This window comes from Spectribacter hydrogenoxidans (genome assembly GCF_031846275.1).
Classification (GTDB): domain Bacteria; phylum Pseudomonadota; class Gammaproteobacteria; order Nevskiales; family Salinisphaeraceae; genus Spectribacter; species Spectribacter hydrogenoxidans.
The window spans coordinates 114792-172462 of the sequence record NZ_JAVRIB010000005.1; the positions used below are offsets into that span (position 1 = coordinate 114792).

At 67.3% G+C, this 57671-nt stretch carries 47 protein-coding genes (2 of these 47 cut by a window edge); 27 read left to right on the forward strand and 20 right to left on the reverse strand.

Annotation, left to right across the window (positions count from 1 at the left end):
- On the reverse strand, positions 1-647 hold the 5' portion of the coding sequence (rpe, locus tag RM532_RS06225) for a ribulose-phosphate 3-epimerase (protein WP_311652332.1). The gene continues 43 nt to the left of window position 1, outside the view; the window shows 647 of its 690 coding nt (coding positions 1-647); it begins with the start codon at positions 645-647; the stop codon falls past the left edge of the window.
- Between the two features lie 113 nt (positions 648-760).
- On the opposite strand from rpe, the gene RM532_RS06230 reads away from it, so the two are divergent.
- From RM532_RS06230 to RM532_RS06255, 6 genes are all read left to right on the forward strand, one after another.
- Positions 761-1234, forward strand: coding sequence for a CopD family protein (locus RM532_RS06230; protein ID WP_311652333.1), 474 nt, complete (start codon positions 761-763; stop codon positions 1232-1234).
- Between the two features lie 14 nt (positions 1235-1248).
- A complete protein-coding gene (gene rlmH, locus RM532_RS06235; RefSeq protein ID WP_311652334.1) occupies positions 1249-1716 on the forward strand; it encodes a 23S rRNA (pseudouridine(1915)-N(3))-methyltransferase RlmH in 468 nt (155 codons plus the stop codon).
- A gap of 128 nt (positions 1717-1844) precedes the next feature.
- On the forward strand, positions 1845-3305 hold the full coding sequence (rng, locus tag RM532_RS06240) for a ribonuclease G (RefSeq protein ID WP_311652336.1): 1461 nt from the start codon (positions 1845-1847) through the stop codon (positions 3303-3305).
- Between the two features lie 136 nt (positions 3306-3441).
- Entirely contained in the window at positions 3442-7209 is a 3768-nt protein-coding gene (locus RM532_RS06245) for a YhdP family protein (protein ID WP_311652337.1), read from the forward strand.
- A gap of 9 nt (positions 7210-7218) precedes the next feature.
- Positions 7219-8031 (forward strand): carbon-nitrogen hydrolase family protein, encoded by an 813-nt coding sequence (locus RM532_RS06250; protein ID WP_311652338.1) that lies wholly within the window; start codon positions 7219-7221, stop codon positions 8029-8031.
- A 74-nt stretch (positions 8032-8105) separates the two neighbouring features.
- On the forward strand, positions 8106-8987 hold the full coding sequence (locus RM532_RS06255) for a phosphoribosylaminoimidazolesuccinocarboxamide synthase (RefSeq protein ID WP_311652339.1): 882 nt from the start codon (positions 8106-8108) through the stop codon (positions 8985-8987).
- A 723-nt stretch (positions 8988-9710) separates the two neighbouring features.
- On the opposite strand, the gene RM532_RS06260 is transcribed toward RM532_RS06255, so the two are convergent.
- The 5 genes from RM532_RS06260 to RM532_RS06280 all read right to left on the reverse strand — a co-directional run bounded on the left by RM532_RS06260 (position 9711) and on the right by RM532_RS06280 (position 16078).
- Positions 9711-11612: an alpha/beta fold hydrolase gene (locus RM532_RS06260; protein ID WP_311652340.1), complete on the reverse strand. Its 1902-nt coding sequence runs from the start codon at positions 11610-11612 to the stop codon at positions 9711-9713.
- An 83-nt stretch (positions 11613-11695) separates the two neighbouring features.
- On the reverse strand, positions 11696-12874 hold the full coding sequence (locus RM532_RS06265) for a saccharopine dehydrogenase NADP-binding domain-containing protein (protein WP_311652341.1): 1179 nt from the start codon (positions 12872-12874) through the stop codon (positions 11696-11698).
- 18 nt (positions 12875-12892) lie between these two features.
- A complete protein-coding gene (gene prpB / locus RM532_RS06270; protein WP_311652342.1) occupies positions 12893-13759 on the reverse strand; it encodes a methylisocitrate lyase in 867 nt (288 codons plus the stop codon).
- A gap of 124 nt (positions 13760-13883) precedes the next feature.
- Positions 13884-15341, reverse strand: coding sequence for an aldehyde dehydrogenase family protein (locus tag RM532_RS06275; protein WP_311652344.1), 1458 nt, complete (start codon positions 15339-15341; stop codon positions 13884-13886).
- Positions 15342-15424: 83 nt separating this feature from the next.
- The gene (locus RM532_RS06280; protein WP_311652345.1) at positions 15425-16078 is read right to left on the reverse strand and encodes a TetR/AcrR family transcriptional regulator; all 654 of its coding nucleotides are present in this window, start codon (positions 16076-16078) and stop codon (positions 15425-15427) included.
- Positions 16079-16226: 148 nt separating this feature from the next.
- Here RM532_RS06280 and RM532_RS06285 point away from each other — a divergent pair, with 148 nt between their 5' ends.
- From RM532_RS06285 to RM532_RS06300, 4 genes are all read left to right on the forward strand, one after another.
- Positions 16227-17384: an alkane 1-monooxygenase gene (locus RM532_RS06285; RefSeq protein ID WP_311652346.1), complete on the forward strand. Its 1158-nt coding sequence runs from the start codon at positions 16227-16229 to the stop codon at positions 17382-17384.
- A 102-nt stretch (positions 17385-17486) separates the two neighbouring features.
- Positions 17487-17909, forward strand: coding sequence for a MerR family transcriptional regulator (locus tag RM532_RS06290; protein ID WP_311652347.1), 423 nt, complete (start codon positions 17487-17489; stop codon positions 17907-17909).
- Positions 17906-18376 (forward strand): DUF4396 domain-containing protein, encoded by a 471-nt coding sequence (locus tag RM532_RS06295; protein WP_311652348.1) that lies wholly within the window; start codon positions 17906-17908, stop codon positions 18374-18376. The genes RM532_RS06290 and RM532_RS06295 overlap by 4 nt, the downstream gene beginning before the upstream one ends.
- A 78-nt stretch (positions 18377-18454) precedes the next feature.
- Positions 18455-19201: a DsbA family protein gene (locus RM532_RS06300; protein WP_311652349.1), complete on the forward strand. Its 747-nt coding sequence runs from the start codon at positions 18455-18457 to the stop codon at positions 19199-19201.
- Here the strand turns inward: RM532_RS06300 and RM532_RS15920 are convergent.
- Genes RM532_RS15920 through RM532_RS06310 form a run of 3 tightly spaced genes read right to left on the reverse strand, consistent with a single transcriptional unit; the run spans position 19195 to position 21721 of the window.
- Positions 19195-19311: a DUF2474 domain-containing protein gene (locus RM532_RS15920; RefSeq protein ID WP_349255276.1), complete on the reverse strand. Its 117-nt coding sequence runs from the start codon at positions 19309-19311 to the stop codon at positions 19195-19197. The two genes, RM532_RS06300 and RM532_RS15920, sit on opposite strands and share 7 nt — an antisense overlap.
- A 29-nt stretch (positions 19312-19340) precedes the next feature.
- Entirely contained in the window at positions 19341-20348 is a 1008-nt protein-coding gene (gene cydB / locus RM532_RS06305; RefSeq protein ID WP_349255277.1) for a cytochrome d ubiquinol oxidase subunit II, read from the reverse strand.
- Positions 20345-21721: a cytochrome ubiquinol oxidase subunit I gene (locus RM532_RS06310; protein ID WP_311652351.1), complete on the reverse strand. Its 1377-nt coding sequence runs from the start codon at positions 21719-21721 to the stop codon at positions 20345-20347. The genes cydB and RM532_RS06310 overlap by 4 nt, the downstream gene beginning before the upstream one ends.
- Before the next feature lie 344 nt (positions 21722-22065).
- On the opposite strand from RM532_RS06310, the gene RM532_RS06315 reads away from it, so the two are divergent.
- On the forward strand, positions 22066-24756 hold the full coding sequence (locus tag RM532_RS06315) for a winged helix-turn-helix domain-containing protein (RefSeq protein ID WP_311652352.1): 2691 nt from the start codon (positions 22066-22068) through the stop codon (positions 24754-24756).
- Between the two features lie 9 nt (positions 24757-24765).
- Here RM532_RS06315 and RM532_RS06320 read toward each other — a convergent pair whose 3' ends face one another.
- The 6 genes from RM532_RS06320 to RM532_RS06345 all read right to left on the reverse strand — a co-directional run bounded on the left by RM532_RS06320 (position 24766) and on the right by RM532_RS06345 (position 35531).
- The gene (locus RM532_RS06320) at positions 24766-26931 is read right to left on the reverse strand and encodes a tetratricopeptide repeat protein (protein ID WP_311652353.1); all 2166 of its coding nucleotides are present in this window, start codon (positions 26929-26931) and stop codon (positions 24766-24768) included.
- Between the two features lie 79 nt (positions 26932-27010).
- Positions 27011-28255, reverse strand: coding sequence for a thiolase family protein (locus tag RM532_RS06325; RefSeq protein WP_311652354.1), 1245 nt, complete (start codon positions 28253-28255; stop codon positions 27011-27013).
- Between the two features lie 45 nt (positions 28256-28300).
- Positions 28301-29674, reverse strand: coding sequence for a DUF1329 domain-containing protein (locus tag RM532_RS06330; protein WP_311652355.1), 1374 nt, complete (start codon positions 29672-29674; stop codon positions 28301-28303).
- Positions 29675-29874: 200 nt separating this feature from the next.
- Positions 29875-31953, reverse strand: coding sequence for a DUF1302 family protein (locus tag RM532_RS06335; protein WP_311652356.1), 2079 nt, complete (start codon positions 31951-31953; stop codon positions 29875-29877).
- Positions 31954-32056: 103 nt separating this feature from the next.
- Entirely contained in the window at positions 32057-33028 is a 972-nt protein-coding gene (locus RM532_RS06340; protein ID WP_311652358.1) for a WD40/YVTN/BNR-like repeat-containing protein, read from the reverse strand.
- Between the two features lie 82 nt (positions 33029-33110).
- The gene (locus RM532_RS06345) at positions 33111-35531 is read right to left on the reverse strand and encodes an efflux RND transporter permease subunit (protein WP_311652359.1); all 2421 of its coding nucleotides are present in this window, start codon (positions 35529-35531) and stop codon (positions 33111-33113) included.
- Between the two features lie 505 nt (positions 35532-36036).
- Here RM532_RS06345 and RM532_RS06350 point away from each other — a divergent pair.
- A complete protein-coding gene (locus RM532_RS06350; protein WP_311652361.1) occupies positions 36037-36858 on the forward strand; it encodes a hypothetical protein in 822 nt (273 codons plus the stop codon).
- A gap of 236 nt (positions 36859-37094) precedes the next feature.
- Here RM532_RS06350 and RM532_RS06355 read toward each other — a convergent pair whose 3' ends face one another.
- On the reverse strand, positions 37095-37739 hold the full coding sequence (locus tag RM532_RS06355; RefSeq protein ID WP_311652363.1) for an HNH endonuclease: 645 nt from the start codon (positions 37737-37739) through the stop codon (positions 37095-37097).
- Between the two features lie 142 nt (positions 37740-37881).
- Here RM532_RS06355 and RM532_RS06360 point away from each other — a divergent pair, with 142 nt between their 5' ends.
- The 12 genes from RM532_RS06360 to RM532_RS06415 all read left to right on the forward strand — a co-directional run bounded on the left by RM532_RS06360 (position 37882) and on the right by RM532_RS06415 (position 50826).
- Positions 37882-39045, forward strand: coding sequence for an efflux RND transporter periplasmic adaptor subunit (locus RM532_RS06360; RefSeq protein WP_311652364.1), 1164 nt, complete (start codon positions 37882-37884; stop codon positions 39043-39045).
- Positions 39042-42119 (forward strand): efflux RND transporter permease subunit, encoded by a 3078-nt coding sequence (locus tag RM532_RS06365; protein ID WP_311652365.1) that lies wholly within the window; start codon positions 39042-39044, stop codon positions 42117-42119. Before RM532_RS06360 ends, RM532_RS06365 begins: the two co-directional genes overlap by 4 nt.
- Entirely contained in the window at positions 42120-43682 is a 1563-nt protein-coding gene (locus tag RM532_RS06370) for a TolC family protein (RefSeq protein ID WP_311652366.1), read from the forward strand. It begins immediately after the preceding gene.
- Between the two features lie 72 nt (positions 43683-43754).
- A complete protein-coding gene (locus RM532_RS06375; protein ID WP_311652368.1) occupies positions 43755-45383 on the forward strand; it encodes a GMC family oxidoreductase in 1629 nt (542 codons plus the stop codon).
- A 383-nt stretch (positions 45384-45766) separates the two neighbouring features.
- The gene (locus tag RM532_RS06380) at positions 45767-46471 is read left to right on the forward strand and encodes a MotA/TolQ/ExbB proton channel family protein (protein WP_311652369.1); all 705 of its coding nucleotides are present in this window, start codon (positions 45767-45769) and stop codon (positions 46469-46471) included.
- On the forward strand, positions 46461-46856 hold the full coding sequence (locus RM532_RS06385; protein ID WP_311652371.1) for an ExbD/TolR family protein: 396 nt from the start codon (positions 46461-46463) through the stop codon (positions 46854-46856). The genes RM532_RS06380 and RM532_RS06385 overlap by 11 nt, the downstream gene beginning before the upstream one ends.
- Positions 46856-47254 (forward strand): ExbD/TolR family protein, encoded by a 399-nt coding sequence (locus tag RM532_RS06390; protein WP_311652372.1) that lies wholly within the window; start codon positions 46856-46858, stop codon positions 47252-47254. Before RM532_RS06385 ends, RM532_RS06390 begins: the two co-directional genes overlap by 1 nt.
- On the forward strand, positions 47251-47985 hold the full coding sequence (locus tag RM532_RS06395) for an energy transducer TonB (protein WP_311652373.1): 735 nt from the start codon (positions 47251-47253) through the stop codon (positions 47983-47985). Before RM532_RS06390 ends, RM532_RS06395 begins: the two co-directional genes overlap by 4 nt.
- Positions 47986-48123: 138 nt before the next feature.
- Positions 48124-48903 carry a ferredoxin--NADP reductase gene (locus RM532_RS06400; protein ID WP_311652374.1) on the forward strand — a complete coding sequence of 260 codons (780 nt, stop codon included), beginning with the start codon at positions 48124-48126 and terminating at the stop codon, positions 48901-48903.
- A 7-nt stretch (positions 48904-48910) separates the two neighbouring features.
- Positions 48911-49345 (forward strand): thiol-disulfide oxidoreductase DCC family protein, encoded by a 435-nt coding sequence (locus RM532_RS06405; RefSeq protein ID WP_311652375.1) that lies wholly within the window; start codon positions 48911-48913, stop codon positions 49343-49345.
- 71 nt (positions 49346-49416) lie between these two features.
- Entirely contained in the window at positions 49417-50208 is a 792-nt protein-coding gene (gene ttcA, locus RM532_RS06410) for a tRNA 2-thiocytidine(32) synthetase TtcA (protein WP_349255279.1), read from the forward strand.
- Positions 50209-50385: 177 nt separating this feature from the next.
- Positions 50386-50826, forward strand: a complete 441-nt coding sequence (locus tag RM532_RS06415) for a hypothetical protein (RefSeq protein WP_311652379.1) — start codon at positions 50386-50388, stop codon at positions 50824-50826.
- A 182-nt stretch (positions 50827-51008) separates the two neighbouring features.
- Here the strand turns inward: RM532_RS06415 and RM532_RS06420 are convergent, their stop codons facing one another.
- Entirely contained in the window at positions 51009-51437 is a 429-nt protein-coding gene (locus RM532_RS06420; RefSeq protein WP_311652380.1) for a hypothetical protein, read from the reverse strand.
- Complete coding sequence (locus RM532_RS06425) at positions 51434-52219, reverse strand: thioesterase family protein (RefSeq protein ID WP_311652381.1); 786 nt, start codon at positions 52217-52219, stop codon at positions 51434-51436. Before RM532_RS06425 ends, RM532_RS06420 begins: the two co-directional genes overlap by 4 nt.
- A 151-nt stretch (positions 52220-52370) precedes the next feature.
- On the opposite strand from RM532_RS06425, the gene RM532_RS06430 reads away from it, so the two are divergent.
- Together RM532_RS06430 and RM532_RS06435 are read left to right on the forward strand one after the other, a co-directional pair.
- Complete coding sequence (locus RM532_RS06430; protein WP_311652382.1) at positions 52371-53570, forward strand: acyl-CoA desaturase; 1200 nt, start codon at positions 52371-52373, stop codon at positions 53568-53570.
- Between the two features lie 113 nt (positions 53571-53683).
- Positions 53684-54592, forward strand: a complete 909-nt coding sequence (locus RM532_RS06435) for an alpha/beta hydrolase (protein ID WP_311652383.1) — start codon at positions 53684-53686, stop codon at positions 54590-54592.
- Here RM532_RS06435 and RM532_RS06440 read toward each other — a convergent pair.
- Complete coding sequence (locus RM532_RS06440) at positions 54589-55923, reverse strand: MATE family efflux transporter (protein ID WP_311652384.1); 1335 nt, start codon at positions 55921-55923, stop codon at positions 54589-54591. The genes RM532_RS06435 and RM532_RS06440 overlap by 4 nt on opposite strands.
- 91 nt (positions 55924-56014) lie before the next feature.
- On the opposite strand from RM532_RS06440, the gene RM532_RS06445 reads away from it, so the two are divergent.
- Positions 56015-57532: a Ppx/GppA phosphatase family protein gene (locus RM532_RS06445; RefSeq protein ID WP_311652385.1), complete on the forward strand. Its 1518-nt coding sequence runs from the start codon at positions 56015-56017 to the stop codon at positions 57530-57532.
- Positions 57533-57577: 45 nt separating this feature from the next.
- Here the strand turns inward: RM532_RS06445 and RM532_RS06450 are convergent, their stop codons facing one another.
- Positions 57578-57671 carry the final stretch of a host attachment protein gene (locus tag RM532_RS06450; protein WP_311652386.1) on the reverse strand. The gene runs 344 nt beyond the window's last position, so 94 of the gene's 438 nt are visible here — the last part of the coding sequence; its start codon lies off the right edge, out of view; the stop codon is at positions 57578-57580.

The following is a 57671-nucleotide window of genomic DNA, read 5'->3' on the forward strand; positions in this document are numbered from 1 at the left end:
ATGGTGGCGGCGTAGTCATCCTTGCTGAAGATCGCCGAACCGGCCACGAACGTATCGGCCCCGGCCTTCGCCACCTCGGCAATGTTCTCGGTTTTCACCCCGCCGTCCACTTCCAGCCGGATGTCCTGACCGGAGGCGTCAATCAGCTCGCGCGCTTCCCGCAGCTTGTTGAGCGCCTCGGGAATGAAACTCTGGCCGCCGAAACCCGGGTTCACCGACATGATCAGCACGATGTCGATCTTGTCCAGTACGTGCTTGAGGTAGTACAGCGGCGTGGCCGGGTTGAACACCAGCCCGCACTTGGCGCCGCCGTCACGGATCAGCTGCAGGCTGCGGTCGATATGCTCGCTGGCCTCCGGATGGAAGGTGATGCTGGCCGCACCGGCCTCGAGAAAATCCCCGATCAGGCGGTCCACCGGCTTGACCATGAGATGCACGTCCAGCGGCGCGGTAATGCCGTAATCCTTCAACGCCTTGCACACCGGCGGCCCGAAGGTGAGATTGGGCACGTAATGGTTGTCCATCACGTCGAAATGCACCCAGTCGGCGCCGGCCTCGAGCACGTCGTGCACCTCGTCGCCGAGGCGGGCGAGGTCGGCAGCCAGAATGGATGGGGCAATCAGGAAGTCACGATCCGCCAGCGCCATGATTGTCTCCAGTCGTTGGTGTCATCTGAGCCGGCCGAATCGGCCCGGCACGACATGTTTCACGGCCGGCGTACTGTAACCTACCGGGCATTGCCTTACAGCAGGGGATTGTCATGAGCGTCAACGGCCTTGCCATCGCACTCCACGTACTCGCCGCCGTCGTCTGGGTGGGTGGCATGTTCTTCGCCTACATGGCGCTGCGTCCGGCCGCCGGGCAGCTGGCACTGGCCGACCGGCTGGCCCTTTGGGCCGGGGTGTTCGCCCGCTTCTTCCCGTTCGTCTGGCTATCAGTAATCGCACTGCTGGCCACCGGTTACTGGCTGATCTTCGCGGTGCTCGGCGGCATGGGCGGCGCGGGTACCCATGTGCACATCATGCACGGCCTCGGCTGGCTGATGTTCGCGCTGTTCGGACATGTGTACTTCGCCCCCTGGCGCCGGCTGCGTCTGGCCCTGGAGGCCGGCACCCTCAACGAGGGGGCCCGCTACCTCAATCAGATTCGCGTGCTGATCGGGGTCAATCTGCTGCTGGGCCTGATCGTGGTGGCGGTGGCCGCCGGCGGGCGTTACGGCCTGTTGCCGGGCTGAGCCGGAGGCGCGGTTTGCGGCTGAATCTGGTGGCCTGCGGCACCCGCCTGCCCGACTGGGTCGAGCGGGGATATCGCGAGTATGCCAAGCGGTTGGGCAATGACTGTCCGCTGCAACTCACGGAAATCCCGCTGGGCCGCCGCCGCAAGCAGGAACCCCCGGATGCGGCAGTGGCCGACGAGGGGCGTCGGATGCTGGCTGCCGTGCCTGACAATCACGCCGTAGTCGCGCTGGATGTGGACGGCCGCGCCTGGCGCACCCGTGATCTCGCGGACCAGATCGAAGCCTGGCGCATGGACGGTCGCGACCGCAGCCTGCTGATCGGCGGGCCCGATGGCCTGTCGCCGGATTGCCGGGCCCGGGCCGATCAGAGCTGGTCGCTGTCCCCGCTGACCCTGCCGCACGGTTTGGTGCGGGTGGTGGTGGCGGAGGCACTCTACCGGGCGACCTCGCTGCTGGCCGGACATCCCTACCACCGCTGAAATCGCCGTCAGCGGCACCGAAACTTGCAGCAATCCGGGCGCCGTTCGACAATCGGTGCCATGAACCATTGTCATCACAAATCCAGCCGCCGAACTGACGATCCGGATTCCGACTGAGGCCACCTGCCGTGAGCCTCGAAATCCTGGTCAATGTGGCACCGGGGGAGACCCGCGTTGCCCAGGTGGAAAACGCTTCTCTCCAGGAAGTCTATCTGCAGCGCGATTCGCGCCGCGGCGTGGCGGGCAACATTTATATGGGCCGGGTGCAGCGGGTGCTGCCCGGCATGCAGGCGGCCTTCATTGAAATCGGGCTGGCGCGCACCGCCTTTCTCCACGCCAGCGATATCGTTCGCCAGCACGGCGAGGACACCATCGAGGCGCCCGGCATCCAGCAGTTGCTCGCCGACGGCGACAACGTGCTGGTGCAGGTGGTCAAGGAGCCCATCGGCAGCAAGGGCGCACGGCTGACCACCGAACTGTCGATCCCGTCGCGATTTCTCGTGCTGATGCCGCACAACGAGCAGGTGGCGGTGTCCGCCCGCATCGAGGACACGGACGAGCGCGAGCGGCTGATCGAAGTGGTCACCCGCCTGAAGACCCAGATGGAGATGCCGGGCGGATTCATCGTGCGCACCGTCGGCGAGGGGGCCGAGCCGCATGCCCTGGCCGCGGACATGCGATTTCTCGCGCGTCTGTGGGAATCGATCAACGAGCAGGCACGGACCGCCCAGCCCGCGACCCTGGTGCATGGCGACCTGCCGCTGGTCACCCGGATGATCCGGGATCTGCTCTCGCCGGCGGTCGAACGCATCCGCATCGACGACGCCGAGGCCTGGCAGGAAACCGTGGACTTCGCCCGTCGCTTCGTGCCGGAGATGGTCGAGCGTATCGAGCGCTATACCGGTGCCGCGCCCATCTTCGACCTGTTCGGGGTGGAGGACGAGATCGAACGGGCCCTGCAGTCGACCGTGCCGCTGAAATCCGGCGGCAGTCTGGTGATCGAGCAGACCGAGGCCATGACCACGGTGGACGTGAACACCGCCGGCTTCGTGGGCAGCCGCAATCTCGACGAGACCATCCTGCGCACCAACCTGGAAGCCGCCCAGACGCTGGCCCGGCAGCTGCGCCTGCGCAACCTGGGCGGCCTGATCATCGTCGATTTCATCGACATGACCCTGGAGGCGGACCGCCAGCAGGTCCTCCGGATGCTCGAGAAGGCCCTGGCGCAGGACTCGGCCCGCAGCACCATCTACCCGATCTCGCCTCTGGGCCTGGTGGAGATGACCCGCAAGCGCACCCGCGACAGCCTGGAACATCAGCTGTGCGAGACCTGTCCCAGTTGCGGGGGCCGCGGTTCGGTGAAAACGCCGGAAACCGTCTGCCACGAGATTTTCCGCGACATCCTGCGCAGTGCCCGCCAGTTCGAGGCCCGGGAAATCCTGCTGCTGGCCAGCCCGGACGTGGTGGCGGTACTGCTCGATGAACAGGCCGAGGCACTGGCCGAACTGTCCGCTACCATTGATCGGCCGATACGCTTACAGGCGGAGTCGCTGTATCAACAGGCCAATTTCGATGTCGTACTGATGTAGCGGGGCTGCCGCGAGAACAGCTTCCGGCCGCAGGCGCCCACCGGCACAGACGTACAAACCAGTGACACCCACCGACACCATGCCGCCAGACACCAACCGAATGCGCCCGCGGGCCGACCGCGGCTGAGCCGCCGCCATGCGGCGCCGCAACCTGCGACTCAAGACCTTGCTGCTGGTCACCCTGGCCAGTCTGGTCATCGTGGCCGGACTGGCGGTGGGCGCCGTACGCCTGATCGACCGCACCCTGCCCGGCTACCGCGCCGAACTCACCGAACGCATCGGCGAGGAGCTAGAGCAGCCGCTGACAATCGGCCGTCTGGGACTGGCCTGGGACTGGACCGGGCCGGTCCTGGAACTCAGCGATGTGGCGTTGCTGGAATCCGCCGGCGGCCCCACCGTGGTGCGCCTGGAGCAGCTGGCGGTGCGCTTCAGCTTCGTGGACCTGTTGCGCGGCGGGCGCATTCCGCGCGACCTCACGCTGGTGGGGCCGCAGCTGGCGATCTACCGCGGTGATGACGGCGGGCTGCGTCTGCGCGGGCTGGCCAGCGGCGGCGGCTCGGCTTTCAGCCTGGACGATGCCGCCACCTGGCTGGATCGGGTGGACCGCATCCGCGTTCGCGACGGCCAGCTGGGCCTGGCCGCCGGCGCGGACAGCCGGATCCTGGGCACTCTTGATGATGTCGAACTGACCCTGCGCTCACATGACAGCCGCCACCGGGTGATCGGCGATGCCAAACTGCCGCCGGCCTGGGGCGACCACGTGCATGCCGATGTCTTCGCCTACGGCGACCTCACCCGCTGGCGGGATCTGGCCGCCAATGCCTACATCCGCCTCGGAAGCCTGACCGCGCCGGAACTGCTGTCGCAAGCGGGGCTGGAGACCGCCGACCTCGAGGGCGGACACAGCGATGTTGAACTGTGGGTGGACTGGGCCGACCGGGCGCTGGACGGCGCGCGGGCCACGGCCGTCAGCGAGGCGATTCGGGGTCGGGATGCCAGCCCCGTCGCCCCGCCGCTGCGGATGGACTTTAACGTTGAGCCCGACGCCGAGGGCTATGCCATCAACCTCGAATCGCTACGCGCGGATGATCGCCCCGTTGAGGCCACCGGCCGGGCCCGGGTAAATCCGGCGCTGACCAGCCTCAACGGCGAGATCACCGATCTGCCGGCCAGCCTGGCAGCGGCCGCGGCGCGAGTGGGCCTGCCCGGCGCCCGGCAGCTGACGGGCCAGGGTTCGGTATCGCGCCTGTCGTTCCGGATGCCGCTGCGAACGCCGGGTCAGACACGAGGCCTGGTGGCCTTCGAGGACCTGGCCCTGGATCATGCGGGGCTGGGTCTGGAGCTGGGGCGAATCGACGGCCAGGCCACCCTCGGCCCCGAAGGCGCCACGCTGGCGGTCGAAAAACTGGCCGGGAGCCTGACCTGGCAGCGCTACGTGCGCGGCGAACTGCCGCTGACCAACGGTCGCGGCAAGCTGAGCTGGTCACCGGATAGCGGAGGTGGCGGCACGCTGCATCTGGCGGATGCCCGGCTGACCTCGGGGCAAACCACTTTTGCCGGTGGCGGTGAACTGACCTGGGACGGGAACGGCGGTGCCCCGCGCGCCGATCTGACGTTCACCGGCGATTCGGCCGATCTCCCGCCGCTGTTCGCGCATCTGCCCCAGGCCAACGACATGCCCAACAAGCGGCTGCGGGACTGGCTGCCGCGCGCGATCACCGCCGCTCGTGTCACCAGCGCCGAGGTGCGCCTGGCGGGTCCGCTGTCGCAGTTTCCGTTCGCCGCGGGTAATGGCGAGTTCCGCGTCTCGGTGGTCGGGGAAGACGTGGACATGGCCTACAAGCCCGGCTGGCCCGCGATGCAGGACATCGAAGGCCAACTCACGCTGGTGGGCGACACGCTCGACATCCAGGCCTCGCGCGGGCGCATCCTCGGCGTTGAGGTGGGGCCGGCCAGCGCCCATGTCCCCAACGTGCGCGAACCCGTCCTGGCGGTCGACGGGCGGCTCGACGAAGCCGGCGCCGATGCCATGATGCGCTTCATTCCCGCGTCGCCACTGGCCGACAAGTTCGGGCGGATTGCAGAAGTTCTCGAGGTCAGCGGGCCGGCGGGGCTGACGCTGGCCCTGTCGCTGCCGCTGAAGCCGGATCTCGATGCCGATGTGGCCGTGGACGGCACCATCGACCTGCGCGGCGTCACCCTCACGCACCCGGCACTGCCACGGCCCCTGCAGGGCCTGGACGGCGATCTGCGTTTCGACCTCAAGGGCCTGTATGCGCAGGGCATCGAGGGCCGATTCATGGGCATGCCGGTGCAGGCGGACCTGACCCCGGCCGGGGCCGACGGCCTGGCCATCGATGCCCGAGCCGACCTGAGCCTGCCGGCCCAGGCGCCATGGTGGGAACCGCTGTTGCCGGCCGACCTGGTGGCCCGCGCCGACGGCAGCGCCGTCTGGCAGGCGGGCTTGCGGGTGTCGGCCGGCGGCCGGATATCGGACCTCCGCCTGCACAGCGACCTGACCGATCTGGCCCTGGATCTGCCGGCCCCGCTGGGCAAGCCGGCGGGTACCAGCGCTCCGCTGTCGGTCACGGTCAGCGCCGACAGCAATCGCATCACCCTGGACTATGCCGACCGCTTGCGCGCCGAACTCCGCCGTACCGACGACCGTCTGCAGGCGGCGGACCTGGTATTCGGCACTGACCCGGTGAATCCGCCGGCCGGCGACGGTTTATGGGTGGGCGGTCATCTGGCCGAGCTGGATCTGCCGGCCTGGCAGGCCCTGTTGCCGATCGGCGGCGACCGCGCGGGTCCGGGCCTGGCGCTGCGGGGCGGTGACCTGACCGTGGACCGGGTCCGACTGCAGGGCCAGGCAGTCCCGACGACGCGCTTGCGCGTGACGCCGCTGCCCGCCGACCGCGGCTGGCAGGCCGATCTCAGCGGCGACGGCGCCGCCGGCAACGTCCGCTGGGAAACCGGCAACAGCCGACCGACCGTGCATGCCCGGCTGGATCATCTGGCGCTGTTGCCGGCTGCGCGTACCGAACCCACCGATGATCAGGCGGCCACCGATGCCCCCATGGACCCCGGTCAGCTACCCGGCGTTGATCTTGCCATCAGTGAACTCTGGGTCGATGGCACCTCGCTCGGACGGTTGACCGCCAATGCCCGGGCCATCGACAACGGCGTGGCCCTGGAAGAGCTTTCGCTGAACGGCAACGATACGCACCTGACCGGCCAGGGTCAGTGGACGCGGACCGGCGGGCAATCGCAGGCGACGCTCGACAGCACCCTGGAAGGCAGCGGCCTGGCGCGGCTGATCCAGGCCCTGGGCTTCAGCCCCAGCGTGCGTGCCGACAAGGCGCGGGTGGTTACCGCGCTGCGCTTCGAACCGTCCGCCGCGGGTCTGGTGCCGGAAAGACTCAATGGGCACCTCAGCTTCAAGCTCGAGGACGGCACGCTGGTGCCGATCGAACCCGGCGCCGGCCGGGTGCTGGGGCTGGTGAATTTCTACGCCCTGCCTCGCCGGCTGCTGCTGGATTTCCGCGACGTGCTCAACGAGGGCATGGCCTTCGACCGGCTGCAGGGTGATTTCAACGTGACCGCGGGCGATGCCCGCACCGACAATCTGCGCATCAACACGCCGTCGGCCATCATCCGCATTCGCGGCCGGGTGGGCCTGGCGGCCCGGGACTACGATCAGCGGGTCACCATCGTGCCCAAGATGTCATCCGCCGCGGCCATTGCCGGCACCGTACTCGGCGGGCCCGCGGTGGGGGCCGCACTGTTCGTGGCCCAGCGGCTGTTACGCAAACCGATCGCGGAAATTTCCAGCGTGACCTATGATCTGACCGGCCAGTGGAGCGATCCGCAGATCGACCCCGTGGAAGAGGCCACCCAGGAGTAGACCCGAACCATGCCCAATGCTGCCGCCATCCAGATGGTTTCCGGTGCCGACCGCGACCGCAATCTGGCCGCCGCCGGCGAGCTGATCCGGCGCGCCGCCGATGCCGGTGCCCGGCTGGTTGTTCTGCCGGAGAACTTCGCCTTCATGGGCAAGCGCGAGTCGGACAAGCTGCGGATCGCGGAGCCCGACGGCAGCGGGCCGATCCAGGATTTCCTCGCCGACGCCGCCGCGGCCAGCAAGGTCTGGCTGGTCGGGGGTACGCTGCCGATCCGGGGCAACGATCGCAGCGATCGCGCATTCGCGACCTGCCCGGTCTACGCCGAGGACGGCGCGCGGGTGGCGCGCTTCGACAAGATCCACCTGTTCGACGTATCGGTGCCGGATACCGGGGAACAGTACAAGGAATCCGGCAGCACCATCCCCGGCACCGAGCCGGTGGTCATCGACACACCGCTGGGCCGCCTCGGCCTGACGGTGTGCTACGACCTGCGCTTTCCCGAGCTCTACCGGCACCTGTCGGCAGCCGGCGCAGAACTGCTCGCGGTGCCCGCCGCCTTCACCGCCGCCACCGGCCGCGCCCACTGGGAAGTACTGGTGCGAGCTCGCGCGATCGAGAACCTGTGCTACGTGATCGCGCCGGATCAGGGCGGGCGCCACGCCAGCGGCCGGGAAACCCACGGCGACAGCATGATCGTCGACCCCTGGGGCCGGGTGCTCGACCGCGTTGCCGCCGGCCCGGGCCTGGCCATGGCCGATGTCGACGTGGCCGGACTGCTGCGCACGCGGGAACGCTTTCCGGCACTGACGCACCGCCGGCTGTAATCAACCGCCGCGTATTGGCCTGCCGCGTTCGCGCGGTTACGCTTGCCGGCTTTTCACGGTGCGGGACCCACCCGATGCAAGACACGCTGTACGAATCCGACCTCACCAGCCTGACGCTGCTCAATCGCGGCAAGGTGCGCGACATCTATGCCGCCGATGCGGATCATCTGGTGATCGTGGCCACCGACCGCATCTCCGCATTCGACGTGGTCCTGCCCGACCCCATCCCCGGCAAGGGCGCGGTACTGACCTCGGTATCGCGTTTCTGGTTCGACCACTTCGGCGACCGCGTGGCCAGCCACGTGGCCGACCGGGCGCTGACCGACTTCCTGTCGCCGGCCGAACTCGCACAGGTATCGGGCCGCGCGATGCTGGTGAAGAAACTCACCCCGTTGCCCATCGAGGCCATCGTGCGCGGCTACCTCATCGGTTCCGGGTGGAAGGATTATCAGCAGACCGGCCGGGTCTGCGGCATCGAACTGCCGGCCGGCCTGGCACAGGCCCAGCAGTTACCCGAGCCGATCTACACCCCCTCGAGCAAGGCTGAGGCCGGCGAACACGACGAGAACATCGATTTCGAAGCCACCATCAACCTGGTCGGCCGTGACCTGGCCGAACAGGTGCGCGACATCTCGCTGTCGATCTACCGGCAGGCGGCCGCCTACGCCGCGGAACGCGGCATCATCATCGCCGACACCAAGCTGGAATTCGGCACCGACGCCGACGGCCGGGTCGTGCTCATCGACGAAGTCCTGACCCCCGACTCGTCACGCTTCTGGCCGGCCAGCGAGTACCGCACCGGCATCAGCCCCCCCTCCTTCGACAAGCAGTACGTCCGCGATTACCTCGAGACACTGGACTGGAACAAGACCGCGCCGGGACCGCGGCTGCCGGACGAGGTGCTGCACAATACCGCGGCCAAGTATCGGGAGGCGCAGAGGCGGTTGACCGAGTAGGTGCCGGTGGTCGGTTGGTCATGGGCCGGCAATTCAGGAATCCCGAGACTCGAATAAAGAAAAAGATTCCGCCCCGCTAACGCGGGCCGGGTAACTTTCTTGTGCGACAAGAAAGTTACCAAAGAAACGCTTCCGGCGAGCGAGTCCTGCCTCGAACGGAGTTCGAGGCAGGATACCCTGTGCGCTTCGGTCGGCGAAGGGGTGTTTCGACGGGTCATCCATGACCCGACGAAAACCGCGCGCCCGTCCTGGGCGCGCCCCTACGGGCCGGGAACCTCGCCGCCCTGCAGTGCTCGGCTCGGCCCGACGGGAATGAAGAAAAGGTGCCACAGCCGGGTGAGATCGCTTCTTCCCTCCCGTTAGCGCTTGCCGCCTGGCCGGCGGGCCATAGGGTAAGCCGGACAGGACGTCCGGCTTAGCGCCGCCGGCACACGGAGGTGACGTCGGCGCGACCCGGCCATGGCCCGGCGGCCAGGCGGGCACCCCTCGGTCAGCCTTTGCTGACCGAGGGGCAAGCGGTCCGGGTCGCCTTTCTTTTCGTCTCTTTTCTTTGGCGACGCAAAGAAAAGAGACTCGCCCTTCAGGGCGAAATTCTTCCACTCCGGGAACCGAAACAGCCCGCCGAGGCAAGCCATTCACGAAAGCTGTTGATGGCCCCGCCAGATCGATCGGGCAGGCGCCATTAATGGCGCCCTACGCCCCTTCAGCAAAAACGCCCCCGCATCAGATACCATCCCGAACGATATCCCCCGGACCCAGCAATGGCAGCTGCACACGACCCTCGGTGGTCACCGCCGGCACCAACAGATCGCGGGACAGCGTCACCGGGTACTGCGGATGGAATCCGAACACCTGCAGTCCCAGTTCCGTGCCGGCCGGCAACCGCTCGGCGATGGCGACCATGTCCAGCTCATGAGTGTCGAAGCCGCGCACGGGGGTGAGCTGATCGTCCACCATGTCCCAGCGCTGCTGGCCGGGCGGCCGTTGGACCACTGCGAACAGCAGGATCGGATCGCAACCGGTTGGCAGCAGACCCGGCAGAACCTCCAGGGCGCAATCCAGGCCCAGATCGCCGAGCAGGGAAATCACCGGGTCCACGGTCACGGAAAGACGGGGCACGCCAGCCAGAATGCGCGGCTGATCCACCGTGGTGAGCAGCGTGGTGCCCAGTTCCAGAGGTTCGAGTACTTGCCCGCCCGCCAGCGAAGCAAGTACGCCAGTCAGGCTGTTGGTTTCCGTGGTCATGGTCAGATCGAATGAGGTGCCACCGGCGGCAACCTCGTCGACGGTTATCGCATCACCCTCGGCGAGACTGAGACAGATCTCGTCGCCGATCGGCAGCGCCGAATCCAGCGCCGCCGAATCACGCTTGAGCTTGGCTTCGAACCAGCCGAAGCGCACATCGTCCAGATCGAGACCGCCACAGCTGAAACTGCCGCCGCTGTCCTGAAACGCAGGCGGGTTGATCGCCGCGTAGAAGGGGTCGAGCGGGTCCTCCAGACCCAGGGTTTCCAGGCTTGCCGGCAGCACATGCCCGGTCTGGTGCGTGAGCAGGCGCACGTCGCCACCGGCCTGGCGCAGACAGGAATAGTTTTCCAGCGCCTCGTTGACGTTGAACAGGGTGTCCTTGAACCCCTGCGTGATCAGGGCGTCGACGGCCGGTGGCGGGGTGCCGGGGCTGAACGCCCGCGGGTCGGGCGTGCCCACCACGAAACCATCCTGCGGCCCGGCAACCTGCGCGTCACAGAAATGCCGGAAGCTGTGATAGGCCAGCAGATTCCGGCCCGATTCGGACAGCCGGTTGGTCAAAGCGCCGTCCGCGAGAATCTCGACGATCAGCGGATCCTGGCGCAGATTCTGGCGCTCCAGCGCCAGCGTGACGAGTTCGTCCACCAGCGCTTCCGGCCCGGCGCCGCCGGTCGCCAGCCCCAGCAGCGGCAGTTCGCCGCCGGCGATCAGGGCCAGGGCCCAACCGGACTTGATGGCGCCGCCGGGGTTGAGCGAGAAGGTCAGATCATGCGGCGTTATATCCGGCGCAATCACGCGCAGCCGCTGTTCCGGGTCGGCCGCCGCGAGCAGGACCTGGTACATGCCGCCGTAGGAGCCGCCGTAGCTGCCCACCACCATGCGCCCGTCGCGGTAGGCCAGCTGCTCGAGGTTGGCTTCGGTCCAGTCCAGCAGGGCAATCAGGTCAAGGCCCTCGAAATCCGGGGACTGGATACGCACGGTGCCGGAGGATTCCCCGAATCCCCGCTGATCGAACGAGATCACGTAATAGCCGGCGTCGCGCAGGCGCTGCTGGAAATCGCTGGGGGTGACGTTGCGGCTGCCGCCGTAGCCGTGACTGTGCAGCACCAGCGGGTAGGTCTCGCCCTCGGTGACGGTGGTCGGCTCGAATACCTGGGCGATCAGGGTATCGCCGGTGCTCGGCACCTGGATGGCCTGGCGGTAGCTTTCGCCGGCGCGGCTGGCCGGATCGGGATTGCCGGGATCACCGGGGTCACCGCCGTTGTCGCCGCCGGGGCCGAGACTCAGACCACCCCCGCCGGAACCGCCACCACAGGCGGCGAGCAGAAACAGGGCGGCCAGGGCCGTTATCAGCGGCCGCACCGACAAATCGCGCATGGGGATCTCCTCCGACCGGCGTCGAGGCCGGCTCGATTATTGGTCGTTCCGTCCCATTATTACGCAGAAATGACGGCGATGGATCAGGTAACGGTGATTTTCAACAGATCGCTTTCCGGATTATCGGGCGTGATCAGGGCGGCCAGCGCCGGAAAGAACGCTGCCGGCACGAACACGGATTCGGGGGTGAAAATGCCCGGTTCCGGCAGACGGCGATCGACAATCGCCTGGACGCCAAGCGCGAGAACGCTGCCCGCCAGTTCGGCGTAGCTGCTGGCCGGCACTGCCGTCAGTTCGGCCAGGGCCGAGGCGTTGCGACCGGCCCGCTGTCCCTCGGCCAGGGCAAACAGCTCGGGTACCGCCGTTGGCGGTGCCACTCCCCCGCTGAATCGCCGCAGACGCCGGCCCAGACCGGGCCCGGGAAAGGCGCCGGCGGCCAGCAGCCCGGCCAGACGGTCGACTTCATCCTCGGCACCGGTATTACTGCGCATCAGCGCCTTCCAGCCGTGGTGCTGGCTGGCGGTCAGGGCAATCAGGCTCGGCGCATCGGCCAGGTCCGGAAACCGGCGGCCCAGCGTCACCGCTTCCGGATGACCGAACTGATAGAACACACGACTGCCGTAGCCGGGCAGCGAGAGCTTCACCGGGGCCAGCGCCTCGGCGAGTTCCCGGGCCCCGTGGCGGTACACCGACACCTGCCCGCTGGCCTGCTGCACCCGGTGGAGGTCCAGCGCGGTGGCCGTGTCCCGCGGCCCGCGATTGTCCGCATCGCTCAGCCGGCCGTCGGCGCGCCAGGCAGTGGCCAGCCGCCGGGTGTCGTCGAGGGCTTCGAGAGCCGCCACCGCCAGCAGGTTGGTCACGCCGGGGCTGGCGCCCAGGCCGATCAGCGCGGGCACGCCGGCGGTTCGGGCCTGCCGGTCCAGCACCAGCATGCCGAGGGTAGTTTCCGGATCGTCGCAGGCATCCAGGTAAGGGCGGCCGGCGGCCAGGGCCGCCTTCAGCACGATCAGCCCGTAACGAAAATAGGGCCCGCTGGTGTTGAGCACCACATCGGCCGAGGCCACCGCGGCGTCAAGCGCCGCCGCATCGCAGATGTCCAGCGTCAGCGGCGCGGCCGATGCCCCCAGCTCGGCGGCAGCCGCAGCGGCCGCGGCACCGTCATAGTCGGCCACGGTGATACGAGCCACCGCGGGCAGCTGACGAATGCGGTCCAGAGCGGCACGGCCCAGCGCGCCGCCACCGCCCACGGCGAGCAGATGCATGGTGCGTCGGGCGGCTGGTCAGTCCGACTGACCGAACAACGCGTTCAGCTTCTGCTCGTACTCGTGGTAGCCGAGGTGCTCATAGAGGTCGTTGCGGGTCTGCATGCCGTCGAGCACGTTCTTCTGGGTGCCATCGGCGCGGATCGCACCGTAGACATTTAGAGCGGCTTGGCTCATGGCACGGAAGGCCGACAACGGATACAGCACCATGCGCACGCCCTGGGCGGCGAGTTCCTCGGTAGTGTAGAGGTCGGTGGCGCCGAATTCGGTGATATTGGCCAGCACCGGCGCGCCGATGTCGACAAAACGCTGGTACATGGCGATGTCGGTCATCGCCTCCGCGAACACGAAATCGGCGCCGGCTTCCACGCAAGCCGCGGCACGTTCCACGGCGGCGTCCAGGCCTTCCACGGCCAGCGCATCGGTGCGGGCCATCACCAGCATTTCGTCACGCGCGTCCACCGCGGCCTTCACCCGATCGACCATTTCCTGCTGGGAGACGATGGCCTTGCCCGGCCGGTGCCCGCAGCGCTTGGCCGCGACCTGGTCCTCGATGTGCACGCAGGCGGCGCCGCCGCGCTCCATCTCGCGAATGGTGCGGGCGATGTTGAAGGCACTACCCCAGCCGGTGTCGATGTCGACCAGCAGCGGCACGTCGGTGGCGGCGGTAATGCGGCGCACGTCCTCGAGCACGTCGTTCATGCTGGTCATGCCCAGATCCGGCAGGCCGTAGGACGCGTTGGCCACGCCGCCGCCGGACAGATAGATGGCGCGGAAGCCGCTGTGTTCGGCCAGCATCGCGCTGTAGGCGTTGACGGCCCCGACGATCTGCAGGGGGTTCTCTTCGCTGAGCGCGTGATTGAAGCGTTGCGCGGCACTCGCCATCAGGTTGTCTCCGTTGTGCTGTTTCGAGCCCGTTATTTTACGCCAGGCCACATGAAACGGCCCCACCTGATGGTGGGGCCGTGCCGGTCAACACCCGCCGTGGCAGGTCGCGATACCCGAATATCTAGACGAAATACTTGATCGTCCAGTTAATCAGCTTGCGCGTGAACGGCGTGTAGGGCGGATGCATCAGGTGGGTCGACGAGAAACGGTCGCGCACGATGCCCCGCTCGTGCGAGAAGCTCTTGAAGCCCCAGTGACCGTGGGCCATGCCGATGCCGCTGTTGTTGACCCCGCCGAACGGCAGATTGCCGTGCAGGTACTGCATCATCACCGTGTTGATGGCGGTACCGCCGGCCGAGGTGCCGCCGATGACGCGATCGACAAACGCGTTGTCCTTGCCAAAAACGTACAGCGCCAGCGGCTTGGGCCGGCTGTTGATGTCGTCGATCACTTCACGGGTGTCCTTGAAGGTCATGATCGGCATCAGCGGCCCGAAGATCTCTTCCTGCATGATCTCGGCATCGGGCTCGATGTCGGTCAGCAGGGTCGGGGCCAGAAAATCCTGGGCGTCGTCGTGCTGGCCACCCGCCAGCACCTTGGCGCCACGAGACTGCGCGTCGTCCAGCAGATGCTTGATCCGCTTGTAGTGCTTGTTGTTGACGATGCGGGCGTAGTCCGCATTCGACTCGATACTCTCGAGCGAGCCGTACATCGTCTCCAGCCGCTGCTTGATCGCCTCGACGAACTCGTCCTTCACGTCGGCGTGGACGTAGGTCAGGTCGGGCGCGATGCAGGTCTGGCCGTTGTTGAAAAACTTGCCCCAGGCCACCGCGCGGGCCGCCTTATCCAGGTCGGCGCTCTTGTCGACGATCACCGGCGACTTGCCGCCCAGTTCCAGCGTGACCGAGGTCAGATGCTTGGCCGCGGCGCCCATGATGATCTTGCCCACCGCCGGGGAGCCGGTGAAGAAGATGTGGTCGAACGGCTTGTCCAGCAGGTTCTGCGAGGTTTCCACCGCGCCCTGGAACACGGCGATCTCGGATTCGTCGAACACCTCGCGCACCATGTCCTCCATCAGCTGGGAACAGTGCGGGGTCATCTCCGAGGGCTTGAGGATCGCGGTATTGCCGGCCGCCAGCGCCGACACCAGCGGCGAGAAGGTGAGATTGACCGGGTAGTTCCACGGCGACACGATCAGGCTCACGCCCTTGGGCTCGTAGCGGACGTGCGCCTTGGTGCCCAGCATCGCCAGGGTGGTCGGCACCTTCATCGGCTTCATCCACCGCTTGGTATGGCGGATGGCGTCGTTGGCCTCCATCACCACCGGCATGATCTCGGTCATGTCGACCTCGGCCGGCGGCTTGCGGAAATCCTTGTAGCAGGCCTCGTGGATTTCCTCGGTACGGTCCAGCAGCGCCTGCTTGAGTCGCTTGATCTTGGCGATCCGCTCGGCGGCGGTGCTGGTGCGCAGGGTCAGGGCCCGCTTCTGCTGCAGCGCGAACACGCGCTCGATCTCGGTGGCCTGATTGTCCGGTGCCTGGGCAAACCGGTCGCGAATGTCCTGTACGGCAGTACTCATGATCACTCCTCCTGTCGTGCGCCCCCGATGCGCTACGGAAGCCACACTCTACTATGTCAGGGCCATCGGCAGTTATGCCGAACCTAAGTCGTGGCCAGGCCGCTTTCGCCCATCGCCATCCGCGCCAGCTCCGGCCGGACCGCGTGGGCACGAAAGAATGTGTGCGCCAGGGCGGCAATCAGACGGCGACTGCGCTCGGGGTTGCTGCGCCGCAGCGGCAGCACGATCGCCTCCATGGTCGCCATCACCGCCTGGGCCATGTCCGCGACGGGGATGTCCAGCGTCAGATCGCCGTCGTCCACCGCCGCCTGGATAGCCTGGCCAATGACCCGGGCCGACGCCTCCTCGAACTGGCCCTGCACCGCGCGCGCCTCCGCGACGTCTGCGGTGGACGGCATCAGCCAGTAGCCGGCCACGCCCTCGTCCACTGCCGGATCCGCCAGCAGCGTTCCCATGCCGCGAAAGATCGCCATCAGACGCTCGATCGGCGTGTCCTCGGCCGCCATGCGAGTGAACACATGGCGGCGGAACAACGCGTTCAGCTGGCGCACGCAGTCGGTATACAGGGCTTCCTTGCCGTCGTAGTGCCAGTAGAGCGCGGCCTTGGTCAGACCGGCGGCCCGGGCCACGGCCAGCATCGACACGCCGTCATAGCCGTAACGGCCGAACAACGAGAATGCGGCCTCGCGAACCTGCTTGAGGGTATCGCCCTGTTCACTGGCGGGGCGGCGGGGCATGGATGTGCCATCGCGGGAATTTGGCCAAAGGATAGCATGCTATTGACTTACCGGTCGGTTAATTTTATCGTCCGGCTTGTTGCTGCGCTGAACGGCACAGCCGGAATTGACCACTCGGTCAATTCGATCAACGAGGAGACTGGTCAACATGAGTGTCACCACCGCCGAACTCGCCCGCGCCCACGACAGCAAACGCTATCTATGGCTGTGGGGCGCCGTCGTCGCCTTCCTGCCGATGATCGGCGGGGCGCTTGCCTGGCTCACCGGCAGCAGCTGGGCCTGGTTCTTCGCCCCGGCCTTTCTCTACGGGCTGGTGCCGCTCGCCGACTGGCTGGTGGGCGACGACGACAGTAACGCCGACGAAAGCGTGCTGCGCCAGCTCGAGGACGACCCCTACTACCGCTGGTGCACCTACCTGTTCATCCCCGTCCAGTATGTGGTGGTGGTCTGGGCCGCCTGGCTGGTGGGCAGTGGCTCACTCGACTGGGTGGCACTGACCGGCCTGACCTGGTCGCTTGCCATCCTCTCCGGCGTGGGCATCAACACCGCGCACGAACTCGGGCACAAAAAACCCGCCGGCGAGAAGTGGCTGGCCAAGATCGCGCTGGCGCCGGTGGCCTACGGGCATTTCTTCGTGGAACACAACAAGGGGCACCACCGGCGCGTGGCCACGCCCGAGGATCCGGCCAGCTCGCGCATGGGCGAATCCTTCTACCGGTTCCTGCCGCGTACGGTGATCGGCAGCCTGACCTCGGCCTGGGAGATCGAGAAGCAGCGCCTGGCCCGCTGCGGCAAGAGCGTGTGGTCGATCGAGAACGAGAACCTGCAGGCCTGGGCGATGACCGTGGTGCTGTTCGGCGGGCTGACGCTGCTGTTCGGCTGGGCGGTGCTGCCGTTTCTGCTGATCCAGGCCGCCATCGGGGCCTCGCTGCTGGAGGCGGTCAACTACCTCGAGCACTACGGCCTCAAGCGTCAGCAGGCCGAGGATGGCCGCTACGAGCGCTGCAAGCCGGAACACTCCTGGAACAACAACCACATCGTGACCAACGTGCTGCTCTACCACCTGCAGCGCCACTCCGACCATCACGCCAACCCCACCCGCCGGTTCCAGGCCCTGCGCCACTTTGACGATGCCCCGCAGCTGCCCACCGGCTACGCCGGCATGATCGTGCTGGCCTATATTCCCTGGCTCTGGTACCGGGTGATGGACCCGAAGGTGGTCGCCCATTACGACGGCGACCTGGACCGGGCCAATCTGCAGCCCGGCCGGGAAGCCGCGCTCAAGGCGCGGTACGCCGCCGCCTGACGCCGGTCGACGGACCCGCCTGCAGCGCCCCGTTGCCGATTCGGCAACGGGGCTTTCTTTCGACTTGACCCCGTAGTCAACTCCGGGGTGACAATGGAAGCCATGAACGCGTCTTCCAAGTCCGACATGACCATCGGCCAGCTGGCCCGCCGCGCCGGCTCGGACGTGGAAACCATCCGCTACTACGAACGTCGCGGCCTGCTGCCGCCGCCCCCGCGATCCGGCAATGGCTACCGCCGGTATCCGCCGGACGCGGCCCGCCGGCTGCGATTCATCCGGCGGGCCAAGACCCTGGGCTTCACCCTGGCCGAGATCGGCGAACTGCTAAGCCTGCGGGAAGCCGGCAACAACCGGGCCGCCGTGAAGGAGCTGGCCCGGGCCAGGCTGGCGGACCTGGACGCGCGACTGGCCGACCTTCAGCGCATGCGCGACGCCCTGGCGGATCTGGACCAGCGCTGCACCGGGCACGGCACCGTCAGCGGCTGCCCCATCATCGAAGCGCTCGATCAGGAGACAACAGCATGAACAACACCGCAACCGATCAGACCTGCGAACACGGCGGCCACACCAGCGGGCTGTTCAAGTCTTCGGCTCACGTCACCCTGCACTGCCTGACCGGCTGCGGTATCGGCGAGCTGCTGGGGTTGGTCATCGGCACGCTGGCCGGCTGGGGCGCGTTCGCGACCATGAGTCTCGCGGTGGTCCTGGCCTTCGTGGTCGGCATCAGCCTGGCGGCGGTCACGGTCATGCGTAATCACGGTCTGGCCCTGGGCGCGGCGCTGGCGACCGTCTGGCTGGGCGAGGTGGCCTCGATTTCCGTGATGGAGATTGCCATGAACGGCATCGATTACGCTGTGGGCGGCGTGCAGGCCGGGTCGCTGGCGGCGCCGATATTCTGGATCGGCTTCGGCCTGGCCCTGCCCTGCGGGTATCTCGCGGCCTGGCCGGTGAACTACTGGCTGCTCACCCGCAATCTCAAGCATTGTCACTGAGCACATCCGCCAGATTTATTTCCCGCGGCCGTTTGGGCTATGCTCGCGGCCGTTCCAGCTGATTTTCCGGAGACCCGCGTGAGCCGCAAGACCCCCGACAATCCGCCGCCGCAGAACAGCCTGTTCCGGGCCCTCGTGGTACCCGTCGGCCTGTTCGTCGGGGCCATCGTCCTGGCCTTGCTGGTAATCACCTTTGGCGACCGCATCACCGGCGGTGGCGGCACCGACAGCACCGCGAGCCGCGACGGCCGCACGCTGGACCCGCAGACCATGGAACAGCTCGCCACCGAATTCGACCGCCGCGGCGTGGCCTACGGGCCGGACGATGCGCCGGTGGTGGTGCGGGAATTCGCCGACTATCAGTGCCCGGCCTGCGCCGCCTTCGCGGATACTGCGGCGCGCATCCGCGAGAACTATGCCGACGAGGGCAAGGTGCGCTTCGTGTTCTACGACTTCCCGCTGCCCATGCATCAGCATGCGCGCCAGGCGGCGGCGGCGGCCCGCTGCGCCGGGCGGCAGGGCGAGTTCTGGGCGTACCACGAAGTTCTGTTCGAGCGGCAGTCCCGCTGGTCCTCGGCCGGTAACGTGACCAACGAGTTCCTCGACATGGCGGTGGAAAGCGGCGTCGACGCTGATGCCCTGGAACAGTGTCTGGACGAGGGTGCCGCCGATCAGCGAGTGGCCCAGAGCGCGGCGGTCGCCCAGCAACTGCGCGTGACGTCCACCCCGACAACCATGGTGGGCAACAAGGTGTTCCCCGGGGTGGTCGATTACGACACCATTGCCGCCGAAATCGACGCCCAGCTGCGGACCGCGGGTCAGTAAAGCAGGCTGATCAACGCCCGCAGGCCGTAGGCGCCTCCGCCGACGACAACGAGGCCGGCCAGCCACAGGCCGGCGAACCAGGCCAGCCGCTGCGGCCACGAACGCCGCACCGGCGGCCGCGTTTCCTCATCCTGCCGGTTCAATGGTACCCCGTCGAGGCGGTAACCTTGCCGCGGAATACCCAGTACGAGTAAGCGGTGTAGAACAGGATGAAGGGCAGCAGCGCAACCAGCCCGACCAGCAGGAACCCCTGGGTGGCGGGCGGCGAGGCTGCGTTCCAGATGGTCAGGTGCGGCGGCAGGATATGCGGCCAGATGGAAATGGCCAGCCCCGCATAACCCACCGCGAACAGCCCCAGCGAGTACAGGAACGGCTTGAACGTGGCCCGTCGGCCCAGGCTGCGGTACAGCCCCGCGCACAGCGCCAGGGTGATAGCCGGCACCGGCAGCAACCAGACGATGTTGGGCCAGCCGAACCAGCGCTGGGCATAGGCGTCATCGAGAAACGGCACCCACAGGCTGACCAGCGCCATGAATACCACGACTGCGGCCAGCAGCGTGCGGCTCCAGCCGTAGGCGCGGGTCTGTAGCGGCCCTTCGGCCTTGATCACCAGCCACGTGGCGCCGAGCAGCGCGTATCCCGCCACCAGCGCCAGCCCGGTCATCAGCGCGAAGGGGGAAAACCAGTCGAACGCCCCGCCCAGGTACTGGTTGTCGACCACGTTGATCCCGGCCACCAGCGCCCCGAGCGATACCCCCTGGCAGAAGGTCACCACCACCGAGCCGGCCTGGAAGGCGAAATTCCAGCCCCGCTTGTCGCGGGCCTTGAAGCGGAATTCGAACGCCACGCCGCGGAAGATCAGGGCCATGAGCATCAGCGACAGCGGCAGGTACAGCGCCGTCAGCATGGCCGAATAGACCGGTGGGAACGCCGCCAGCAGGCCGGCGCCGCCCAGCACCAGCCAGGTCTCGTTGCCGTCCCAGATGGGCGCGACGGAATTCATCATGATGTCGCGCTCTTCTTCGTTGGCGGCCAGGCGAGAGAGCATGCCGATGCCCAGCACGAAGCCGTCCAGTAGCACGTACATGAATACGCCGAAACCGATGATTCCGAACCAGATCAGGGGAAGCCATTCCACCATGGTCAATCCTCCGGAAGCTCGTCCGGCAGCGACATCGGCCGCGCCGGTGTCTTGAAGCCGGACGTGCGTGGCGGCGGTGCTTCCGGTCCCTGCCGGATCAGCCGCAGGATGTAGTACAGCCCGGCGCCGAACACCACCGAGTAGACGCACACGAAGGTGATCAGGCTGGCCGCCACCGCGCCGGCGGGAATCGGCGACACCGCGTCGGCGGTGCGCATCACCCCGTAGACCACCCAGGGCTGGCGTCCGATCTCGGCGGTAAACCAGCCGGCCAGCACCGCCACGAAGCCCGACGGCGCCATCCAGACCATGAAGCGGTGATACCAGCCCGGCTCGAACAGCCGGCCGCGCCACCACAGCCACAGGCCCCAGACTGCCGCCAGCAGCATCAGCATGCCCAGTGCCACCATCACCCGGAAAGCGTAGAACACCGGAATCACCGGCGGACGGTCTGCCACCGGAAAGGCGTCCAGCCCCACCACCTCGCCGTCAAGGTCGTGAGCCAGGATCAGACTGCCCAGTTTGGGGATGGCGATTTCGTAATGATTGGTCTCGGTCGCCGGATCTGGCACCGCGAACAGATACAGCGGGGCCCCGCGCCGGGTTTCCCAGTGGCCCTCCATCGCCGCTATTTTGGCCGGCTGGTGCTCCTGCACGTTCAGCCCGTGGAAATCGCCGGCCACGATCTGCAGCGGCGCGGTGATGGCGATGAAACCCACGCCCATGGCCAGCATCACCTTCGCCCCCTCGGGCGCAAGCCCACGGCGCAGGTACCAGGCCGCCACTCCCAGAATGACGAATGCCGTGGTCAGGTAGGCCGCCAGCACCATGTGGGCCAGGCGATAGGGAAACGACGGGTTGAACACGATCGCCCACCAGTCGGTGGGATGGAAGATGCCGTCGCGCAGTTCGAAGCCCGCGGGCGTGTGCATCCAGGAATTGGCGGACAGAATCCAGAAGGTGGACAACAACGTGCCCACCGCCACCATCACCGTGGCCAGGAAGTGCAGGCCACGGCCCACGCGATCCCAGCCGAACAGCATGATGCCGAGGAACGTCGCCTCCAGGAAGAAGGCCGTGAGCACCTCGTACGACAGCAGCGGGCCCAGCACATTGCCGGTGGCCTCGGCGAACACGCTCCAGTTGGTGCCGAACTGGAAGCTCATCACGATGCCCGACACCACGCCCATGCCGAACGACACCGCGAATATCTTCACCCAGAAGCGATAGAGCCGGCGGAAGACATCCTTGCCGGTGCCCAGCCACAGACCTTCGAGCATGGCCAGCCAGCTTGCCAGCCCGATGGTGAAGGCCGGAAACAGGATGTGGAAGCTGACCACGAAGGCGAATTGCAGGCGGGAAAGAAGTAACGCATCCATGGCAGGCCCCTGCTACCCCGTGGGGTATTAAGCCGAATGGCAGACAACTCGATATGCTACCGCATTGTGCGCCGCAGTAGAAAAGATTACGGCCTGCTCAGTTGACGCTGACCGGTCCGGCACGGTTTAGTAGCGGCCACCATAACAATCGTCGCCGGCGCTGACAGTCGGCCCGATGCGCGCCACGCCCGCGGGCTGGCCCGCCGGATACCGTGCTTCCACCCGGCTGCATGGTCGATGCGGGAGTTGCTCATGAATCCACCACCAACCCGGTGGCCGATCGTCGCCGAGGGGTGCCGCGGTTGAGTCACCGCCAGCGGCAATCGCGGCGGACGGGCGATCAGGTGATTGCTCACAAGCTGTTCGCACCGGCCGGCACGCCGGGCGCGGTGCGCCGGGATGCCATTCTGCAACGGATTCTCGGCCGCAACAGCCCGCGCGTGGTGCTGCTCCAGGCCCCCGCCGGTCACGGCAAGACCACCCTGCTGCAACAGGCCTGGAGCGCCTGCGACGCCCAGGGCATGCGCTGCGGCTGGCTGACCTTCGACGAGGCCGATAACGACATCACGCGCTTCGCTGCCCACATGCAGGCACTGGTGGATACCGTGGCGAGCCGGGAAGACGCGGAGGTTATGCCGACTCAGGCGCGGGGGCGTACCCAGCACGCGGACTGGCTGACCACGCAGCTGGTGGCCATCGGCCGCCCGGTGGCGCTGTTCCTGGACGAGTTCCAGACCCTGTCCAACCGCCCGGTCCTGAGCTTCTTCCGCAACCTGTTCGAATCGGTACCGGCGGAGGTGCGCATTTTCGTGGGCACCCGCACCCTGCCGCGGGTCGGGCTGTCACGCCTCGAGGTGAATAACCGGGCGATGGTGATCCGGCCGGCGGATCTGTGCTTTTCCCGGGACGAAGTGGCCCGCTTCTTCCAGGACGTCAGTGACCTGGGCATGCGGCCGGAGGAAACCGCCGCCATTCACGACCGCACCGAAGGCTGGCCCGCCGCGGTGCAGCTCTACCGGCTGTCGCTCGCCCAGCCGTCGGTACGCGAATCGCTGCGCGACATCGCCGATTTCCGGCCCCGCCCGCTGGCGGACTACCTGGCCGACAATGTGCTGCAGCTGCAGACCCCGGCGGTCCAGCAGTTCCTGCTGCAGAGCTCACTGCTCACGCGGCTGTCGGCGCCACTGTGCAATGCCGTGCTCGAACGCGACGACGCCCAGCGCATGCTGCAGACGCTGGAAAGCGCCGGCCTGTTCCTGCGCAGCCTCGACGCCGAAGGCTACTGGTTCAAATACCACACCCTGTTCTCCTCGTTCCTGGCCGACCAGTTGCAGGAACAGGACCCGGAGGCCGCCCGCCGCATCCACGAGCGGGCCGCCCGCTGGTTCCACGACCACGGCCTGCACGAGGAGGCCATCCACCATGCACTCGCCAGCGGCGACGCCGACTTCGGCGCCCGGATTCTGGACAGCTGGACCACCTTGCTGATTGCCGAGGGCAATCTGATGACCGTGGAGCGCTGGAGCGAGCGCATCCCTGCGGCGCAGTTACGGGCCAACCCGGACCTGGTGGTCAAGATCGTCTGGGCGCTGACATTCCTGCGCCGGCACCGCAAGCTCGCCCCCCTGCTGGCCATGATCGAGGACATCCCCGCCACCGAGCGGGCCCGCATGCAGACCCATCCGGCCGTAGTGCTGTCGATGGCCGCGGTGGTCCGGGATGACATTCAGGAGGCCGCCGACATCGTGGCCACCATGGACGTGCGCGACAGCGAGGTCGAGGGCTTTCACGCCTTCGAACTGGGGGCGGCGGCCAATCTGGAAGGCTATCTGGCGATGACCCGGGGCGAGTTCGAATCCGCCCGCGAAATCCTGTCGCTGGCCCGCGCCCACTCGGACCGCGGCGACGCCACCTTCAGCTGGGGCTATTCGGTGGGTACGGCCGCCATGAACATGCTGCTGCAGGGGCAGACGCAGGACGCCATCGGCATGTTCCGGCAGTGTCTGGACGAGCCGCGGGTGCAGGTGGACGACTCCTTCGCCTCGGCCGCGATCGTGGCCTGCTACGTGCACGCCCTGTACGAGGTCGATGACATCGACACCGCGCTGGACCAGTTCCGGCGTTATCACGATGTAATCGCCGACGCCGCGCTGCTGGACTATCTGGCGCTGGCGTATTTCTCCGCCGCCCGCATCCATGACAGCCGCGGCGACGGCAAGCGCGCCACCACCGTCCTCGAGGAGGCGGAAACCCTCGGCCATGCCAGTCGCTGGCCGCGGCTGCTGCGACTGGTCGGCTGGGAGCGGGTACGCCGGGCACTGGCGGCTGACGAGGTCGACCACGCGCGGCGCATTGCCGCCGCGATCCAGGCCGAACCGGCGCCGCTACCGACCGGGTGGCTGCCGTTTGCCGAGGACACCGCCGGCGAGGCCATCGGCAGGATCCGGCTGGGCCTGCGCGAGGCCAATCCGGAAGCGGCCATGCGCCTGATCTCGACCGAACAATCCGCAGCCACCGCCCAGGGGCGAACCCGGCGACAGATCAAGCTGCATATCCTGGAGGCCATCGGCCACCGCCGCCTCGACAACACCAACGCGGCCCATCGCTCGCTGCGACGGGCACTCAATCTGGCGGCGCCGGCCGGTCTGGTCCGGACCTTCCTGGAGGAAGGCCCGGCGGTGATCGACCTGCTGCGCAGCGATCTGGCAATACTGACCAGCAGCGCCGGCGTGGAAGGCGCCGAGGGCCCCGTGCAGCAGTTCGTGGTGCGCATTCTGGCCACCGCCGGCGTGGTGGATGCCGACGTGGTCCGCACCCCGGCCGGGGATCCCCACCGCCCGCTCGAACCCCTGACCGAACGCGAGAGCGAAATCCTGCAGTTGCTGGCCAACGGGGCCTCCAACAAGGACATCGCCCGTCACGTGTTCGTGTCCGAGAACACCGTGAAATTCCACCTCAAGAACATTTACTCGAAACTCGGGGTCAACAGCCGGGTGCAGGCGATCAGCGCCGCCCGGCACATGCAGCTGCTGTAGCGGCTCACGCTACGGCGCGAAATCCTTCACGCCGCTGTCCTCACCCTCTGCCTCGGCTTCTTCCTGCTCACGCAGCGCCGGCCGCAGATGCATGCGCGCCACACCGTAGCGGACCGCCTGCAGGAAACGGTCCAGCTGCTCGCGCTGGGTGGAGAGCGTGTCGATGGCCACCGAGGCCAGACGCTGGATTTCGGTGTCCGCGGCCTTGTCCAGCATCGCCATGACCCGGCTGTCCACCTGTCCGGCCACGGCCCGTGACGCGCTGCCGTCATAGGCCACCGGGCGCGCCGCGGCGGTAGGCGCCTGCGCCAGCGCCGTCTGCAACCGGCGGATGCGCCGGATGTTGGCCAGCGGTTCGCTGAACGCGTTGGAGGCCAGCATTCGCTGGACCCAGCGCGAGCTGGCCAGCGAGTCGCCCAGGGCCTGACGGCGCCAGTCGCGGCCCAGCGCCGTCAGCGAGTCACCCGCCGCCGGCAGCGACACCGGCTCGTCATCCTGCAAACCCTCGATCGCGCTGGTCAGTTCATCGCGTACTGCCTGCAGCATTTCCATTGCCTGCGCGTACTGCTGCTGGGCGGCGCCGTAGGCCTCGAACTGTTCCATCAGATAGGGAATCGCTACCAGTGCCTCCTGCACCGCCTCCTCGCGAGGGTTGCGCTGGGTCAGCATCTGCCAGGCCACCAGCGCCCGCTGGCGCTGCTGGTCCTCCTCGTCGGCGATATCGGCAATGGGGTAAGTGCCGAGCTGCACCTTGCTATAGCCGTCGGCACTGAAGCGGTCGCGTTGATCGTCCCGCTGAAGTCGCCCGGTCTCGGTATCGGCAATGCCGTAGGTGCCGGCCTCGGGCTCGTCGCCGATCGCGACCCGCTGCTGGCGTTCGCCGGGCGGGGTGATCTCGGCCCGACCCAGCCCCAGCAATGCCACCGGCGACAGCGGCCCGTGCAGACGGACCCGCTGGAACATGTGCTTGGCGGTGGCGCCCTGGTCGGCGTTGAGAAAACTGAAGCCCAGCAGCACGTTGGCCCGGTCCCGGAGCATTCGCTGCGCCGGGGTGAACGGCGTCATCCGGCCGATTCGGTCCAGCAGCGTGCGGCCCATCGCCACCTCCCCGCTGCGCAGCCAGGCCACGGCCAGGTTGTAACGCATGGTCAGGCTCTGATTGTTGGCATCGTCCACCTCGGTGATGACTTCCAGCGCATTCTCGCCGCTGGCCAGGGTGGCGGCCGCCCGGCCGTAGGCCCCCTCCGCCATCTGCAGGCGCGAGAGCGTGTCCTGCCAGCGCACCCGCTGCGCCGGGGTGAGAAACTGCCGCGCCTTGTCCAGGCGACGGCCGGCGGGCCCGTGGTTGCCGCGCTTGAGATCGAGCTCCGCCAGGCGCAGGCGGATATCCTCGAAGGGCTCGCGCTCGGCGCCGAGCCGCGTGTACGTCTCCACCGCCTGTTCCGCCTGCTCGGCCATGCCGAAGTCGAGATACACGTGGGCCAGCAGGGCGAAATAGGCCGGCTTGAGGTTCTCCTTCCCGCTGATCGCAGCCATGTCGATGAGTTCGATCATGGCCTCGAATGACTGGTCGCGGGCGCGCAGATAACGGGTAAGCGCCAGGCGCGGATCCTCGGCCTCCTCGCGCCACTGCCAGGGCTTGGGATCGAGCCGCCGGTTCATCTGCAACGCGGCGGGTGCCGCCGGCAGGATCAAAGCCTTGCGGGCCTCGCCCTTCTCGAACTCGAGATCAATCTCGCCGGTCAGTTGCGTCCCGTCGGGTTCGGCATCGCGCAGGCGGCCGGCGAACTCGAGCCGGACCCGGTGCGTGCCGGGTTCGACGTTGGTGCGCAGCACCCTGTCGAGCCGCCGCTCGTCGCTGTGCAGCAGCAGGGCGTCGTCGCGATTGTAGCGCTCGCTCGCCACCTCCCGGCCATCCAGCAGCAGGGTGACCTCCTCCAGCACGAAGGACGGCACGTTGATGCCGATGAATATCGAAACATCGGTTTCCGCCGGGAAGGCGGCCGACTGGGCATCGCCCCGGCGGGCGGACAACAGATCGAAGGCCCGCTCCTGGGTCAGAGCGACCGCGCGCTGTTGTTCAGCGGCCTGGCCGCGGTCGGTGGCCGCCAGCGCCAGTCCGGCCGGCAGCAACAGCAGCGCGGCCAGCGCGCCCGTTCGCAGTTGATACAACATCCTGTCGTTCACGTTCGGTCGGACGGGTGCGCGACGACGCCGCGTTCCCTCCAATATGCCAGAAACCGGGGCCACGCGATCAGGCCGCCCGCGCCTCGCGGGCAAGCACGCTGACCACCATGGCCGCACTGTCGTCATCGAGATAGCCGCCACCGTTCTCCGCCAGAGCCAGCCGAGCGCCCTCGACCTGCCGCGCGCCCGTCTCGCCGCGTAGCTGCTCGGTCAGCTCGACGATCTGGGCGCAGCCGGTAGCGCCAATGGGGTGTCCCTTGCGCAGCAGACCGCCGGAGGTATTTACCGGCAATCGCCCACCCAGGGCGCTGTGGCCGGCCTCCACGAAATCGCCGCCTGCCCCTGCCGAACAGAAACCCAGCTGTTCGTACAAAAGCACCTCGGACGGGGCCGAGGCGTCGTGGATTTCCGCACAGGACAGATCGTCCGGTCCGATTCCGGCGGCGTCATAGGCCGCGGCCGCCGTGGTGACGGCCAGCGGGGGCCGGCCGGGCGCACCGCCGCCGCTAAGGCAGGAGGCCAGCACCCGCACCGGGCGGTTCCGTTCATGCATCTGTCGCATCCGCCGGGCCGAAACCAGCACCAGTGCCGCCGCCCCGTCACCGATCGGCGAGCACATGGGCAGGGTCAGCGGCCAGGCGACTTCACGGGCGGCCAGCACCTCGTCGACACTCAGCCGATCCCGATACTGGGCGCGGGGGTTGAGGCTGCCGTGGGTCGCGTTCTTGGCGGATACCGCCGCGAACTGCGCCCGGGTGGTGCCGTGGGCCTGCATGTGGGCCGCAGCCCAGGCGACGTAGATATCCATGAACAGCGACCGCGTGCGCCCGGCGTCGGCGGTATCCGGCGTCAGGCCGGCCGCCCGGATGCTTGCCGCAACGTCCGCCATGACCGCCTCCCGGTCGGCCACATCGATCGCACCGGTGAGCAGATCGAGGGTGCGCTGCCGATCCGGATGGTGGAGCTTGTCCATGCCCAGAACCAGCACCGCGTCATACGCGCCGAGCGTGACCATCGAGGCCGCCTGATGAAAGGCGGTGGCACCGGTAGCGCAGGCGTTTTCGACGTTGACCACCGGTATCCCGCCCAGGCCCATGGCCCGCAGAACCACCTGGCCCGGCACGCAGGTCTGACCGGTGATCGCGCCGGCGCCGGCGGTGCCCACATAGGCGATCTCCGGGGCGCCCACGGCCGGGCCGGCGTCCGCCAGCGCCGCCTGCACCGCTTCCGCGGCGAGGCTCTTGAGGTCACGATCCGGATGCTTGCCGAATCGGGTCATGCCCACCCCGGCGATATAGGCGTGTTGCTTCATCGCGGCGGATGGACGCCGTCGGATCGATCAGGCGGCGTAACCGGCTCAGCCGAACCGACGCAGGGCATTGCGGGTCAGATAATCGTCGTACATGTTGTCGGTGTTGACCTGCATCTGGTGGCCCGCGCCGACTTCCCTGACCTGTTCCAGGCGGGACATGCGTCCGGTCTGGATGTCGTAGCAATGCACGTGAGCCCAGGACCAGTAGGGATGATCGCCGTCCATCACGCGGCGGCCGTTGCCGTCGTCGTAGATGGCGTAGGCGCCGTCGAAGCTGCGCCAGACGTTGCCCTTGCGGTCATAGGAATTCATCGCGATGGGCAGACCGGTGCGCGCATCGAACCAGACCCGCTTCTTGCCCACCGGCGCGCGACTGTAACTCGTGGGCTCGGCTTCCACGGCAATCGCCTCGGGCACCAGCTCCACCGTGGTGTCCCAGAAGGTCTGTCCCTTGGGCCCGCCGTGGGTGGTGTGCTCCCAGTTGGGGTGGTCCGGGTTCCAGCCATCGGAGATGCCGGTGAGCATGGGTCCACGGTCCACGATCTCGTAGTTACCCCAGGTGTACATCGGGTCGCCGGCCGCCCAGGCATCGGACAGGAACAATGTGCCACCCGGCACCAGGGGCTCGAAGCGCTGGTTGGTGGGGTATTCGCGGATGCGCTTGAACTCGGGCAGGTACCCCACCAGATCCGGAAAGACGTGCTGGTCGTAATCCCAGATATTCAGAAACGACGTACCGGCGATGTCGTTGGGCGCGGTGAAGATCACGCTCTGGAAGCGCAGCTTGTCCATGTGTGCCCGCCAGTACGGCTTCGGGTCCATGGAAACGCGGGCCACCGGGGCCAGTTCCGCCCAGACCAGATCGTACGCGTACTCGAGGTCGCCCTGGGCACCGATGTCGTACTCCTTGATCGCGTACAGCGAGGCGTCGTGCCGACCCCAACTCAGGGTCAGGGCCGCGAACAGCTCGATACCGGTCTTGGCGTCGGGAAACGGATTACCGCCGATCCAGGGTTGGCCGTCCGGCGTCACCACGTTGCCACGGTCGTCGAACTGGGCCTTGCCCTGGTTCCTGAGCGTGGCTTCCAGGTATTCCCACGGCGACAGCCGCATGATCTCGGTGGTGGTCGGGCCGATTTTCAGCTTGCGGCCCATGTCGCGGATCTGCTGGTACTTGATCTCGTCCAGCAGGTCGCGGACATGCTCGACATTGGAAGCGTCGATGGTGTCGCCGGTGCTTACCTTGCCCTTGGTGTACTCGTCGATCGACAGCAACTCGTCGGGGTAGGCCTTGTTGATCTCGCCCGAGCGGGCGATGGTCGGCCACAGCGGGGCCAGCACGCCGGCGGTACCGGCCGCGCCCAGGCCGGCCAGGAAACGGCGGCGGCTGTAGTCGCGGTCAAATCGGCGGATGTGCATATCAAGCCTCCTTGCGTGGCCAGGTCAGGCATGCCGCGAACCGGCACTCGCCCGGGTTGGACAACGGCCAGCGCCGTAACTCACCGCAACTTTCCGGTGCTGGCCGAAAAACCGGCGACCGGGTCACCCCGGCCGCCGGCGGAAGCATCGGCCCGCTGCCGGCAGGTTGCCCCGCCGGTAACGGCTATCGGCCGTCGGGCCTAGAACTGGTACTCGACGCGGGTGGTGATTTCGTCGGCGAAGCCCACCGTGGACAACGCGTTCTCGGTTTCCAGACCGTGTACGGTATCGATGATGGTGGCGAAGGCCTGGAAGGTCCAGGCGCGGCTGGGCTTCCAGCGCAGACCGGCCTGGGTCAGGATGCCGCCCTTGACGTCATACAGCGTGGCGAAATCGATGCGCCAGACACGATTGGCGAACGGCTGCTGGAACGCGAAGGCGATGGCATTGAAGCTGCCGATGCCACGGGGAATCCGATCCGCAGGATTCTCCGCGAATGGGTCGCCACCGAACCCGGACAGGTGCCGGTTGAAGATGTCCGACTCCGACCGATGCAGGTACTGCAGAATCGCGAACGCCGCCGGGAACGTGTTGCTGTAGCGCACGAACTTCTGGAATACCAGCCCGATCTCGTACTCGTCTTCGACGATGATCTCGCGGTCGTTCGGATCCAGCGTGATCGGGGTGAAATGCCGGTCCGGGGTGTACTTCATTTCCAGACTGGCGTTGATCTGGTCGAACAACAGGGAGCCCTGCGGCCCCTCGATGCGGTAGCCGATGCCCAGGCCGAAGTTGTTCTCGCGGTAGAAGTCGCGGGTAATGTGGCCACGCAGACCGCCCGTCAGAGAGAAGAACAGATCCTCCTGACGTTCCTGCTCGGCCGCCGACGAGGCCTGCATGGCCCCCAGACTCTGGTTGGCTGGCATTTCGCGGATGGCGGCGTTCAGGCCGTTGAAGTGGTCCAAGCGGGCCAGGGCGCCGTAGGTCGAGAACTCCCTGCCCGAGACCACACCAGTGGGGTCCACCTCGAACGGAGTGTCAGCGAGAATCTGGCCAGTGCCCGGCACCGTGACCCCGTTAAAGCCGCCGGCCAGGTCGGTCGGGATGCCGATTGACCCGAAAAGCCGGTCAACCTCGCCAAGCAAACCACCACCGATACCGCTGACACCAGCCGGCTGCAGGCCCTGCTCCACGTCGGCGTCGGTCCACTGGAAGAGGCCGAAGTGGTTGTAGCGCCGGTTCGCCAACAGCGTGATGTCGAACGGGCCAGCCGGGCCGCGCAGACGCACGCCATAGTTGAACTCGCTGTCGTACTGCTTGAACTCGTCACGCACCGTGAACTGCGAGGGGATCACGTTGTAAGGCGTGTTGGGGTTGCCGTACATGGTGGGACGGAACCGCTGCACGTAGGAATCGATTTCCCAGCCCTTGAGGAACGTGGAGCCGCCGATCAGGTAGGACACGCGCAAGCCCAGCGAGGGCACGCGCTTGTCGGAGAATTCCTCCGGCACGAAATCCAGCATGCTGTGGCGGCGCAGGTCGAGCCCGTTGGGCACGTCCATGATGCGGAAGAACAGCAGGTCACCCCAGGCAATCTGCTGGTTACCCAGACGGACGGTCAGCGGACCGTTCTGGTAGTCCAGGTACAGCTGCGGGAAGTCGATCATGTACTGCTCGCCGGCGAACTCCAGCGGGCTGCTGCCCTCGGCGCCCTGGATGTCGGCAAGATCCTGGGCGTTGCTGACGCCCATGGCCTGTTCCTGGCCCGGCAACAGTACCGGCCCGTCCTCGTAGCGGAACTGGAACAGGTTAGGGTTGTTCTGCAGGCTGCCGACCGGGTCGGCGCCCGGTACTTCGTCGACATCGAAATTGTTGTACAGATCGGGATCGGCGATGCCGCGCACCTGAATCTTGTAGCGCAGATTGTCGAAGATGCCGCCCTGCAGCACCAGTTCACCGCGCAGGTACTCAAGGTTGATGCTGTTGTCCTCGCGCGGTACGGCGCGCACCACCGTATCCGAGACCCCCACTGGCACCCCGACCGGGGCGCTGTTGCGCTGGGTAGGCACCCCGTTATAGACGATACCGGATTGATTGTACGGGTTCTCGTCACCGGTGATCTTGAACGCGGTTTCGTTACGCAGGAACCCGCCATAACCGAACGAGAAGTTCGGGTCGCCCAGAATACTGTCGACGATGCCGGCCTGTGCCACCGGCACCGCCAGCATCGATCCGGCAGCAACGCTCGCGGCAGCCACCCAACTGATTCTCCCTTTCATCGCGCACCCCTCCTGAGAAGTTCTAGCTTTCTGAATGCTTCAATATACACCGCCGGCGCCGCCTGCCAAGCCTTCGGAGGCTGTTCGCGACTGCCTGCAGCGCCTAGTTTGTCCGTGCCCCGCCGATCCGGATGATCCGACCGGTGTGACCAACGGCCAGCACCGAGCCGTCACCGGCCACCGTGGCACCCATGTACCAGTTCTCGTTCACGTCACCGGCGGTCACCTGCTGCCAGGTTTCGCCATCGTCGTTGCTGTAGATCATGTGCCGCATGCCGGGCGCCACGATCTGGCCGCTGTCGTCGGCGTGTACGCCGAGCAGATTGGCATCCACACCGGTGGACAGATCGGTCCAGGTTTCACCCCCGTCCGTGCTTCGGGCCACGGTGCCCTCCTGTCCCACGGCATAACCGGTTCCGTCAGCGCGCATCTGGATGGAGAATAGCGAACTCTCCCCGCGCCGCACCACCTCCCAGTCACGCGCATCACCAGTGGAGCGCAGCACCAGGCCGAATTCGCCCACCGCCAGGGCCGTGCCGTCGTCGGTAACGGTGACGTCGTTGATGTGGGCCTGATAGCCGCCCTCGGTCACCTGGGTAATGTCGAAGTCGACGTTGGCCCAGCTTTCGCCACCGTCTTCGGTCATGATCATGGTGCCGAAGGTGCCCACCGCCACGCCGAAGCCGTCGCGATTGATGCTGACACCGAGCAGACGCTCTTCCGTAAGCGGCTCGACCTCGGTCCACTCGCCGTCACCATCGCGCCAGATGATCACGCCGTCCTGACCGACCGCCACCTGCCGTTCGCCGGACATGGTGACGTCGAGGAAAGCACGGCGGGTGTCGTAGTCCTGGCGTTCCCAGGTCTGGCCGCCGTCGCTACTGACCACCAGCGAACCGCGATCGCCAACCGCGACCCCCATGCCGCCTTCGCCCACTGCCACCGCGAACAGATCGCGATGGGCGGTGCCGGTGGTGATCGTGGTCACATCCGGGCCCGATTCCGCCGCAGCGGCGGTGCCCGCGATCAGTGCCACCAGCATCCCCGTGGTCCGCGCCAGCCTTGCCAATCCCATACCCCTGTTCTCCGTTCGATGAACTCGCCGCGGCGTGGGTGCCGCGTGCCTGTCTGCCGTAACCTGCCGTGTTCGGCGCATGCTAGCCCTCCTGCTGGTAACGGCTCAGATCGACGTGTTCGCACACGATCAGGTCGTTGCGCTGCACGAACTTGGGCTTGATGAACCAGATCAGCAGCGGCAGCACCAGCAGCGACATCATCATGTTGATCAGCATCACCAGACCCAGCAGCAGACCCATGTCGGCCAGGAACTTCAGGCCGGACAGGAAATACCACGGCATGATGCCGATGAGCATGATGGTCGCGGTGAAGGCGATCGCGCGACCGGTGGTGGTCACCGCTTCGTGGATGATGCGACCGAAGTCACCTTCCTGGTTGTCGTATTCCTCGACGATGCGGGCGAGCAGATAGATGCCGTAGTCGATGCCCACGCCAACGCCTACCGCGGCCACCAGCACCGAGTTGATGTCCAGGCCCACGCCCATCAGTGACATGGACGCCACGATCACGAAGTTGGACATGTTCACCGGCACCAGCAGGATCAGCGCCGCGATGAACGACTTGAAGGCGAACGAAGCCAGCACGAACATCATCAGGTTGAGAAACAGCACGATTTCCCAGTAGTTGGCCTCGACCGTGTCGTTGACTGCCTGCTGCAGCGCGATGGTGCCGGAGCCCAGTCGCACGATGAAATTCTCGTGCTCGACGCCAACCTTCTCGACCGCCTCACGCGCATGGCGCAGGGCGTCGTCCACCGTTTCCTGCTTGTTGTCCTTGTACCAGAACGACACCGTGGCGTTCTGCTGCTTCATGTCCACCACGTGGGAGAAGGCCTTGGGGCCGGACCCCATCATGGACGCGGACGCCGCCGCCTGGGTATCGGAATCCTCGAATCCCAGCGGCACCCAGCGCGGGTCGCCGCCGTTATACAGGCGTACCGAGGCGCCAAGATAGTCCGCGAAGGACAACGTGGCTCGCGGCGCATCCGGGGCCCGCTCCATGTAGTCCTGCAGGGTGAGCATGGTGTGCACCGTCTCGGCCTTGCGGGCAGTGCGCTCCAGGCTGCCTTCACCGACCTCCTTGGATTCGAGCACGATCTCGAGCGTGTTCACGCCCGGGAAGAAGTTGTTGATCTGGCGCACCGCGACGTTGAACTCGGAGTCGTGCCACAGCAGTGAACTGCCCTCGACCGGGTTGCCCACCTTGATCTGCCAGCCGATGGTGGCCGTCACCGCGCCGAATATCACCATCGCGATGCCGGTGGGAATCGCCTTGCGGCCGTAGGTCAGCGCGGCCACGCCTCCCAGGAACTTGGCCATCACCCGGTGAATACCGCCACCGCCGCCATCGCGATCGACGATATCGCTCAGGTTCCGCGGCAGCGGCAGCGCGGACAGGATCAGCGGCGCCAGGAACAGCGACGTCGGAATCAGGATCATTGCCCAGAAGCCGCAGAACAGCGCGAATCGCTGCATCGCCGGCACCGGCGCGATGATAATCAGCAGGATCGCCGCCGCGTCGGTGATGATGCCGAGGGTGCCGGGCCCCATCATTACCCGCAGGGCGATCTCGCCGGCTCGATCCTTGTCCTTGACCACCGCGAGGATTTCGTAGAACCGCTCGATGTACTGCACCGTGTGCGAGAACGCCCTTGCCACCAGCAAAAGCGGCACCAGCAGCAGCAGCGGCTCCACCGCCAGGTCCAGCCAGCCGACGAAGCCGAAACCCCAGATCGCTGACACCACACCGGTGATGAACGGGGTCACCACGCCGGCCACGTTGCGCATATACAGGAATAGCGCGATGAACAGCGCCGCCAGCGTAACGCCGAAGATCAGCAGCATCTGGAACTGATAGCGATACACCCAGCCCGTGAGCATGGGCTGCCCGGCCGCGTGGATTTCGTGATTCTCGTCACGCGCCTCCTCGACCAGATTCTGGACGAATTCGAAGGTCTCCCCGTAGTCGAGATTCTGCTCGATGAAGGTGGCCTGAACCAGCGTGGCCGAGCCATCCGGGGACACCAGGAACCCGCGCACGTTGGGGGATCGATTCACGCGGGTCTTGAAGTCGGCGATGCCCTCGGCCGTCTGCGGCACCTCGTCGCCCATCAGCGGGCGCATGTCGATACCGAACGGGGTGGCCTCGGCGTAGCGGGCCTTGGGCGTGGTGATCGACAGCACCTGATCATGGTCGACCGCCGGCGCCAGATCGATGTCGCGGGTGAGATCCCAGACCTTTTGCAGGGTCTCGGTGCTGTAGATATCGCCATCCTTGCGCTTGACCATGATCGACACGGTCAGCGGGTTACCGAAGTTGGGATGGTCGCGGAAGGTTTCCGCGAAGGGATGACCCACCGGCAACAGATCCGAAAAGATCGTCTTGATGGTCACATTGGGCAACCCGGCCGCGAAGAAAACCGTCAGTGCGGCGACCACCCCGGTCACCAGTATGCGGTGCCGGAACACGAAGGTTGCGATGCTCTTACGGACGTCGGCCATGTCCCCTCATTCCCATTGCTGTCTGATCTGTTATGCCGCATCGGCCCGTTCGCCGGACCGTAACGACTCGGCGCCGACCCGGATTTCCGGCCGGCGATGAAGCGGGGGACATGATCGAGCATGATCGGTGGCAACACACCACCACGGACGGTCGTGACCGTTCCGTCGGCGGGTGCGGATGACCCGTCTGCCGACGGACGCCGTCCTGACTCACGTGAACCCCTCCTCGCAATCTCGCACCCTGCGCCCCTTGGTTGTTATGCGGGACAGTTACTCAGGGCAGCGTCACCTAGGGCGACGCGAATTAGGCTACCACGAAGTCTAGCGGCCAGCGCCGGAGGGTCTACCACTCGAAAGGGTAGTATCCGCCGACCCCGGCTGAACGCAGGTTACGTTGGCACGCCACGCGGTCATCCGCGGTCGCCACGCCCGCGTACACGATTATGCAATACCAAGACCCGGGAGAAGTCACCGGGGAGACAATTCAAGAAGGGAGCGCTCCATCATGCCGTCTATTCTGTCGACCAAGGTCATCCCGTTGCTCGCCGGCCTCTGCTGTGCCGCCGCCATCGCCGCGCCAACACCGGATTACGAATATCCCCTGACGAATCAGGGCGAGGACGTCGGGATCACCATCGCCATGCTCCATCCGGACCTTCGGCTGGCCGAGGACGTCGGCGAAATTCCCGGTTACGAAGTCGAACTGCCACCCTACGAAAACACTCAGTGGCAGTACCGGGGCCAGGTCAAGCTGATCCTGCTCGACTACGGCAACATCGCCGAAGACGTGAACGCGATCTATCGCGAGGCGTACCAGACCGAATTCGAGAACGCCGTGGCCGAAAACATCGGCCGCCTGTTCACGGCCCGCGGCTTCCAGGCGTCGGGCGACCTCGAGGGGATGGCGGCACTGGATACGGAAGATCGCCAGGACGTCATGCTGACCAGCATCCCCAGCGCCACCCTGTCGTTCATGCGAAACGTGGACAGCCGCGAGTGCGTGGAGGACCACTGCACCGAGACCGGCGAACTGCTGCTCGAGGGTCAGTTCCTCTACCAGCTGGTGGAACCGGTCACCGGCAGTGCGGTGGCAATCAACCGCCTGAACGTTCACAACCTCGGCATCCGCCACAACTATGTGGTGGAAACCCGCGGTGACGAAACCCTGCGTGACACGCGCGTCGAGGCCGTGGCGATCTCGGTGCAGGAATTGCACGACAGCATCGTCACCAAGATCGATGAAATGATCAGCCGCGATCAGCTGGTTGCCCTGGTGGGCACCATCCAGGATCTCAAGAGCGGGGATGTAAAGCTGCGCGAACGCTGAGGTGGTCGCGAGCAATAAAGCCACGGGTTCCGGAGAATAATTGGCGGGCCCGGGAGTCCCGGGCCCGCCAACCTTCCGCACCGACGGGTCTACGCGGGGTGACCGGGGGCGAGTTCGCCGGCGCCGAAGCCGAATGATCAGCCCTGCAGGCTGACACTGACGGCCAAGTTAACGGCGCCGATGGGCCCTGACCACTACACGGACGGGTAGTGATGCAACTGCCCACCAAAATACTTTCAAGTCAAACGGTTGCGGCGCGGCGCGAGACGCTCCAGAAACGCCTGCTGATCGGCGAGGATGCGGCGATTGGCCAGGATCAGCCACTCCGCCAGATTGGGCTCGTAGGGCAACGCCAGCAGCTTCATGCCCGCAGCCTCCGGGGTGCGGTCGTCCTTGTGGCGGTTACAGGGTTCGCAGGCGGCGACCACGTTGGTCCACTCGTGCACACCGCCGGTGGAACGCGGCACCACATGCTCGATCTGCATGTCGCGATAGTTCATGTGCAGCCCGCAATACATGCAGATGCCGCCGTCGCGATGGTAGAGCTCGCGCCGCGACAGGGTGGGCACCAGCCCCCGGGCAAACCGGTGGGAACGGTCGCGCACTGCCACGATCGAATCGATCGCCAGCTCGCTCCGGTCGCCCGTTTCACGGCAACGCCCGCCACGCAGACGGATCTTCTCCGAGCCCGCCTCCCAGGCGATCTTGTCGGTGAAGTACAGGCCCACGGCCTCGCGCCAGTCGATCCATTCGACCGGCAGCCCGCCGACATCCAGCTTGAGAATTCTCGGAAACACCTCCACGGCATCATCCTCGCGGGGACCGGCGCTGCCGCCACGCAACTCCGGTTGATTTGCACGGTCATAGTGAGCGGCCCACATGACAGCGTTCTTAACCTGCGGGGCCCAACGAGTGCAAGTGGCGCCGCCGGGCCAGCTCTGGCGTCACAACCAATCCGGGCCGGGATGCGTACACTTCTGGCCTGCCGGGCATGCACCGGACCACCAGACATTGGAGACCCACATGAACCGACGCCTGCTCGTCGCAGGCCTGATCGGCATCGCGTTCGCGGCTGCAGCCTATGCGCTGATGGCACCGGCACCGGAGTCGACCAGCCGCCCGAACGTTGCCGTTGCCGTCGAACTGTCGCCGGCCGAACGCGGCTCACTGGTCACGCGCCGGCGCTTTGCCGGCAACCTGGAACCGGCGGCCGAATTCCAGGTGGCACCCAAGGTGGGCGGCCAGATCCTGGAAGTGCTGGTCGACATCGGCGATTCGGTGGCCCGCGGCGACATCGTCACCCGGCTGGACGACGCCGAATTTCAGCAGAGCGTGGCGCAGGCACGAGCGGAACTGGCGGTGGCGGAAGCGCGCCTGCAGGAAGCCGTTAGCGCCGCCAACCTGGCGACCCGTCGGCTGGACCGCATAGAACGGCTGGAAGCCCGCGGGGTGGCATCAGCCTCGGAGCTCGACGACGCCAGCGGCGAGGCCCAGGCACAGCAGGCGACAGTGGCAGTGACCCGCGCACAGCGGGACCAGGCGGAGGCGGCGCTGAACTCGGCCGAGGTGCGGCTTGGCTACACCCGCGTACGGGCCGACTGGCCCGGCGAGGACGAAACCCGGCTGGTGGGCGAACGCATGGTGGACGCCGGCGACACGGTGGCCGCCAACACGCCGTTGCTGTCGATCGTCGATATCGATCAGCTGCGCGCGGTGATCGAGGTGCCGCAGTCGCTCTACGGCGGGCTCGCCGTGGGCGATCCAGCGCAGATCCTGCCGCCGGGCCGCCCCGACAGCGAGGCGTTGAAAGCCCGCATCAGCCGCATCTCGCCCCGGTTCGACCCGGAATCCCGGCGCACCAGGGTGGAACTGATCGTGGACAATCAGGACCGCCGGCTGGCCGCCGGCATGTTCGTACAGGTGGGCCTGGAAAGCCGCCGGGTGGAAGACGCCCTGATCGTGCCTCGTGCCGCCCTGGTCAATCGCCAGGGCCGGCAGGGCGTGTTCACCGTGGCGCCGGACGCCGACAGCGCCCGCTTCGTCGCGGTCGAGGTGGCCCTGGAAAGTGACGACCGGGCGGCCCTGCGTGGCGTGGAGTCGCTGGACGGGCCGGTCGTGGTCCTGGGCCAGGACCAGCTTACCGACGGCGCCGCCATCACCCGCGCCGGCCAGGCCCAGCGCTCGTGAGTCTCCCGGGTTTCGCGGTCGCCCGGCCGGTGACCACGGTAATGATCACCCTGATCGCCGTGCTGCTCGGACTGGTGGCGCTCACCCGTATCCCGGTGGACCTGCTGCCCAACATCGAAGCACCGTCACTCAACATCCGGGTCAACTATCGCAACGCCTCGCCACAGACGGTGGAGGAACTGATCACCCGGGTGGTGGAACAGGCGGTGGCGGCCACCCCCGGACTGGAGGAAATGCGCTCGGTCTCGCGCGAGGGCGAGTCCGACGTCACCCTCAGCTTCGCCTGGGGCACCGATCTCGACGCAGCCGCCAACGATGTCCGCGACCGGCTGTTCAGCGAGGTCGACGACCTGCCCGACGAGGCCGAGCGACCCCGGCTGCGCAAGTTCGACAGCGCCGACCTGCCGATCATGGCACTGGGCATCGCCAGCCCCATCGACCCGGTGGAACTGCGGCGGATCATCGACAACCGCCTGCTGTACCGCATCCAGCAGGTGGCGGGTGTGGCTTCCACCGAAATCTGGGGCGGGCCGGAACGCGAAATCCAGGTCAATGTCGATCTGTCACAGGTCCAGGCCCTGAGTCTGTCGCTGGTGGATATCAGCCAGGCCCTGCAACAGGCCAACCGCAATCTGCCGGCCGGCGCCATTGAAGTGGGTCAGCGCGAGATCACCCTGCGCACACCCGGCCGGCTGGACGATCTCGACGAGCTGCGCCAGACGATGGTGACCACCCGGAACGGAACGCCCGTGACCGTGGCCGACATCGCGACCGTGGTGGATACCCAGCAGCGCGAGAACCGTTTGATCCGCATCAACGGCGATGCCGGGGTGCGCATGGCGGTGCGCAAGCAGTCGGACGCCAATACGGTGGACGTGTCGCGGCGGGTGCTGGCCGAGGTGGCCAAACTCAACGCCGAGTACCCGCAGCTGTCGATCCGGCCGTTCTTCGACACCGCCGGGTTCATCGAACGCTCGATCGCCAACGTATCCCGCTCGCTGCTCTACGGCAGTGGGCTGGCGGTGCTGGTGCTCCTGCTGTTCCTGGGCAACCCCCGCGCCACGCTAGTGGTGGCCACCGCGATCCCGGTGTCGCTGGTCGCCACCTTCGCACTGATCTTTTTCAACGGCTACACCATCAACCTGATGACGCTGGGCGGCCTGGCCCTGGGCGTGGGGCTGATGGTGGATTCGGCCATCGTGGTACTCGACAATATCCTGCGCCGGCGCGAGGAGGGCGGGGAAAACCGCATCGACTCGGGGGTGAACGGCGCCAACGAGATCGCCGCGGCGATCGTGGCGTCCACCCTCACCACCCTGGCGATCTTCATCCCCATGCTGTTCGCGCGAGAACTGGCCGGTCAGCTGTTCCGCGAACTGGCGATCGTGGTGGCCTTTGCGCTGATCTGCGCCCTGCTGGTGGCGCTGACGCTGGTTCCCATGCTCACCGCCCGGCTGGTCAGCGCCCGGCCGACCCCGCCCTGGCCATGGCTGGGCCGTCTGATCGCGGCAATCGGCCGGGGCTTCAACCGGGTTCAGGACGGCTATCGGGACCGGCTGGCCGATTCACTGCAGCGCCCGCGGCGCATTCTCGCGGCCACCGCCCTGGCCCTGGTGGGCGCAGTGATGGCCGTGCCCATGCTGGGCACCGAGTTCATGCCCGCCAGCGACGAGGGCGAGGTGCGGGTGGATCTGGAAATGCCGCTGGGCACCCCGCTGGAGGTGCTCGACCGCCAGACCCGCCGGGCCGAAGCCATCATCCGGGAAGAGGTGCCGGAACTGCTCTCGATGGTGACCAGCGTGGAAACCGAAGGCGGCGCGGAAACCGACATCCAGGTGGAACTCCCGCCCGTGAGCCAGCGCGACCGCTCCAGCAGCGAGGTGGCTGCTGCCCTGCGGGAAGCGGTCACCGGCCTGCCTGACACCACCGTGCGGGTGCGAGTGCGCCAGCCCTTCTTCCTGCGCTTTCTGTCCGGCAACCAGAGCGAGGGCGAGAATCTGTCGATCGAAGTCCGCGGTTACGATTTCGACGTGATCAACCGGCTGACCGGCCAGGTGGAAGGCGCCATCAAGGACATCCCCGGCATCACGGACGTGCGCTTGCCGCGTACCGGCGGCGAACCGCAGCGGCTGATCGACATCGATCGCAGCCGTGCGGCCGACCTGGGCGTATCGGTGGAGTCGGTGGGCCGGACGGTGGAGGCCGCCATCGCCGGCACCACGGCCGGCTATTTCCTGGACCAGGGCGACGAGGTGCGCATCCTGCTCAAACTGGCCAACAACCGCACCATCCCGCCCGACGCGATTCTCGACCTGCCCGTGCCCACCAGCGACGGCGACACCGTACCGCTGGGCGCGGTGGCCTCGCTGACCGAGGCCCGCGGCCCGGTGCAGATCGACCGCGAGGACCAGCAGCGCCTGAACCTGATCTACGCCAACATCTCTGGCCGCGACCTGGGGTCGGTGGTGGAAGACGTGCAGACCGCCCTGGCCGGCATCGCGGTGCCCAGCAATTACGATATTGCCCTGGCCGGGGAATTCGAGGAGCAGGTGGAGACCTTCCGCGAGATGGGTATCAACGTGATCCTGGCGCTGTTGCTGGTCTATATGGTGATGGCCTGCCTTTACGAGTCGCTGCGCGACCCGTTCATCGTGATGATCACCGTGCCGCTGGCGCTGATCGGGGTGGTGGCGATGCTTCTGCTCACCGGCACCACCCTGAACGCGCAGTCGCTGGTGGGGTGTCTGATGCTGATCGGTATCGTGGTCAACAACGCCATCCTGATCGTCGATCAGGCCAACCTGTTGCAGCGCCAGGGCGACAGTCCGCTGGACGCCGTGCGCGAAGCCGGCCGCCGACGGCTGCGCCCGATCATGATGACGGCCGCTACCACCATCCTGGCTCTGACCCCGCTGGCTATCGGTGTGGGCGAGGGTTCGGAATCGCAGGCACCGCTGGCCCGCGCGGTGATCGGTGGGCTGCTGTCGTCCACCCTGATTACCCTGATCGTGATTCCCGTGGTCTACGCCGGCTTCCACCGCGCCTGGCCACCCGCCCGACAAGGCACATACTAAATGCGTCGATCCACTTTCCTCACCGGCCTGCTCGGCAGTCTGTTCCTGGCAACCACCGCCGGGGGTGTCGAGCCCGACAACACCGTAGCCCCGCCCGAGACCGTGGACGCGCCGGTCACCGGCCCGCTCGAACTCTCGGTGGAGGAGGCGGTGGCCCTGGCGCTGCAGGCCAACCCGGAACTACTGGCCGAACGGCAGAACCCGATAATCGCCGGCACATTCGCCGATGTGGAACGGGCCCGTTTCGACCCCAGCGTGTTCGCCAGCGCCAGCATTGGTGCGGAGGTCAGCCAGCAGCAGTTCGCCAACACCAACGAGAATCTGCTGATCGAACGCGACACCAAATCGGCGGCGGTGGGGCTGCGGCAGTATCTGCCCACCGGCACCGACATCGAATTGTCCGTATCGCAGGACAAGTTCGAATCCAACCGTGCCCCCACCCAGGCCGGCGCCCGGGTCGGCCTGACCCTCACCCAGGCGCTGCTGCGGGGCGCCGGCATCGGCACCAATCTGGTGGCCCTTCGCCAGGCCCGAACCGACGTGGCGGCCAGCGCCTATCAGTTGCGCGGCTTCGTGGCCACGCTGGTGGCCGAGGTGGAACGCACCTACTGGCAGTACCTGGGCGCGCGCGAGCGCATCCGCATTCTGGAATCGTCGCTGGAACTGGCGCAGCGGCAGGTGGAGCAGGCCCGGCAACGCATCGACGCCGGCACCGTGGCCCGCACCGAGCTGGCCGCGGTCAAGGCCGAAGTGGCCCGGCGCCGGCAGGCGCTGATCGACGGCCGGGCCGAGGCGGAACGGCTGAAGGCCAGCCTGCTGCGGCAGATCAATCCGCCCGGCCGGGGCGACGGCGAGCGGGAGATTCGGCTCGCCAGCGAGGTGGAATTCACCCCGGGCGAGGACCCGGTAGCCTCCGAGCACATCGACCTGGCCCTGGCCCGCCGGCCGGAGATCAACGAGGCCCGGCTGCTGCTGGCCCGCAACGAACTGCAGGTGGTGGCAACCCGCAACGGCCTGCTGCCGCGGCTGGACCTGTTCGTCACCCTGGGCCAGACCGGTTTTTCCGACAGCTTCGGCGAGGCCTACAGCCAGGTCGACAGCGGCGATACCTACGATCTGTCCGCCGCGCTGGAATTCGAGTACCCGCTGGGCAATCGCGCGGCCGAGGCCGAAGACCTCCGGGCCCGGCGCGAGGTGGCCCAGGCCGAGGCCAGCCTGGCTAACCTGGGCCGGCTGATCAGCGCCGAAGTGCGAAACGCCGTGATCGAGGCCCGCCGCGCCGCGGCCCAGATCGACGCCACCGCCGCCACCCTGGCCCTGCAGGAAGAAACCCTGGAAGCCGAACAGGCCCGCTTCGAGGTCGGGCGTTCCACCTCCCTGCTGGTGGCCCAGGCTCAGCGTGACCTGCTGGCCGCCCAGCTCGACCGGGCGGACGCATTCCTGGCCTACCGGCAGGCGCTGATAGACCTCTACCGGCTGGACGGCAGCCTGCTGATCCGGCGCCTGATCGACGCCCCCGGCGAGAAACCGCCCGACCTGCCCTGGCTGGACAGCCGCTTCTGAGCGACCCGGCAGACGGGGACTGTCGCATGCTATAAACCGGGGCCTGTCGATTCCGAGGAGCACGCCCCCGCCATGTACGATTACGTCATCGTCGGCGCTGGTTCGGCCGGCTGCGCGCTGGCCGCCCACCTGAGCGCCGACGGCCACAGCCGGGTGTGTCTGCTGGAGGCCGGCCCGCGGGACAACCGCCCCTGGGTGCACTGGCCGGCCGGCACGCTGTTCCTACTGCGCGGCAAGGCCCGGAACTGGGCCTTCGACACCGCCCCGGAACCAGCCCTGGACAACCGTCGCCTGTTCTGGCCCCGCGGCCGCATGCTGGGGGGGTCGTCGAGCATGAACGGCATGATCTACATCCGCGGCCATGCCCGCGACTACGATCACTGGGCCGCGCTGGGCAATCGCGGCTGGGGCTGGCAGGACGTGCTGCCCGCGTTCCGGGCGATGGAAGATAACGAACGCGGCGCCGACGCCTATCACGGGGTCGGCGGGCCGCTGGCGGTCAGCGAGCCGCGCTACCGAAATCCGCTGTCGACCAGCTTCATCGAGGCCTGCCGCGAAACCGGGATCCCGGCCAATCCGGATTTCAACGGCGCCACCCAGGAAGGCGCCGGCTGGTACCAGTGCACCATTCGCGAAGGCCGGCGCTGGAGCAGTGCCGCTGCCCACCTGGGTCCGGGCGTGATGGCGCGGCCGAATCTCACTGTACTCATCGGTGCCCATGCCAGCGTCATCGAGTTCGACGGCCACCGCGCCTGCGGCGTGCGCTATCGGCAGAACGGCGAGACCCGCCGGGCGGCTGCCGACGCCGAAGTCATCGTGGCTGCCGGCGCAGTACAGTCGCCGCAGCTACTGATGCTGTCCGGCATCGGGCCGCGCGCCGAGCTGGCTGAACATGGCATCCCGCTACGCCGGGAACTACCCGGCGTGGGCGCCAATCTGCAGGATCATCTGGACGTGATGATCAACCTGCGCACCCGCACCCGCCACGGGCTGGCGGTGGCGGCATCGGCGATTCCGCGCAGCCTGATCGCGGCCTGGCAGTACGCATTTCACAAGAAAGGGCTGTTCGCCTCCAACGCCGCCGAGGCCGGGGCCTTCGTGCGCACCCGCGAGGACCTGGACACCCCGGATGTGCAGTTTCATTTCATCACCGCCCTGCTGCAGGACCACGCCCGCAAGCTGCCCTATGGCCACGGCGTGTCGCTGCATGCCTGCGCGCTGCGGCCCCACTCGCGCGGCCGCATCGGCCTGAACAGCGCCGACCCCTTCGCCGCGCCGCGCATCGAGGCCAACTACCTGAGCGACGAACGCGACCTCGACACCCTGGTGCAGGGCTTCCGCGTCGGCCGCGAGATTCTTCGCGCCGGTGCCTTTGCCCGCCATTACAAGCGGGAGATGCTGCCCGGCGAGTCGGTCGAGTCGGACGCCGAGGTGCGCGCCTTTATCCGCGCCAGGGCCGAGACCATCTACCACCCGGTGGGCAGCTGCCGCATGGGCCGGGACGATCAGGCGGTGGTCGATGAACGCCTGCGCGTGCACGGAGTGGAAGGTCTGCGGGTGGCCGATGCCTCGATCATGCCGACCCTGGTCGCCGGCAACACCAACGCCGCAGCCATCATGATCGGCATGCGCTGCGCCGCGATGATTGCCGAGGAGCGTGCCAGCCAGGCGCCGGAGATGGCGCAGGCCGTCGGCGCCTGAAGAGCAGCGTATCTGGCGCGAGAGAAAACCGGGCAGGTCGAACGACCCGCCTGGAACCGCAATTTCAGAACCTCGCGAGAGGCTCCCGAGCGGGAGAGGAGCCCGGCGCGTCACACCCGCCACGCTCGGCATCGACTGTGGCAAACACCAAGCCAGACTGTGCGGAAGCCCGGAATCACGGCCCGGGCGGACATTGTAGTCGCGCCGATGCGGAATAACGCAGGCACCTGCTGCGCCAGAAGCCGGCGCGATCACGGGGCGCAGTCCCGATGCAGAGGCGAGTCCGATCAAATGGCAATGATTCGCATTAACTGAAACTGTTGGGCATACTGCCCGGCTGGTCAATCCGACTTTAGCTTGCAGGCAACAAGGCGAGGCGCGTTATGCAACCTTCCGGCTGGCTCGATCCGAGCGCCGCATTCGAACTTCTCAGCCTGGGCGGCCCGGTCGTCGCCGTTCTGGGCGTGCTATCGGTATTCGGCCTGGCGATTGTGCTGTTGAAGCTCTGGCAGTTTGCCAGTGTGCGGCTGGGGGATCGCTCGTTCGTCGAGCCGGCCCTGGCTGACTGGCAGGCCGGGCGGGCCCCGGCGGCCCTGGACGCCCTCGAGGGCCGGCGCAATCCCATCGCCCGGGCCCTGGCCACCACCATGCGCGGCCTGCGCGCCGGGGTGGACCCGGCGCTGGTGCGCGAGGAAGCCGCCCGGGTAGGCGCGCGAGACCTCAATGCCCTGCGCGCTCACTTTCGCCCGCTGGAGGTGATCGGCACCCTCTCCCCCCTGCTGGGCCTGCTGGGCACGGTGATGGGCATGATCGAGGCCTTCCGGGAGCTGGAGAATGCCGGCAGCCAGGTCAATCCGGCGGTGCTGTCGGGCGGCATCTGGGAGGCCCTGCTGACCACCGCCGTGGGCCTGGTGGTGGCCATTCCCGCGGTGGCGGCCCTGAATTACCTGGAGCGGCGCGTGGAGCAGCTGCACGAGGACATGCAGGACGCGCTGACCCGGCTGTTCACCCAGCAGGCCGGGCTGGTGACCGAGGATGCCGCCGGCCAGCCGGCCGCCGGCGGGGATCAGGCCGCCCATGCACATTGAGGTCGCGCCCCGGCGGGCGCACCGCATCGGCCTGACCCCGCTCATCGATGTGGTGTTCATTCTGCTGGTGTTTTTCATGCTGGCCTCGAGTCTGCTGGACTGGCGGGGCATCGAGCTGGCCACGGGCAGCACGCCCGCGGATCGGGACACGCCGCCGCCGATCACGGTGACGGTGCTGGCCGACGGGTCCATCCGTTATGACGGCGGGGTGTACGAGGACCCGGCCGAGGCCGCATCGCTGATGCAGGCCCGCATCGAATCGGGCGAGGCCTCGGCGGTGGTGGTCGAGCCCGACACCGGGGTGACGCTGGGGCCGACGGTGGCGGCGTTCGATGCGCTGGCCGGGGCGGGGATCGAGGCGCTGGGGCTGGGCCAGGGGCGCTGATGCTGCTACCGCTGCCGCAACGCCGCCGGGAGACCGAGGAGAATATTCTCCCGCTGATCAATATCGTGTTCCTGCTGCTGATCTTCTTCATGGTGGCGGGGGCGCTGCATACGCGGGCGCCGTTCGAGGTGGCACCGCCGGGCACCGAGCATGCCGATGACAGCAACCCCGACAATCAGGTGCTGGCCATCGGGGCGGACGGGCAGCTGGCGCTGGGCGGGGACACGCTCGAGCGGCCGGCGCTGACCGCGCGGCTGCGCGAGCGCGAGGACGATACCCTGCTGCAGGTCAAGGCCGACTCGGGCCTGCCCGCGGCGGCGCTGACTGACCTGCTGGGCGAGATCCGGGCCGCGGGTATCCCCCGGATTCGGCTGCTGACCGTGCATCGCGGCGAATGACGCGACCCGGCTGGCAGCACTGGTGTGTCGTGCTGGCGGTGGCCGCCGCCGTGCATGTGGGGCTGTTCCTGCGGCTGGCCACGACCCCGCCCGAGCCGCAGGCGGTGGATGAGGGGGCCAAGGCCATCACGGTGGCGCTGGCGCCCAAACCGGCACCCGAGCCCGTCGAGGAACCTGAGCCGGAACCTGAGCCCGAGCCCGAGCCGGAGCCGGAGCCAGAACCCGAGCCAGAACCCGAGCCAGAACCCGAACCGGAGCCAGAACCCGAACCGGAGCCGGAACCCGCGCCCGAGCCGACTCCCGTGCCCGAACCGCAGCCGGAGCCGGAGCCCGCGCCGCCACCGCCACCCAGCACCGCGCCGCCACCGCCTCCGGAGGAATCAACCCCGGCCGAGCAGGAGGCCCCCGAGACTACCGCCGGCGCCACCGGCGGGGTGGCGGACGCCACGCCGGACTACCGCACCAAGCTGCAGGCCTGGCTGGAGCGGCACAAGGAATACCCACGCCGGGCTCGGCGCCTGGGTCTGCAGGGCAAGGTGCTGCTGTATTTCGTAATCGACCGCGAAGGCAATGTACTGGAGTGGGAAATTCGCGAGAAGTCCGGCCAGCGGCTGCTGGACGAGGCGGTGGAGGACATGATCCGCCGTGCCGATCCAATGCCGGCAATGCCGGACGAGATGGAGATCGCACGGTTGGAACTGGTGGTACCGGTGAACTTCCAACTGCGTTGAGCGGTTACCGCCGCTCGCGAGACCTCTGCAGGTCCACCAGGCCAGACCTATAATCGAGAACCATTCTCAGTTATACTGTTGAGTTGAGCCGCGCCACGGCGCCCGATTTCGTGACCGAAACACCCGACTCGACCCGACATGCCCAAACTGCAAACCGAACGCGTCCTCGACGTCCACCACTGGAACAACGGCCTGTTTTCCTTTCGCACCACGCGAGACCCTTCGCTGCGCTTCGAGAACGGCCAGTTCCTGATGCTCGGCCTGGAAATCGAGGACAAGCCGCTGATGCGGGCCTACTCGGTGGCCAGCGCCAACTGGGAGGACACGCTGGAATTCTTCAGCATCAAGGTGCCGGACGGCGCCCTGACCTCGCGGCTGCAGCACATCAAACCGGGTGACGACATCCTGCTGTCCACCAAACCCACCGGCACGCTGCTGATCCACGACCTGCACCCGGCGCCCAATCTGTATCTGTTTGCCACGGGTACCGGGCTGGCGCCATTCCTGTCCATCGTCAAGGATCCGGAGACCTACGAGCGCTTCGACAACGTGGTGCTCACCCACGGCGTGCGCGAGGTGGGGGATCTGGCCTATCACGACTACCTGACCCGCGAACTGCCCGAGCACGAGCTGTTGGGCGACATCATCAAGGCCCAGCTGCACTATTACCCCACGGTCACCCGCGAGCCCTTCCGCAACGAGGGCCGGCTGACCGATCTGGTCACCAGCGGCAAGCTGCAGGCGGACCTCGGGCTCGATACCCCGCTCGACCCGGCACGCGACCGGGCCATGATCTGCGGCAGCCAAGCGATGCTGGACGAGTTCCGCAACATTCTCGACGCGCGCGATTTCAAGGTGGCCAAACACATCGGCGACGTCGGGGATTACGTGTTCGAACGTGCCTTCGTGGAAAAGTGATCCCCCGGTGACGACGCCGGGCGCATTGCCACCGGGGCTGGCGCCGGACAACCGGGTGGTGCTGTTCGACGGCGTCTGCCGGCTCTGCTCCACCTGGGTTCGCTGGCTGCTGCGGGCCGACCGCCACGCCCGGTTCCGGCTGGCCGCCATGCAGTCCCCCGCCGGCCAGGCAATCCTGACCTGGTACGGCCTGCCCACCGATCACCATGAAAGCATGCTGCTGGTAGACAACGGCAGGCTTCACCAGAAATCCTCCGCCTTCCTGCATATCCTGCGCCAGCTCCCCCTGCCCTGGCGGGCGGGGATGGCCCTGCAGGCAATACCACGGCCGGTACGGGACTGGGCCTACGACCGCGTGGCCCGCAACCGCTACCGCTGGTTCGGGCGCCACGACCGCTGCATGGTGCCCACGCCCGAACAGGCCGGGCGCTTTCTCGACTGAAACGCCGGCGTGCCTGATACCATCCCGGCCCCGACCGCATCCGCGACCCCATGTCCGTTCCCGCCACCGTCATGCAGCCCGGTTCCGTCAATGCCAACAAGCTGGCCAAGCGCCTGCGGCGGCTGACCGGCCAGGCGATTGCCGACTACCGGATGATCGAGGACGGTGACCGGGTAATGGTGTGCCTGTCCGGCGGCAAGGACAGCTACACACTGCTGGACATGCTCCGGCATCTGCAGGCCAAGGCCCCGGTCTCATTCGAGCTGCGGGCGGTGAATCTCGACCAGAAGCAGCCGGGCTTTCCCGAGCACGTGCTGCCGGATTATCTCGATGCTGCCGGCGTCGATTACGAGATTCTCGAGCAGGACACCTACAGCGTGGTCACCGACAAGGTGCCGGAAGGCCGCACCATGTGCGGGCTGTGCTCGCGGCTGCGGCGGGGCATTCTCTACCGCTACGCCCGGGAAAACGGCTTCACCAAGATCGCGCTGGGCCACCACCGCGACGACATCGTGGAAACCCTGTTCCTGAACATGTTCTTCGGCGGCCGCATGGCGGCCATGCCGCCCAAGCTGAAATCGGACGACGGCGGCAACGTGGTGATCCGGCCGCTGGCCTACTGCACCGAGCGGGATATCGGCAAATGGGCCGCCCTGCAGGATTACCCCATCATTCCCTGCAATCTCTGCGGCTCGCAGGACAACCTGCAGCGGCAGGTAATCAAGTCGATGCTGGCGGACTGGGAGCGCACCGCCCCGGGACGCACCGAGCAGATATTCCGGTCGATGACCCGCATCGCCCCCTCGCAGCTGGCCGATACCGACCTGTTCGACTTCGCCGGCCTGCGTCCCGACCCGGACTGACGCAAAGCGGGGCGCCACCCCGGTGCGTGACGCGCCAAACCGGCCCGTCCCACCCCGCCGACACACCCGTGAACCCGCGATTTATCTTCCGCGCCGCACCAATCCCGAGACTGGCCCGACCTTTGCATGGATCCATCCGAACACGCTTGTCTCAACCTTAGTTCGAGGATGAAAACCATGAAGAAGCTGATTGCCGCCACCCTGCTCATCGCCGCCGCCCTGCCGGCCCGGGCAGCGCCGGAAGCCAGCCTGTCCGGCCTGCTGACGCTCACCGGCGATTCGATCATCGCCACCGCCGAGTTCCTGGCCGCGGATGTCGAGAACACCACGCTCTTCCTCACGGACGGCCTGGCCGCCACCGGCGACTTCCTGGCCGGCGACGTGGATGCCTTCTTCGCCCTGGCCAACGGCGAGATCACGCCGCAGGAATACCTGACCGGCTCGATCACCGGCACCACGGCATTCCTGGTCAACGATTTCAACGGTACCGCCACATTCATCGCCGACTCCATCATCGGCACCGGTGAATTCCTGGCCGCCGATTTCTTCACCGCCGCGGCGCTGACCGACACGCTGCCGGGGCTGGAAACCGCGGACCTGTCCGCACTGGGTATCTGATCTCCTCCGGAGAATTCTCTCCAACCGCGGGTCCTCCTCTCCGACCCGAACCTCTCGGCCGCGATTTTCGCGGCCGTTTTTTTATGGTATCCGCCGTCCCCGACCGACCCCGAAACGGCGGCTTGAAAGCCGCCCTACGGCAGGACGTCATTCGTGGCGCCGCCCCGGGCAGCCGTCGGGCCCTAATCCACCAGCACTTCCACCCCGATACCGATGCCCGCGTCGCCATCCTTCGCGGCCGCACCGACATCGCCGTGCAGGCGCATCCGGTCCGATACCGGCACGCCGGGGCCGGTCGCGGAAGACGACGTACCAATATCGGCGCCGTCGGCTGTCCGGCCCTGGCCGTTCACCATCGTGGGCCCAGCATCGCGCAGAGCCGACAGGGCACTGCCACGGCCGTCCGGCACACTCTCCGGAAAACTCAGATCCAGTGATCGGGCGGGGCCGGCAGCCGGCGCGCGGTCCGGGGCCTCATCGATCCTCTCGCCCGCCAGCGGATCCACCGGCGTGGCAGTGGGACGGTTCTGCCACAGCCAGACATAGGCCGCTGCCAGCGCCAGCAGACACAGCAGCGGCAGGCGCCAACGCTGGCGGTATTCGGCCGTCATCGAGGCGCGATCAGCAGACTCTGGTCGCTGCGGCCGATGACGCCGGCTTCGTCATGCAGCCGGGTGTCGGCCAGGCCGATGCCGTTGGGCTGGGCACGGGTGCCAGCCTCCAGGGCCACCCATTCGCCGCGAGGCAGCCGATGCAGATAAACGGTGAGGTCCGGATTGACGAAGGTGAAGTGGCGGACGTCCAGCAACAGGCTCACGCCGTTGCCCGAATCGGCCGCCACCACCACGCGCTGCAGGGCCGAGGGCGCCTCGCCGGCCACCAGCGGCACCCGCATGCGCATCCAGGCAGTCACCCGGCCGGTGCCGAATTCGCCGGCGGCCAGGCGGGTTTCCATGGCCTGGTGGTAGCCGATGCCATCCGCAAAGAACGGGAACTCGAAGGCCGCCGCATCCGCCGGGGCGACGGGCCCCTCGGCCGCAGGCTGGGCGTCGGGTACGGTCATGGCCTGGGTGCGCATGGCCAGAGCACGGGCACGGATCAGCGGCGGACCGCCGGGCGCCGCCAGCACGGCCTCGATCAGATAGAGCTTGCGTCCGGCATGCGTCACCTCGGTGGTCACGGCGAGCGGGCCGATGGGCACCGGGCGCAACAGGTCGAAGGTGAGGCGCGCCACCTGCATGGCCGAATCGACCGGCAGGGCCTGCTCGATCGCCCGCGCCATCAATGCAGCCGGCGGGCCGCCGTGCTGATGATCCGGGCTCCAGGGCCCACGCGTCAGCCCGGTGGCGATGAAATGCTCGGCGTCGGTTTCGAAGAAGGCGTCGGCGGTCATGATTGGAGCAGTCAGGGTGGGAATTCAGGCGCATCGAGGCAACGACCGGCCGCGTAATATGCCATACTTATCGGCTTGATCGAGGCATTCAATTGCAAATCATTCTCAAATGGCTGACAATTCAGCCGATAACCGTTTCCGACCATTTTGCATGAGTAACACCGTGACCGACTCCCGCAAGTACCCCGCCAATCCCGACCTCAGCGACGACTTCAGCTGGCGCGAATTCATCCCGTTTGCGCTGCTGCACGTGGCGCTGGTCGGCATCTGGTGGACCGGCTTCACCTGGCAGGCCGTGACCCTGTGCGTGGCCCTGTACGTGCTGCGCGTGTTCGGCATCACCGGCGGCTATCACCGCTACTTTTCCCATCGCGGCTACAAGACCAGCCGCGGATTCCAGTTCGTAATGGCCTTCCTGGGCGCCACCGCGCTGCAGAAGGGACCGCTCTGGTGGGCCGCCAAGCACCGTGAGCACCATCGCGATTCGGACATGCCGGCAGATGCCCATTCGCCGCGTCAGTACGGGTTGTTCGACGCCCACGTCGGCTGGGTCTACCGCAAGGCCCGTTCCAGCCCCGACCTGGACCTGATTCAGGATTTCTCCAAGTACCCGGAAATCCGCTGGCTGGAAAAGAACCAGTTCGCGCCCGGACTGCTGCTGGCCATTGCCTGCTTCTTCATCGCCGGCTGGCCGGGCGTGTTCGTGGGCTTCATCCTGTCCACGGTGCTGGTCTACCACGCCACCTTCACGGTGAACTCGCTCAACCACGTGATCGGCCGTCAGCGCTATCTGACCGGTGATGACTCCCGCAACAACTGGCTGCTGGCGATCATCACCATGGGCGAGGGCTGGCACAACAACCACCACTACTATCCCTCCACCGCCCGCAACGGTTTCTTCTGGTGGGAGTTCGACCTGACTTACTACTTCCTCAAGGCTCTGGCCGCGGTAGGCCTGGTCTGGGACCTGCGCCAGCCGCCGAAGTCGATCCTGGCCAACGAGAAGGCGCCCACCCAGAAGATCATCGACAAGTGCGCGGTGTACATCGCCGACGGCTTCTCGGTGGACCGCATCAGCGCCAACATCCGCCAGCGCTGGGAAGGCAGCCACCGGCTGGAGGATCTGCGGCACCTGGCCCACCGCAAATGGGAGGAAGCCGAGGCCTACCTGTCGGAAATCGACCTGCCGGAATTGCCCAGCCTGGAGGAACTCAAGGCCCGCGCCCACCGCAAGTTCAAGGTCCGGCACGAAGCGCTGGACCACGCCATCGAACGGGCCCACGAGATGCTCACCCACGCGGTGTCCCGGCACCTGCTGGAGAGTCTGCGGCGCCAGCCACAGCCGGCCTGATTCCGGCCGCACCCGACCCCTGAAAGGCCCTTCCCCGGGAAGGGCCTTTTCTTGTCCGAGCCTGCCGCCGGGCCCGGCTATGCTGGCACCCGTCGCACAACATCATCACGCCCATGTCACGCCGCCGCCCCCTGCTACGAACTCTGGTCCGCCGCACCATCCAGCCGATGATGTCGCCGCACGTGCCGGTCGGCCTGCGCCGGACCTGGATGGCGGCCATGGCTCGCACCAATCCCTGCCCGCGCGGCGTTCGCCACTCGCGCACCCGGATCGATTGCCTCCCGCTGGAGACACTGGCGCCGATCGAGGCCGGGCCGGAAACCATTCTCTACCTGCATGGCGGGGGCTACGTGTTCGGCTCGCCGGCCACCCACCGCGCCCTGACCGGCCATCTGGCCCTGGCAACCCGGGCCACGGTGCGGGTACCCGATTACCGGCTGGCGCCGGAACATCCCTTCCCGGCCGCCCGCGATGACGCGCTGGCGGCCTATCGCTGGCTGCTGGATCGCGGGATCGAGTCGGCCCGCATTCTGATTGCCGGCGACTCGGCCGGCGGCGGGCTGGCGCTATCCACCGCGATGGCGCTGCGGGAAGCCAACCTGCCGCAACCCGCCGGCCTGGCGCTGATCTCGCCCTGGGCCGATCTCACCGGGTCGGGCAGAAGCATGATCACCCGGGCCACGGTCGATCCGATGCTGACCACCGGTTTCGCCGCCTATGCGGCCAGGACCTATGCCGGCGACCGGCCGCTGGACGATCCGGGGCTATCGCCGCAATTCGGGGATTTCCACGGCCTGCCGCCGATGCTGGTGCACCTGGCCGACGACGAAATCCTGGTCTCGGAAGGGCTGGCGACAGTCAAGGCGGCGCGGGCGGCCGGCGTGCCGGTGACGCTCACCCGATTCCCGGGCCTCTGGCACGTATTCCATCTGCATGCCGGCCTGTTGCCGGAGGCCGACGCAGCGCTGCAGGAAATCGCGGACTTCGCCCGCGCCTGCTGGCAGGGTCACGCGATCGGCTAGACCTCGATCCGCTGCCACCCGCGCCGCTGCCAGAGCCAGGCAAAGACCAGCGTCTGCAGTACCCGGGAACCGATGAAGACCAGCCAGATCGCCAGCAACCCCAGGCCCCACTGCGTACCCATCAGCCAGGCCAGCGGCAGGAAGAACAGCCATTGCAGGCCCAGCGCCACCCGCATCACCGGCCCGGTGGCCCCGGCGCCGAGCAGGCCGTGCATCAGGATCAGACCGATGCCATCGACCGCGATGCCCGCCCCGATGATGCGTAGCGGCAGACGCCCCAGATCCAGTAGATCCGGCTGGTGCAGGAACACGCCCAGTATCAGATCCGGCACCAGCAGCATGGGCGCGCCCAGCAGCGCCAGCACCAGGCCACCCACGCGTACCACGTCCCAGCCCCAGCGATGCGCCTCGGCCGGATCCCGACGCCCCAGGGACTGCCCCACCAGGGAGGCCGCCGCCAGCCCCAGCCCGATGGCCGGCAGCACCGCCACCAGGGTCACGTTGATCAGCACGTTGGCCACCGCCAGTTCGCGCGTGCCCACCTGGGCCAGGATCCAGAACAGCGCCGTGAGCCCGGCCGCGAACAGGAACTGCTGCGCGGAGGCCGGCAGGCTCAGCCGCCACTGACGACCCAGTTGCCGCCAGTCGGGACGCCGGTGCAGAAAGCCGGCGGCATCGGCCCGCCGACGCGCCAGGCGGAAATAGATCAGCGTGCCCAGGACCGTGCTGGCCGCGGTACCGATGCCCGCCCCCAGCGTGCCCAGGGCCGGAATCCCCGGTACGCCGAAAATCAGCAGGTAACTGATCACGATGTTGGCGGTGTGCATCACCAGCAGGGTGTAGAGATACAGCCGCGGCTGGTCCACCGCGCTCCAGTAGCCCCGGAACGAGAAGTTCATCCCCACCGCCGCTACCGCCAGGCAACGGGCCTGTAGGTAGGGCGTGCCCTCGCGCACCACCGCCGCGTCCTCGTTGAGGGCGGCAAAGATATCCGGCGCGAAAATGAACACCACCACGCTGATCGGCAGGCCCAGCAGCAGCGCCAGCAGCAGCCCGCCGTTGAGCGGCACCGCGGTCTCGTCGAACCGACCCTCGCCGTAGCGGCGGGCGGCGATCGCCTGTACCCCGGTGGACAGGCCGATCACCATGGCCACCGCCATGAAACTCAGGAAACTGGCCATGCCCACCGCTGCCAGCGCCGCCGGTCCCAGCGCGCCGACCATGGCGGTGTCGACCAGATTGAGCAGATTCTGCGAGGTCATCCCACCCACGATGGGCAGCGCCAGGACCAGAATCCGGCGGGTGCGCGGCGATGGCGGCAGCATCGGCATGCCGGGATGATACGCGGGCTGTGGCTGCGACGGCCTTCGTTTTTTGCTTACACTCGGGCGCCAGCCGCTACCCCACCGTGACCCCCATCCCATGACAGCCGCCTCCGGGCCCAATGCCAAACAACCCACCGCCAGCGTCGCCGCGGTGGATCTCGGGTCCAACAGCTTTCACATGGTGGTGGCACGGGCCGCGGGCAGCGAGCTGCATGTGATGGACCGGCTCAAGGAATCGGTCCGGCTGGCGGCCGGGCTGGACAAGCGCCGCCGACTGTCCGCCGAAGCCCGTGACCGGGCGCTGGATTGCCTGGCCCGGTTCGGCCAGCGGCTGCGGCATCTGCCGCGCGGGCGGGTACGTGCCGTGGGCACCAACACCCTGCGCCGGGCCCGCAACGCCGACGAGTTCCTGGCCGACGCCGAACAGGCGCTGGGCCATCCGATCGAAATCATCTACGGCGCGGAAGAAGCCCGCCTGATCTACGGCGGGGTGGCGCGGGACCTGGCCGCGGAAGTGCCCCGCCGGCTGGTAGTCGATATCGGGGGCGGCTCCACCGAACTGATCATCGGCGAGCACGCCGAGCCGACGCTGATCGAGAGCGTGTCGCTCGGGGCCGTGGTACACACGCAGCGGCATTTCGCCGACGGCCGGGTATCGGCCCCCGACTGGACCGCCGCGGTACTGGATGCCCAGGTCGAGCTGGAGCCGCTGATCCGCGACTATCGCGAAGCCGGCTGGGACATCGCGGTCGGCGCTTCCGGCAGCATCAAGGCCGTTCAGAAGGTATGCGTCAGCGCCGGCTGGTGCGAGGAAACGATCACCGCCGGCGCCCTGCGAAAGCTGGGCAAGACGCTGGTCAAGACCGGCCGGGTCGATCCCGACAAGCTGCCCGGCCTGTCCGGCGAACGCGCACCCATCTTCGCCGGCGGCGCGGCCGTACTCAGCGCCATCTTCGACGGCCTGGGCGTGGAGGCCATGCAGGTCTCCGACAAGGCCCTGCGCGAAGGACTGCTGCTGGATCTGCTCGGCCGGCTGGAACACCACGATGTGCGCGATGCCACGGTCGAGGCCGCCTGCGCCCGTTACGGGGTCGACGCCGCCCACGCCCGGCGGGTGGCCGGCACCGCGGCGCGCCTGTGCGAGGACACCGGCGACTGGATTGCCGACGAAGCGGACCGGCACCTGCTGCACTGGGCCGGACAGCTACACGAGATCGGCCTCACCATCGCCCACAAGGGCTACCACAAGCACGGCGAATACATCGTCCGCAACGCCGACCTGCAGGGATTTTCCAAGTCGGATCAGGCGGTACTGGCCACCCTCATCCGACTGCATCGCGGCAAGTTCCGCGACAACCTGATCGAGTCGCTGCCCGCCGCGCAGCGGCCGGTCGCCGCACGCCTGGCGGTGCTGCTACGTCTGGCCGTGCTGCTTCATCGCGGACGCGACCCCCGGGCCAGCCGGCCGCCGGTGTCACTGGACGTCACCGGCAAGCGCCTGCAGCTCCACTGCGACCCCGACTGGCTGGCCGAGCACCCGCTCACCCGGGCCGACCTGGAGCGGGAACAGGCCTACCTCGATCGGCCCGGCTTCCGGCTGATCATCGACGAATAGCCGACGCGGATCACCGATGGCGGGGAATGGGTCCGGGCGTCCCCGTCAGAAATGCTGTTCCAGCAGGCCCTGGATTTCCGGGGTCGCATGCCGGGCCCAGTTCTTGTCGAGGGTCTGGGTCACGCAGTGGCGGGTGGGG

Bases quoted from the DNA above. Each gene is read 5' to 3' on its own strand.
- RM532_RS06230 (WP_311652333.1), top strand. From the start codon at position 761: ATGAGCGTCAACGGCCTTGCCATCGCACTCCACGTACTCGCCGCCGTC.
- RM532_RS06245 (WP_311652337.1), top strand. From the start codon at position 3,442: ATGCGGCGCCGCAACCTGCGACTCAAGACCTTGCTGCTGGTCACCCTG.
- RM532_RS06250 (WP_311652338.1), top strand. From the start codon at position 7,219: ATGCCCAATGCTGCCGCCATCCAGATGGTTTCCGGTGCCGACCGCGAC.
- RM532_RS06255 (WP_311652339.1), top strand. From the start codon at position 8,106: ATGCAAGACACGCTGTACGAATCCGACCTCACCAGCCTGACGCTGCTC.
- RM532_RS06260 (WP_311652340.1), bottom strand. From the start codon at position 11,612: ATGCGCGATTTGTCGGTGCGGCCGCTGATAACGGCCCTGGCCGCCCTG.
- RM532_RS06265 (WP_311652341.1), bottom strand. From the start codon at position 12,874: ATGCATCTGCTCGCCGTGGGCGGTGGCGGCGCGCTGGGCCGTGCCGCT.
- prpB (WP_311652342.1), bottom strand. From the start codon at position 13,759: ATGGCGAGTGCCGCGCAACGCTTCAATCACGCGCTCAGCGAAGAGAAC.
- RM532_RS06275 (WP_311652344.1), bottom strand. From the start codon at position 15,341: ATGAGTACTGCCGTACAGGACATTCGCGACCGGTTTGCCCAGGCACCG.
- RM532_RS06280 (WP_311652345.1), bottom strand. From the start codon at position 16,078: ATGCCCCGCCGCCCCGCCAGTGAACAGGGCGATACCCTCAAGCAGGTT.
- RM532_RS06285 (WP_311652346.1), top strand. From the start codon at position 16,227: ATGAGTGTCACCACCGCCGAACTCGCCCGCGCCCACGACAGCAAACGC.
- RM532_RS06290 (WP_311652347.1), top strand. From the start codon at position 17,487: ATGAACGCGTCTTCCAAGTCCGACATGACCATCGGCCAGCTGGCCCGC.
- RM532_RS06295 (WP_311652348.1), top strand. From the start codon at position 17,906: ATGAACAACACCGCAACCGATCAGACCTGCGAACACGGCGGCCACACC.
- RM532_RS06310 (WP_311652351.1), bottom strand. From the start codon at position 21,721: ATGGATGCGTTACTTCTTTCCCGCCTGCAATTCGCCTTCGTGGTCAGC.
- RM532_RS06320 (WP_311652353.1), bottom strand. From the start codon at position 26,931: ATGTTGTATCAACTGCGAACGGGCGCGCTGGCCGCGCTGCTGTTGCTG.
- RM532_RS06325 (WP_311652354.1), bottom strand. From the start codon at position 28,255: ATGAAGCAACACGCCTATATCGCCGGGGTGGGCATGACCCGATTCGGC.
- RM532_RS06330 (WP_311652355.1), bottom strand. From the start codon at position 29,674: ATGCACATCCGCCGATTTGACCGCGACTACAGCCGCCGCCGTTTCCTG.
- RM532_RS06335 (WP_311652356.1), bottom strand. From the start codon at position 31,953: ATGAAAGGGAGAATCAGTTGGGTGGCTGCCGCGAGCGTTGCTGCCGGA.
- RM532_RS06340 (WP_311652358.1), bottom strand. From the start codon at position 33,028: ATGGGATTGGCAAGGCTGGCGCGGACCACGGGGATGCTGGTGGCACTG.
- RM532_RS06345 (WP_311652359.1), bottom strand. From the start codon at position 35,531: ATGGCCGACGTCCGTAAGAGCATCGCAACCTTCGTGTTCCGGCACCGC.
- RM532_RS06350 (WP_311652361.1), top strand. From the start codon at position 36,037: ATGCCGTCTATTCTGTCGACCAAGGTCATCCCGTTGCTCGCCGGCCTC.
- RM532_RS06355 (WP_311652363.1), bottom strand. From the start codon at position 37,739: ATGTGGGCCGCTCACTATGACCGTGCAAATCAACCGGAGTTGCGTGGC.
- RM532_RS06360 (WP_311652364.1), top strand. From the start codon at position 37,882: ATGAACCGACGCCTGCTCGTCGCAGGCCTGATCGGCATCGCGTTCGCG.
- RM532_RS06370 (WP_311652366.1), top strand. From the start codon at position 42,120: ATGCGTCGATCCACTTTCCTCACCGGCCTGCTCGGCAGTCTGTTCCTG.
- RM532_RS06375 (WP_311652368.1), top strand. From the start codon at position 43,755: ATGTACGATTACGTCATCGTCGGCGCTGGTTCGGCCGGCTGCGCGCTG.
- RM532_RS06380 (WP_311652369.1), top strand. From the start codon at position 45,767: ATGCAACCTTCCGGCTGGCTCGATCCGAGCGCCGCATTCGAACTTCTC.
- RM532_RS06385 (WP_311652371.1), top strand. From the start codon at position 46,461: ATGCACATTGAGGTCGCGCCCCGGCGGGCGCACCGCATCGGCCTGACC.
- RM532_RS06390 (WP_311652372.1), top strand. From the start codon at position 46,856: ATGCTGCTACCGCTGCCGCAACGCCGCCGGGAGACCGAGGAGAATATT.
- RM532_RS06395 (WP_311652373.1), top strand. From the start codon at position 47,251: ATGACGCGACCCGGCTGGCAGCACTGGTGTGTCGTGCTGGCGGTGGCC.
- RM532_RS06400 (WP_311652374.1), top strand. From the start codon at position 48,124: ATGCCCAAACTGCAAACCGAACGCGTCCTCGACGTCCACCACTGGAAC.
- ttcA (WP_349255279.1), top strand. From the start codon at position 49,417: ATGCAGCCCGGTTCCGTCAATGCCAACAAGCTGGCCAAGCGCCTGCGG.
- RM532_RS06415 (WP_311652379.1), top strand. From the start codon at position 50,386: ATGAAGAAGCTGATTGCCGCCACCCTGCTCATCGCCGCCGCCCTGCCG.
- RM532_RS06420 (WP_311652380.1), bottom strand. From the start codon at position 51,437: ATGACGGCCGAATACCGCCAGCGTTGGCGCCTGCCGCTGCTGTGTCTG.
- RM532_RS06425 (WP_311652381.1), bottom strand. From the start codon at position 52,219: ATGACCGCCGACGCCTTCTTCGAAACCGACGCCGAGCATTTCATCGCC.
- RM532_RS06430 (WP_311652382.1), top strand. From the start codon at position 52,371: ATGAGTAACACCGTGACCGACTCCCGCAAGTACCCCGCCAATCCCGAC.
- RM532_RS06435 (WP_311652383.1), top strand. From the start codon at position 53,684: ATGTCACGCCGCCGCCCCCTGCTACGAACTCTGGTCCGCCGCACCATC.
- RM532_RS06440 (WP_311652384.1), bottom strand. From the start codon at position 55,923: ATGCCGATGCTGCCGCCATCGCCGCGCACCCGCCGGATTCTGGTCCTG.
- RM532_RS06445 (WP_311652385.1), top strand. From the start codon at position 56,015: ATGACAGCCGCCTCCGGGCCCAATGCCAAACAACCCACCGCCAGCGTC.